Here is a 56,296-nt window from a genome sequence, read left to right as displayed (position 1 = left end):
GAACCCCGACATCCGTCTGGAGGAGGTCGCGCAGGAGCTCAGTTCGCGTGGCGGGCAGCGCATGTCCGCGCTGTACCAGACGCTGTTCTCGATGCAGGACATCCGCCAGCGCGTGACGCGCTGGGGCAATCTGGAACACCAGCGGCTGGAGGTTTTCCAGCCCGGGGCGACGGAAGATCTGGGCCTGTGGATCCTGGAGCGCGATGACGGGATCATCGCGAGCATGGTCTACAACGCCGATGTGCTTCTTGAAGACGATGTCGCCGCGTTGCGCGGCCACTATGTCGCCCTGTTGGAGGGTATCGCCACGGCGCCGCACGGACGCATCGATGGGTTTGGCGACTTCACCCTGCCTCCTGTCGTGCTCCACGAGACGGCGGATGCGCCTGAAGCCGTGCAGGGCGGCGACAGCCCGCAGGCCAGGGTGCGGGTACCGGGGCAGGATCCGCGCATCACCTATCTCGCCGGCGTGTGGTCCGAGATGCTGGAGACCTCCGTCTCGCCCGGCGACAACTTCTTCGATCTGGGCGGCCATTCGATGGTGGCCGTGCAGATGGCGAGCCGTGTCGCCAAGGACACCGGCGCCAAGCTGAAGCTGATGCCGCTGGCCACCCAGACCCTGGCGCAGCTGGCCATGGAGCTGCCTTCTGCGATGTTCGCGTCGGAGCAGCATGACGTCCCCTCGCCGGGCGAGCAAAGCGCGGGAACCGAGGCCGGCCCGGATGCGGGTGCGGCATTCTTCTTCGGGCCGGAACAGCGCCGCCTGTTCGGCATGCGCCACCAGCGCGGCCGGCCTTCGGAGGTCTCGGTGCCTGGCCTGCTGTGCGTCGCTCCGTTGTTGCAGGAAGGCATCATGAGCCAGCGCGCGCTGTGGACGCTGTGCGAGGCCGTGGCCAGCCAGCAGGGCATGGCGTTGCGCTTCGACTGGTTCGGCTCGGGCGACTCCGCAGGCGATACGTCGCAGCTGGGCCTCGAGGGCATGCAGCGGGATCTGCAGATCGCGTTCGAGCAGGTGACGACGGGTGCGCTCGCGCCGCGCACGCTGGCCTTGCGCAGTGCCTGCCTGCCGGTGCTGCTGGCCGCGAGCGCCGGTGCGGCTCCGGTCGATCTGGTGCTGTGGGATCCGGTCGTGCGCGGCGGTCCGCTGGTCGATCGCTGGCGCCGCCAGCACCAGGAGCAGCTCAAGGACGTGGGGCGTTACATCACGCGTCGCCGCCGCGCGACGGCGGAGGACGAACTGCTGGGCTTCGACGTGGCACCCGCGTTCCTCAAGGGCCTGTCCGAGCTCGATTTCCGCACCCGCCCGTTGCCCGCGGGCAGCCGTGTGCATGTCGTCGTGTGGAATGTCGACGCCGACGTGCAGGCCTTCATCGATGCACAACAGCATGCCGGCGTCGCGGTGCAGATCACGCACCTGGCGACGGACGACAGGCCGCCGTGGGACGACCCCATGCAGTTCGAGAACCAGGCGCTGCCACGTCGCAGCGTGATCCAGCTCGCCACCCTGTTGATGGAGGCACGGGAATGACCACCATGGCACTGGACATGGGACAGGCACGGGACGCGGAGCGCGCGCCGGGCATCCTGGAAACGGCCCATACCTTCGGCGAAGGGCTCGTCGGCGTGCTGACGCGTCCTGCGGGTCAGCCAAACGCCACGGCCGTGGTGCTGTTGAATGCCGGGCTGGTCCAGCGGGTCGGACCGTTCCGCATGTATGTGCAGCTGGCGCGGGCATTGGCGGCCGAGGGTTTCGTCGTGTTCCGCTTCGATCAGTCGGGGCTGGGCGACAGCCCGGTGTCTTCGCACGCGGGTGAAGGCCGCAAGCGCAGGGAAGCCGCCGCCGCCATGGACGTGGTGGCGCGTGAGACCGGTGTGCGCCAGTACGTGCTGGGTGGACTGTGTTCGGCGGCGGACGACGCCTTCAACATCGCACCCGATGAGAAGCGCGTTACCGGACTGTTGCTGCTGGATGGCGTGGCCTACACCACGTTCGGGTATCGCGTGCGCTATTACCTACCGCGTCTGTTGCATCCCGGCAAGGTCCTGCGTGCGATCGGCAGGTTGCTGCGGCGGCGCACCTCGGCCGGGAGCGATGGCATCGACGCGAACAGCTTCCGCGATTTTCCGACCCAGCCGGAAGCGGTGCAGCGACTGCAGGCGCTGGATGCGCGGGGTGCCAGCGTGTTCATGCTTTACACCGGCGGCATCGAGCGCTACTACAACCACAAGCGGCAAGCGAGGGAGTGCTTTGGCGACGTCATGCGCTCGCCGCGCATGACCACCGACTACTGGGTCGATTGCGACCACACGTTCTATGCGCGCCACCATCGCCAGCGGCTGATGACGGCCATGGTCGGATGGATGAAGGCGCGGTACACGGGCTGATCGGGTACCTCGTCGGCATCTGGCGTTCCTGCCGGCCGTCAGCCTCCACACCCTGCCCATACGGGCGTGCCACGGCGAAGAGGAAACGCGTGCGCCGAGCACATCGCGCGGCGCCCGGGTGTTCCTGTGCGAGATGCGCCCGGTCTTTCCCGGTGCGGTGCCCGCCTTGCAGGTGTCGTGCATCCTGATGGCGTCGCCGACCGTGCCGAAGCCCGCAGGCTGCCCCTGTTTCAGCAGGGATGGCTTGCCCCGGCCTGGAAATGGAGCTGGCCGGGCACGCTCTCCGCTGACGGTCGTCGATCGCTCCAGCACCTCGATCAGTGCGATGCGGAGCCACCTGGTTGATTGAGCGCCTTGCAGCCATCTCTCTGGCTGCATCCCTGCGGACAGGCACACGCTTTGCACCTATCGGATTGCCGGCGCTGTCGGCCGTGACCCGCTGCACTTTTGCCTCTAAGGCCCTTGCCCGTTCGTCGGCAGCAACGCCACGCGAGTGGCAAAACGATGAACGCACCACACTCCGGCCACCGTCTGTCGCTCGCAATGTCAGCCGCGCATGCTAGACTCCGGCTTGAAATCGATCATAAATGATTGATTTTGAATGGTTTTTCAAAAACGATCACGGCGCAACAGGGGGCGCTGTCACGGTTTAACGGAGCTTTCATGGCCATCGCCCCCCTGTGTCACCGATCTTTGTCCCCGTTGCTGCTGTTTGCCGCCGGTCTCGCCTTCAGCGCCCCGGCCCTCGCGGCCGAGCTGTACGTCTCGACGTCCGGCAACGACAGCAGCGGTACCGGTACGCTGCAGAATCCCTACCGCACGGTCAAGCGTGCGATCAGCGCCGGACGTGCGGGGGACACCATCACCCTGCGTGCCCCGGCCAACAACCGCACCTACAACGAATGCGACGTGCGCCTGCGGCAGAGAATGACGCTGCAGACCTATGCCGGCGAAGGCAAGGCGCGCATCCATTGCGCGATCACCACCGCCGATACGGTGACCATCCAGATCGACCCGGCGGCCTCGGGCAGCCGGCTGTCGAACCTGGAGATCAGCGGCGGCTACTACTACGGGATCATGCTGCAGACCAACTGGTACCAGGGCGGTCCGGCCAGCGACACCGGCGCCAGCGACGTGGTGCTGGAGGACCTGCTGATCCACAGCACGGGTCGTGACGGGATCAAGATCACGCCCAAGTCGAACCGGGCGACGATCCGCCGGGTGGAGATCCACACCACCGGCGCGCGCGACAGCAGCAATGCCGATGGCATCGACAACGTCAACGCCGACGGGATGGTGGTGGAAGACAGCTACATCCACGACACGGCGACCACGGGCATGTACTTCAAGGGTGGTGCACGCGATGTGGTGGTGCAGCGCAACCGGGTGGAGAACACGGGCGATGCGGGCATCCTGGTGGGGTTCGACACCAGCGTGGAGTTCTTTGATCTGAGCGTGAACCCGCAGTACTACGAGTCGATCCGCGGGATCGTGCGCAACAACGTGGTGCGCAACACGGGGTATTCGGGCATCGGCATGTACGCGTCCAAGGATGCGATCGTGGCCAACAACACCATCATCAATGCCGGACGCCTGGGCCACTCGGCGATCTACTTCGGTGTGACGTTCCAGGACTGGGATCCGAATGCGGGCCGGCCGGCCAACATCAATCCGACTCTCCGCAACAACCTGGTCATCCAGAGCAACAACCGCTGCGTCGAAATCCGCTACTCGTCCGAACTGGGCGGCCTGTCGGGCCTGTCCGGATCGCCGAACAGCAACTGGAACGGCTTCGGCAACGGCTGCGTGTTCCGCGACGGCCGGCCCGGCAGCACGGTCACCGCGGGGACCCTGGCCCAGTGGCGCAGCGGCACCGGCGCGGACGCCAACAGCAAGCAAGCGGCGTTCTCGGTGGACGCCAACGGGCGACTCCCGGCGGGCAGTCCGGCGATCGATGCGGGTACCACGCTGGCGCAGGTGACCGATGATATCGATCGCCAGACCCGCGCCGCCCCGTTCGACCTGGGTGCCGACGAGTACGGCCAGCAGAGCACGGCCCCGATCCGCGTCAACGGGGTGCAGCCCCTGGTTCCGGTGCGTGGAAGCAGCGCAGCGTCCGGCGCGGTAACGGCGGGCAGCCTGCCGGCCACCACCGCGGCGCCGGTTACGCCGACGGCGTCCACGTCGTCAACCCCCGCCGCCACCACGCCTGCGGCGGTGCCAGCGGTCAGGCCGGCCGCCAAGCCGGTATCGAGAACCTACACGGCGCCCGCGATCAAGGCCTGGTACTGGCTGCTCTCGTGGATTGACCGGTTGCGCTGAGTCCGCTCGACCTAGTTGCAGGTTCCAGGTACGGGGTCCGGCATTCGCCGGGCCCCGTTTTCGTTTCCGGTCGGCGTGGCGCGCACTGCCTGAACTGGCCGTTCCGGCACGGCTTGTGCGTTCTCCTCTGCATCGGAGCACGGCTCCGGTGCCTTGGCCGCCTGACGTGCGGATGGTGGAACGCGCACCGCGATGCGCTGGCCATCCGCGTTGACGGGGATGCTTGCGTCGCCGGCCGGGTACCAATCGCGACGCGATGGCTGCAGGGACGTTCGCCTGTGCCGCCGCGCCTGTCCACACTGCACAAGAATTGGATCGCCTGCATGGAATCGATGGAACACCGCGTACGGGAATTCATCAGCACGACCTTTCCGGTCGAGGCCGGGGAAGAACTCGCCACCCACCAGAACCTGCTGGATGCCGGGATCGTCGATTCCATCGGCGTCCTGACGATCGTGACTTGGATCGAGGAAACGTTTGAAGTGACGGTGGATGACGAGGATGTGTTGCCGGAGAACCTGGGCAGCATCGCGGGCATCATGGCCTACGTGGAGCGCAAGCAGCAGGAAGCGGGGCACGCATGCTGAGGTACGAGCAGCACCTGGCGGCCGCAGCGGCCCATGATCCCTCCAAGGCCGCGATCATCCAGGCGGGCGTACGCACCTCGTACGCCACGCTGGACGCGGCAGCCGACCGGTTCGCGGATGCGCTGGTCGAACGCGTCGCCTTCGCCAACGGCGAGCGTTGCGTGCTGTTCCTCGAGAATCGTGTCGAGACCGCCGTCGGCATCTTCGGCACGCTGCGCGCCGGCGGCATCTTCAGCGTGGTCAATCCGACCACCAAGACCGACAAGCTCGCGTTCGTCCTGAACAACTGCGAAGCATCGGTTCTGTTCACGCAGGCCAGCTTGGCCGGCGTGGCGCTGGCCGCCGCGGCGCAGGCCCCGAGTATCCGCCGGGTGGTGGTCGTGGACGACACGGCCACGGCCTTGCCCGCAGGCGCCGAGACCTATGCGACGTTCGTCGATCTCGCCGTGCCGGGTGCGGCGGCCAAGCGTCACGCGGGCGTCGATATCGACCTGGCGATGCTGGTCTACACCTCGGGTTCCACCGGCAATCCGAAGGGCGTCATGATGACGCACAAGAACATCGAGCACGCCGCAACCTCGATCACCACCTACCTGCAGTCGCGCCGCGATGACGTGGTGCTCAGCGTGCTGCCGCTGTCGTTCGACTACGGCCTGTACCAGTTGCTGATGTGCGTGAAGATGGGCGCCACGCTGGTGCTGGAGAAGTCGTTCGCCTTCCCGCAGAAGATCCTGCCGTTGCTGGCCTCGGAGAACATCACCGGCTTCCCGCTGGTGCCGACGATGGCGGCACTGATCGTGCAGATCGGCAACTTCAATCCGGATTGGGCGCGTGGCGTGCGTTACCTGACCAACACCGCGGCCGCCTTGCCGCCGGCGCACATCCTGAAGCTGCAGGAAATCTTCCCGAATGCCCGCATCTACTCGATGTACGGCATGACCGAGTCCAAGCGCTGCACGTACCTGCCGCCGGAGCAGCTGAGCAAGCGGCCCGACAGTGTCGGTATCGCCATCCCGGGCACGGAAGTGTGGGTGGCCGATGACGAGGGCAAGCCGGTGGCGCCGAATGTCGTCGGCGAACTGGTCGTGCGCGGCGGCCACGTGATGCAGGGCTATTGGCGCAACGAGGAAGCGACCGCGAAGACGCTGAAGACCGGGCGTTATCCGTGGGAGAAAGTGCTGCACACGGGCGACCTGTTCCGCATGGACGAAGAGGGCTTCCTGTACTTCGTCGGTCGCAAGGACGACATCCTGAAGTCCCGCGGCGAGAAGGTCAGCCCGAAGGAAGTGGAGAACGTGCTGTATGCGCTGGCCGGCATCCGCGAGGCGGCCCTGGTCGGTGTACCGGATCCGGTGATGGGTCATGCGTTGAAGGCGATCGTGGTGACGGATCGCGATGATCTGGACGCCCGCGCCGTGATGGCGCACTGCCGTGCTCACCTGGAGGAATTCATGATCCCGCGCACGGTCGAGTTCCGCGATGCGCTGCCGAAGACCGGTACCGGCAAGATCCGCCGCAGCGTGCTGCAGGCCGAAGCCGAAGGCAAGCCGATCCCGGCCGACGAAGAGCCCGCCTGAGCGGTCAGTCAGGAGCGGGGATGGTTGCGCGCGTGGCCGGGCCAGCGCGCTGCCGTGTGGTCACTCATTGCCCGGGCAGTGCCGGCGTGGACGGAAGTCGGCGACCGTATCGCCGGGACCTGGCCGCTCGCGGGCCACATCGAGCGGCTGCAGCGGTGAGCTGTACCAGTCCACCAGTTGGCCGCAGGCCACCCGCACCCACGACGCGCCGTATAGCCATTGCTGTCCGGTGTGATCGCTGCTGAAAGGGGGTCCGATCACCGCGATCACTTCGTCCGGCGACATGCCCAGTTTCAGGGTCGGCGGGTCGGTGGAGGCGTGCAATTCGGTGGTGACCATCGCTTGCGCGGTCTCCGATGGCATCGCGTGTGGGACATCACCTTCATTCTCGGCGGACAGCAGCAGCGCCGCCAGAGCGATGGCGAGTGCCAGCCAGGCGAGTCCCCGCCATCGCGAGGGTGTGCGGGCAGGCTCATCCCAAGTGGCATCCTCGCCGCCCTGCACGATGTCGGTACGCATGCCTGCGGTCGCTGTCGGCGCCTTTACGGTTGCGCCAGGGAAGCGCCCGTGCGCACGGTGGAACTCCAGGGCCGCGGAGTAAGCGTAGTTGAGCGTCTTCAGCGTATCCTCGCCGCCGGCGTCAGTGCCCGCGCGATCCGGGTGCAATCCGGATACACGCCTGCGGTAGGCGCGCTTGAAGCTGTCGGGGTCGCACTCCGGGCCAACGCCCAGTTCCTTGTACAAGGTCAGGAAGTCTGCGCCGTCGTTCATGTGAAGATGGGGCGGTACCTAGTTGTAGGGACGCGCACAGACCTGTGGCAGCGACGCCATGGCCTCGAATTCATGCTTGAGGATATGCCTTTCCATTGCCACGCGCGGAATGTCGAAGCGTGGCGATGCCTGCGTGGCATAGCCGCCGTAGTAGGAGAACGCATGGCGCACGTTCATCGCGTCCAGGCACTCGCGGGTGTCGTCGTTGAACGAGTTTCGGTTGCCGACGGGGTAGGCGAAATACTCCATGTCGATGCCCACTTCCGCCTTGAGGCGCGCGGCGCAACCGGAGATCTCCTGGTACTGCTGCTCCTTCGGCATGCGTGAAAGCACCGGATGGTTGACCGTGTGTCCGCCGATGGTCATGCCGCCACGCGCCATCTCGCGGATCATGTCCCAGTTCATCCAGTGTCCGGAGACGTCCTCCGGATGCCTGACGCCCGCCGCCTCGCGCAGGGCGCGCAGCATGGTGGCGGCCTCGTCGGAAGGGAGCGATTTGTAGCGCGCGAGGACCAGCGCGATGGCGGTGTCGCACGCAGGCTGCAACAGCAGCGGCTGGCTGATCCAGGGTGTCAACGAAAGGCGCGGGTGCGGCGAGGTACGCAACAGCCAGCAGATTTCGTCCCACCAGGGCAGGGTGGGCTTGTCGATGAAACCCGTGGCGATGAAGAACGCGGCGGGGACGTTGTGCCGCCGCAGGATCGGAAAGGCGAGTTGGTAATTGTCGAGATAGCCGTCATCGAACGTGATCAGCGCGTAGCGCCCCCGGCGATCCCCGAGGGCATAGTCCAGGTCCTTCGGCGAGATGACATCGAAGCCACGGGCCAGATGGCCGACCTGTGCGTCGAAGTCGCCGGCGCTGGCGCTCCACAGGGCGCGGTCGTACGGCTGCGACTGTGCGTCATCGCCTACGCGGTGGTAATTGAACACCAGCACCCCATGACGGGGCAGTGCGGCCAGCAGGCGCCCGAATCCGGTCACCGAAAGCAGTTTGGCGATCAAGCCTCTTTTCAAGTTCCATCCCCTTCTTGGCCTGACGCACGGATCCGGCATGCATTGCGGGTCGGCGTATCCTGTCCTCCCCCAGATAACGCGGTTCGTCGCCGAAACAGGACTTGCGTGGCCGGAATTCCCACGCATCGGCGTTTTTCAAATTGTGAGACGCGTGGCGTGGGGCATCCCCCGGGGCCGCCACCAACGACGCGTTGTCGACCACCGCGATGACTGGCGCGATGTGCGCCCCCTGGGCTTTCCGGACCAGGGTCGCCTGCCGTGATGGTACACGGGAGGACTGGAAACCTCAGGAAATCCGCCACCGATGTCCATGCCAATTCCTGCGTGCGCTCAAGGTTTTGCCGCCGCACTGCTTTTCGCTGTTGGCACGGTCCTGAGTTGCCCCGTGATGGCGGCCGAGCTGTACGTCTCGACGTCCGGCAACGACAGCAGCGGCACCGGTACGCTGCAGAATCCCTACCGCACGGTCAAGCGTGCGATCAGCGCCGGACGTGCGGGGGACACCATCACCCTGCGGGCCCCGGCCAACAACCGCACCTACAACGAATGCGACGTACGCCTGCGGCAGAGGATGACGCTGCAGACCTACGCCGGCGAAGGCAAGGCGCGCATCCATTGCGCGATCACCACGGCAGATACGGTGACCATCCAGATCGACCCGGCCGCCTCGGGCAGCCGGCTGTCGAACCTGGAGATCAGCGGCGGCTACTACTACGGGATCATGCTGCAGACCAACTGGTACCAGGGCGGTCCGGCCAGCGACACCGGCGCCAGCGACGTGGTGCTGGAGGACCTGCTGATCCACAGCACCGGTCGTGACGGGATCAAGATCACGCCCAAGTCGAACCGGGCGACGATCCGTCGGGTGGAGATCCACACCACCGGTGCGCGCGACAGCAGCAATGCCGACGGTATCGACAACGTCAATGCCGACGGGATGGTGGTGGAGGACAGCTACATCCACGACACGGCGACCACGGGCATGTACTTCAAGGGTGGCGCGCGGGACGTGGTGGTGCAGCGCAACCGGGTGGAGAACACGGGCGATGCGGGCATCCTGGTGGGGTTCGACACCAGCGTGGAGTTCTTCGACCTGAGCGTGAACCCGCAGTACTACGAGTCGATCCGCGGGATCGTGCGCAACAACGTGGTGCGCAACACGGGCTATTCGGGGATCGGCATGTACGCGTCCAAGGACGCGATCGTGGCCAACAACACCATCATCAATGCGGGCCTGAAGGGGCATGCGGCCCTGTTCTTCGGCCTGTCCTTCCAGGACTGGGACAAGGACGCCAAGCGACCCGCCAACGTCAATCCCACCGTCCGCAACAATCTTGTCGTCCAGGATGGACGCCCCTGCGTGGAAATCCGCTGGGTGCACGAAGAGGAACTGGGCGGCGCGTTGTCCGCATTGGACGGCGACCCCGGCATGGACTGGAACGGCTATTCGGATCGGCGCGGCGCCTGCCGCTTCGTCGACCAGCGGCCGCAGTCGCCGATGCTGGTCGCGGAAGGCAACTTCGAGCGGTGGCGGCGACGCATGGGTGCCGACGCCCATGGCATGCAGGCGGACTTCTCGCTGGACGAAGCGGGCAGGCCGCAGGCGGGAAGCCGCGCGATCAAGGCCGGCACGCCGCTGGAGGCGGTCACCGACGACATCGACGGCAACCGTCGCGGCGATCCGCCCGACCTCGGTGCGTACGAGACCGGCCTGGCCGCCGCGGCGCTGCCGCAGCCCCCCGCGCCTGTCGTGGCCGTCGCCGACAACGCCCTTGCCACGCTGCGCGCCGGCGCCGACGATGCGGGCGTGGTCGCCCGTTCGCGCTACGGCACGTTGCAACACCTATGGAATCGCTTTGACCCCGGGATATCACTGATGAAGTTCATTCTTCTTGCACTGGCGGTTGTCGCCCTGCTGGGCCTGATGCTTGCCGTGCGTCTGGTAAGCAGGCGCAACGTCATGGCCTGGCTGCTGGCCTGGTTGAAGCAGGACTGGCGTGCGCCGGTGCCGAAGGGCACCACCCGCCACCTGCTGTTCTGCTTCGTCGACCACTACGAGCCGGCGTGGGGCAAGCCCGACCTGGAGAAGGAGCGCGCACGCGTGGCGCGCTGGAGCCGCGATCTGCCCCGTCTTTGCGCGGGCCATCGGGACGCCGACGGCAGGCCGCCGGTGCACTCGTTCTTCTATCCGGAAGAGGAATACCGCGAAGAGCACCTCGACGCGCTGGTGGATCTCTGCCGGCAGGGGCTGGGCGAGATCGAGATCCACCTTCACCACGACAACGACACCGAGGCCGGGCTGCGCGAGAAGCTGTCGCGCTTCACCGAACTGCTGGCCGCGCGCCACGATGCGCTGCCGCGCGATCCGGCCACCGGCCAGCCGCGCTGGGCCTTCATCCACGGCAACTGGGCCCTGGACAACAGCCATCCCAGTGGCCGCCACTGCGGTGTCGACAACGAACTGATCGTGCTGCGCGAAGAGGGCTGTTATGCCGACTTCACGCTGCCGGCGGCGCCGGATCCGTGCCAGACGCGCACGGTCAACCGCATCCACTACGCCAAGGACGATCCGCTGCGCTGCAAGTCGCACGACACCGGCCCGCGCGTGCGCGTGGGTGGCCGCGAGGAGGGCGAACTGATGATCATCCAGGGCCCGCTGGGGTTCCGCTGGAAGAGTCGCAAGTTCGGCCTGATTCCGCGCATCGAGAATTCGGACATCCGCAAGGTCGCGCCGCCGTCGCGTGACCGCATCGATGCCTGGGTGGAAACCGGCATCCACATCGAGGGCCGGCCCGAATGGACCTTCGTGAAGATCCATACCCACGGCGCCGAGGACTGCGACATGGATACGCTGCTGGGCCCATCGATGGACGAGGCCTACCGCTATCTGGAGTCGCGCTATAACGATGGCAGCGAATGGAAGCTGCACTACGTCAGTGCGCGCGAAATGTACAACATCGCGAAGGCGGCGGAAGCCGGCGAAACCGGTGATCCGGGCCTGTACCGCGATTACGTGATTTCGCGGCCTGCGTATCGCGTCGGCGGCGAGACGTCGCAACCGGCCATGCCGCGCGTTGCCGGGAGCATCGGATGAGGGTTGGGATTGTGGGGTGCGGCAAGATCGCCGACGGTCATGCCGAGCAACTTCGCGCGATGGGGCGCGCCGACCTGGTCGCCGCCTGCGACCGCGAGCCGCTGATGGTGGAGCGCTTCGCGCAACGCTGGACCGGGGTGACCGGCCATGCCGACATGGCGGACATGATCCGCGTCGAGCGTCTGGACGCGGTGCACATCGTGACGCCGCCGGACTCGCACGCGCAACTGGCCTGCCAGGCGATGGAGCTGGGTTGCCACGTGTTCCTGGAAAAGCCTTTCGCACTGGATGCTGCCGGCACCCGTCGCATCCTCGATTGTGCGCGGGAGACCCGCCGCAGGATCGGGGTGAACTACCTCTACAACTTCGAGACTCCCGGCCTGCGCTTGCGCGAGCTGATGGACGAACGCGCGCTGGGCGACGTGGTGCACATCGATACCAGCTACGGCTACAACCTGGGCGGGGATTACGGCATGGCGGTGATGGGTGACCCGGCGCACTGGGTGCACCGGCTGCCCGGCAAGCTGTTCCACAACGTGCTGGACCATGTGCTGGCCAAGGTGGTCCCGTTCCTGGAGGAGCCGGTAACGGTGAACGCCTTCGCGCACCGCATGCGCCCGGACGGTGGCGACGCCGCGCTGGATGCGATGCCGGACGAACTGCGCTTCACGCTGGCCGGGGCCAACGGCGTCACGGTGTCCGGCATGGTCAGTTCCCACGCCAGGCCGGTCTCGCATGCGATGAAGGTGTACGGCACGCGCGACACCGTGGAGCTCGACTACGCCGCGCGCACGCTTGTGCGCAGCGCGCGGCAGGACCAGCCCAGTGCACTGGGCCGACTGTTCCCGGCCTGGATACAGGCAGTGCGCTTCGCCGGCAACGGCGCAAGGAACACGGGGGATTTCATGCGCAACCGGTTCCATTATTTCCAGTGCATGCGCGTGCTGCTGGGCGGCTTCTACGACGCCATCGAGGGCCGGGGCGAGGATCCGGTGCCGCATGCGTACATCCTGCGCGTGGCGACCCTGATCGACGGCATCGTCGAAGCCCTGGAGCGGCCCGCATGACCGTCCTGTTGACCGGCGCCGCCGGATTCCTGGGTCGCAGGATCGCCGAGAGCCTGCTCGACGCCGGGGTGCAGGACCTGCGCATCCATGTGCGCCGCACGGCACCCGCCGGCTTGCTGGAAAAGCTGCAGCGTGCGTATCCCGACGCGCGCGTCAGCGTGGTCGCCGCGAACCTGCTGCATCGCCATGACCTGGCGCCGATGCTGGCGGGCGTGGAGGTGGTGGTGCATGCGGCGGCGGGCATGCGCGGTTCGGCGGCGGACATGTTCGCCAACACCGTGGTCGGCACCCGCAACCTGCTGGACGCCACCGCTTCGGCAGGGGTGCGCCGGGTGGTGATGGTGAGCTCGTTCGCGGTCTATCGGACGGCGTCGCTGCCGACCGGTGCCGCGCACGACGAGACGGTGCCGATCGAACCGGTCGGCATCGACAAGGGACCCTACGCGCATGCCAAGACCCGACAGGAGCATCTGCTCAACGAATATCGCAGCCAGCATGGCTTCGAGACCGTGGTGCTTCGCCCCGGGGTGATCTATGGGCCCGGCGGCGGCGCGTTCTCCAACCGGGTGGGAATCAGTGCAATGGGGCTGTTCTTCAGTCTCGGCGGCAGCGCGCCGCTGCCGTTGACGTACGTGGACAACTGCGCCGACGCGATCGCCTGCGCGGCCTTGAAAGGGGTCGACGGCCAGGCGTACAACGTCGTCGACGACGATATCCCGACCTGCGCGCAATACCTGCGTGCCTATCGGCGCAAGGTGCGCAAGCTGCGCGTGGTGCCGGTGCCGTACCCGCTGTTCAAGCTGGGTGCCAGGGTGCTGCTGCGCTACCACCAGTGGTCGAAGGGACAGCTGCCTGCGGTCTTCACGCCCTACGTGGTCCATTCGATGTACCGCCGCTTCGCGTATCCGAACGACAAGCTGAAGGCGATCGGATGGAGGCAGCGCGTCCCGACGGAAACGGGTCTGGAGCGCGCGTTCGAGGAACTGGAGGGGCGGTCCGGCTGATGCCTCGCGCTTGCCGTGGATGGCGTGAACCAGTAACCATGACGGACGCGCGGGATTGAACGGCGCCCAGCCCCGGGGGTGGACTCAGCGGGGTGCTGGCACGCCGGCGTAAAGCGCGTCGTAGTTCTCACGCATCACCTCGATCGATCCGTGCTCGACCACCCAGCGGCGTGCGTTCTCGCCCATGCGCAGGCGTTGTGCCGGGTCCTCCAGCAGCCGCGACAGCGCGGCACGGAGTGCGGAAACATCATCCGACGGGACCAGCAGGCCGGTCTGGTGCGCCTGGACGATCTCATCATTGCCACCCACGCGGGTGGCCACGAGGGGCAGGCCGGCGGCGCAGGCTTCCAGCAGCGCGATCGACAGTCCCTCGGTGCGCGAGGGCAGGGCGAACACGTCGAACGCGTTGAGCAGCCGGGGGATGTCCTGGCGGGGGCCGGTGAAGACAACGCCGTCCTGCATGCCGAGCTGTCGGGCCAGGGAGGCCAGTTCGTCGCGCAGTGGGCCGTCGCCGGCGAGCACCACCACCAGGCCGGGCCGCGACGGGCGCAGCAGCGCCGCGGCCTCCAGCAGCAGGCGTTGATTCTTCAGTTCAACCAGCCTGCCGACGGTGCCGATCACCAGCGCCTCCTGCGCGATGCCAAGCTCGTCGCGCACCTGCGCGCGCGTAGCGGACGAACGCTCGAAGCGATCGACCGGGATGCCGTTCATCACCGTGCTGCTTTTGGAAGCCGGCACCCGCCCGCTCGATACCAGCTGCTCACGCACTTTGGCGCCGACCATCGCGACCTTCTGCGCGTGCGTCAGCGACCATCGGTAGAGCCAGCGCAGGCGGCGATTGCGCAGCCGGCCGCCCATGTTGTGGCAGGTGTTGACCAGCACCGGTTGTCGCCGGGCGAAGCGTGTCGCGGCGGCCGCGTAATAGCTGGGGACGAAGTTATGCGTATGCACCACGTCCACGCCGGTCTCCAGCAACGTGGCGCGCAGCAGCCGGATCAGCCTGACATCGGCGCCGCCACGCTTGTGTCCGATGATGACGGGAATGCCGGCCTGCTCGAGGAACGGGCGAAAGCCGTCGGTGTCACACAGGCTGAATACCCTGACGGTGTGTCCGTAGGCCGCCTGTGCGATGGCCAGATCGGCAACGACGCGCTCCAGGCCTCCGTATTCAAGTGAATCAATGACATGAACGACGCCGAGCTTGCCAGAAGGTTTCATATGCAGGTGACAACGTGGAATGCGTCTGTCGCAGGTCACAGGATGAACGAACGCCATGCCGGCCGTGCACCACGCGTGACCCGTTCTGACCACTTTTGGCGTTGTTCGTGACAGTCGGTATGGGTGCTGCACCTCGCACCAATCACAGGGGACTATGAACCAGCCTTTCAACGGCAGAACGGCCATACGCGGCGCCATCATGGTGATGGGCTCCACGTACGTGACCTATGCGCTGGGTCTGCTGACCAGCGTGCTGGTGGCGCGCACCCTGGGCCCGAGCGATTTCGGCCGCTACACCTACATGGTGTGGATGGCCGGGCTGTTGATCATGTGCAGCAACAACGGCCTGACCACCACCGTCATCCGCTTCGCGTCGGAGAGCCTGGGCCGCGGCTCGCCGCAGACGGCCCGCAGCATCCACGGATGGCTGCGCCGCTGGCAACTGGCGTGCGTGGCGATCGTGACGGTGGTGTTCCTGCTGACCATGCCGTTCTTCACGCCTGCCGGTTGGGAAGGGCACCTGGCCGTGTTCGCGGCGGTGGTGCTGATTGCCGCGATCGCCAAGGCCATGTTCCTGTTCGACGTCTCCGTCGCCAAGGGCTACGGCCTGTTCCATGTCGAGGCGCGCTCCACGGTGACGATGAGCCTGATCAACATCGTGGCCGTGCTGGCGCTGGTGATGCTCAAGGCCCCGCTGCTGGCGTATCTGCTGCTGTTCACCGCGCTCAGCGTGGGCTACGTGGTGTGCTCGTCGGTCATGTTGCGCAAGGCGGAGGTACGGCCTTCCCGTGAGCCGGTCGATCCGGCGACGCTGGCGCGGCTGAAGCGGCACCTCGGCTGGACCGTGCTGTTGACCCTTGCCTATGCGATCAGCAACAAATCCATCGAAACCTGGATGCTGAACGCCATGGTCGGGTCGGCCGCCGTGGGCTTCTTCGCCATTGCGGCCGCGTTGACGCGCGGCGGCGTGGACCTGCTGGCCTCGGGACTGGGCACAGTATTGATGCCGATGATGGGGCACGCGTTCGGCAAGGGCGGGCAGGACGGCGTCAACGCGATCATGGCCAACGCGATGCGCTACTTCGCCTTCATCGGTCTGCTGCTCGCGGGTACGGGTGCCTTGCTGGCCGACAGCGCGGTCGCGCTGCTCTACGGGCCGGCATACGAGGCGGTGGTGCTGCCCCTGAGGGTCATGATGGTGGTGGGCGGCTTCACCATGGTCGGCGGCGCCTTCAACGCCCTGTTGTCGACAACGGACAACCAGCGGCTGCGGGTGGGGTATGTGCTGTTCTCGGTCGTGAGCGTGGCCGTGCTGTCGGTGCTGCTGATCCCGCGCTACGGGCTCAACGGCGCCGTGGCCGCGCACGCCATCTCGGAGGTGCTGATCTTCACGCTGATGGCCACCGGCGTGTCGCGACTGTTGAAGCTGCGGGTGCCGTGGCGCGAACTCGGGCGCATGGTGGCCTGTGCGCTGGTGGCGATCGCCGTCGCCGTGGTGCCCATGCTGGTGGGAGGCACCAACTTCTGGACCGAACTGGCGGCCGGTCTGATCTACGCTGCGGTCTTCGTGCTGGGAACGGTGGTCATACGTGCCTGGCGTGCCGATGACGTGCAGCATCTGGGCGCGCTGCTGCAGCGTTACCCCGGCCTCGCCGGCAGGATGCAGGGCCGTCTGCAGCGCTGGGCCGACGGACTGCCGACGGATAGCGTGCGTTGATGCTGCAGACTTCCGTTCTCCTGGCGTTCTGGGGCAGCCTGGTCCTCATCGTGTTCACCTATGTCGGGTATCCGCTGTGGGTGCTGGCATGGGCGCGCCTGTTCTCGAGTCCGGTGCGCAAGCGCCCGCACTTTCCGCGTGTCACCGTTCTGCTGTCCGTCCACAACGCGGCGGCAAGCGTCGCGCCCAAGATCGAGAACCTGCTGTCGCTGGACTATCCGCAGGAGAACCTGGACATCATCGTCGCCTGCGACGGATGTACCGACGACACGGCCGAGGTGCTGCGACGCATCCCTTCCCGGCGCCTGCGCGTGGTCGAGTTCCCGCAGCGCCGGGGCAAGGCGGCCTGCCTTGCCGAGCTGGTGGACATGGCGTCGGGTGAAATACTCTTGATGGTCGACGTGCGGCAGAGGCTCGGACAGGATGCGCTGGCCCGGTTGGCCGCCAATTTCGCAGACCCGGATGTCGGGGCGGTCAGCGGCGAACTCTGCTTCGTCGATGAGACGGGAGGGTTTGCGGCCAACGTGGGTGCGTACTGGCGGTACGAGAAGATGATCCGCAATGCCGAGGCCCGCAGTGGTTCCGTGGTGGGGGTGACCGGTGCGCTGTATGCGATCCGGCGCGACCTGTACGTACCGTTGCCGCCGGGCACCGTGCTGGACGACGTGTTGACGCCGATGAACGTGGTGCGCGATGGCTATCGTGTCGTGTTCGAGGCCGGTGCGGTCGCATGGGACACGCCCTCCACGACCTCGACGCAGGAGCGCGTCCGCAAGGTGCGCACGCTGGCCGGCAACTACCAGGCGGTGGCGCTTGCTCCCTGGCTGGCGGTCCCGTTCCAGAATCCGCTGTGGTTCCGTTTCGTCAGCCACAAGCTGCTGCGATTGATGGTGCCGTGGCTGCTTTGCATCCTGGCGGTCTCCTCGGCCTACCTGGCGTTCTCGCACCCTTTCTACCTGGCATGCCTGCTGGCCGGTGTGGGCGGCATCGCGTTGCTGATGGCGGCAACCTGGCTTCCCGCCTTGTCGGCGTGGGCGCCCGTGCGCCTGATGTCCACCTTCGTGCACATGAACCTGTATGCCGGCCAGGCCCTGCTGGCCTACGTGCGCAATCCGAGGTTGCACCTGTGGTGAGGGGCTTGCGGGGAACATGTGGGTCCGGCATGCGCGGGCGCGTCAGGCGAGGTGAGCAACGATGATGATGTTCGTCTTCGTGCTGATCTACCTGATGCTGGTGCTGCTGAGGCCGCAGGACTATCCGCAGATGGCGGACTTCGGCATCCCCATCCTGCCACTGGCCATGGCATCGGCAGCGGGTGCCTGGGTGTTCTCGCGCGAGAAGCGATTCAACGCGCCGCAATACTTGCTGCTGCCGTTGTTCCTGGTGGCCATCTTCCTGTCGCTGGCGCTGACGGGATGGATGGGCGGCGCGCAGACCGCAGCCGTCGATTTCCTGCCGTGCGTGGTCTCGTTCTTCCTGCTGGCCAATGCGGTGAACAAGCCGACGTACACGCGCGTCATCATGGCGGTGATCGTGGCGTGCGCGTTCGTGATGGCGGTGCACGGGGTACAGCAAGCGTCCTCCGGTATCGGCTGGACGGGCCAGCCGACCGTCGAGGACGGACGCATCCAGTACGTGGGCATCTTCAGCGATCCCAACGACCTGGGCATGCTGTTCGTCATTTCGCTGCCGATGGCGGTCTACCTGGGTAGCCGCGGCGGCTTTCTCGGGCTGAGGCGGTTGTTCTGGTTCTGTGGCTGCCTGCTGCTGTTCTACGGTATCTACCTGACGAACTCGCGCGGTTCCTTCCTCGCGGTGGTCGCGATGACCGCCGTCTACATCTGGATCCGGCGCGGCAGGATCTGGGCCGCCATGCTGGGCGCCGGCGCGCTGGTGGTGCTGCGCCTGATGCCGTCACGCCTGGACCAGTTGAACGTGCAGGAGTCCTCGGCCTCCGGCCGCATCGATGCCTGGTACGAAGGCATGCAGATGTTCATCACCCATCCCGTGCTGGGCGTGGGGGCAGGGCAGTTCACCCAGTACCACTATCTGACCGCGCACAACTCGATCATCCTGGTGCTCGCGGAAACCGGCATCATCGGCTTCGCGTTGTGGTTCGCGTTCGTCGGTTACGGCTTCTGGATGATGTACCGCATCGTCCGTTTCGAGCCCGAGTTCGAGGACGAGGACGACCTGCTGGAGTGGCAGGACGCCAGGGCGATGGCGCTGGTGCTGCTGGTGGCGCAGGCGGGTTTCTTCGCGGCGGCCTTCTTCCTGAGTCGCAGCTACGTGATCCTGCTTTATCTGCTGGCCGCGCTCGTCGTTGCCCACCACTCCAATGTCCTCGCCCGGTTCCCGGCCTTGGGGGAACTGCGCCTGGGCAACCACATCGTCCGCTGGTTCGTGTTGACCGTGGGTGCCGTGGTGGGGTTCTACGTGGTGTTGAAGGTGTTGTTGGCGATGGGATGATCCGCGCGTCTGGCCGGAGCACGGGAAGAATCGCGTTACATGAGTCTGATGATGCCGCGAATCGCTCTTGTCACGCCGATCCTGCCCGTGCCCCACGACCAGACGCGGGGCCGCTACATCCATGAGACCGCGCGTGCGCTCTCGAACCTGGCGCAGGTGCGTGTCTTCTTCCAGCAGGCGAGCTATCCGCGTATCCCCGGATTGTCGCCACGCAGCTTCCTGCGCGGCGAAGTAGGTGCGGACTACACGCTGGATGGCGTGGACGTGGAGGCCTATACCTATCCCGCATTGCCGGGAATATCCCGCGCCACCAACGGCTGGATGGCGAGCCGGGCGCTGGTGCCGCGGATGCGCAGATTCCAGCCGGATCTCGTGCTGGCGTACTGGGTCTATCCCGATGGTGCGGCAGCCAAGCGCGCGGCCCGGCGCCTGGGCGTACCCTGCATCGTCGGCGCCCGCGGTTCCGATATCCATGTGCGTTCCGGCCTCAACGCCCATCTGACGCGGCGCACGCTGCAGGGTCTGGATGCGATCCTGACCGTCAGCCACGCGATGCGCGATACCGCGATCGCCACCTTCGGCGCCGATCCCGAACGCGTGCACCCGGTGGTCAACGGCATCGACACGGCGGTCTTCCACCCGCGGGACCAGCAGGCGATGCGGGCCAGGCTCGGCGTGCCCGCCGATGCGCGCCTGATCGCCTATGTGGGCCGTTTCGTCGAAGCCAAGGGCATGCGTGAGCTGCTGCAGGCCTTCCAGGGATTGGCATCGGAAGATGCGCGAGTGCGCCTGGCGCTGGTCGGCGACGGTGTGATGCGTGAAGAACTCGCGGGCCTGGTGCAGGCCACCGGCCTTGCCGGTCGCGTCACCATGACCGGTGGACTGGAGCCGGCGCAGGTTGCCGAATGGATCGGGGCGGCCGACGTGCTGACCCTGCCAAGCTGGTCCGAAGGCTATCCCAACGTGGTGGTCGAGGGCATCGCCTGCGGCCGGCCGGTCGTGGCCACTGCGGTGGGCGGTACCGGCGAAATCATCCATGCCGGCAACGGCATCATGGTGCCGCCGCGTGATGCGGCTGCGCTGCAGCGTGGCCTGGCCGACGCGCTGGCCAGGTCGTGGGACGCCGATGTGCTGGCCGCCTCGGCCAGTCGGGGATGGGACGACGTTGCCGCCGATACGCTGGCCGTCTGCAGGCAGGTGCTGGCCATGCGTGGCCACGATGTGTGCATGGACCCGGCCTGATGGGAGGCGCTGTCGGCGGCGCCACGCCGCAAGTACCAGGCGATGCGTGGGATGAACGGTCGGCGTCGGCCGATGTCGCGCCCTTCCTGCACCGGCATCGCATGTCGCCCCTGCTCGAAGCGCGTCCCACCCACGTCGGTCCACGCGTATCCGGTGTCGCGAACAAACCAGCGCGACGGCCCATGCGCGTGCCGGGTGCCGGCACGTTCGGACTTCCCATGGCGCCGCGTGCGCCCTCTATCTACGCCAGCGAGTGAACATGGAAACCCCCGTCAAGCGCGTGCTCTACCATCATCGGACCCAGGGCAAGGCCGTGGAAGGCGTGCATATCCGCGGCGTTACCGATGCGCTGCGCGCCGAGGGCGTGGCGGTGGACATCATCTCCCTGCCCGGCGCGGATCCGTATTCTTCGCCCAAGGCCATGTCGCCGACGCAGCAGGCGCGTCCGTGGATGGGCCTGGTGAACAAGCTGCCGGAGCCGCTGTTCGAACTGGTCGAGGTGCTCTACAACCTGGTCGCGGGCTGGCGCCTGCTGGCCTACCTGCGACAGCATCCGGACCTGGACTTCATCTACGAGCGCTACTCGCTTTTCATGTTCCTGCCGACCTGGCTGGCGCGCCAGCGCGGTGTGCCGATGATCCTGGAGGTCAACGATTCGGCGACGGTCGAGCGCGTGCGCCCGCTGTTCTTCAAGCGGCTGGCGATGGCGATCGAACGCTGGACGTACCGCAACGCCGACGGTCTGGTGTTCGTCTCCTCGGTGTTCCGTGATCGCGCGATCGCGGCGCATACCGGGATCGCCCCGGCAATCATTACCCCGAATGCCGCGAACATCGACAAGTTCACCTTCACCCAGGCGCAGCGCGACGACACCCGCCGCCGCTACGGACTGGAAGGGTATGTGGTCTGCGGCTACCTGGGTGCTTTCGTGCCCTGGCATGCGATCGACCGCTTCGTCCACCAGATTGCCGACCGGCTGCTGCAGTCGCCGCACCTCAAACTGCTGCTGGTGGGCGACGGCTCGACCTATCCGGCACTGCGTGCGTTCGTGGAAGAACGCGGCCTGTCCGACCGCGTCATCCTGACCGGTCGGGTGCCGCATGACGAAGTGCCCGGCCTGCTGGCGGCGATGGACATGGCGGTGCTGCCGAGTGCGGGTGACTACACCTCGCCGGTCAAGCTGTTCGAGTTCATGGCCTGCAGCGTGCCGCCGGTGGCGCCGGACTTCGAGCCGATCCGCGAGGTGCTCGAGGAAGGCACGACCGGCTGGATGTTCCCGGCCGGCGACATGGACGCCGCGGTGGACAGCGTGTTGAAGTACAGTCGCGATGCGGAAGCGTTGCGGCGCGTGGGCGCCAATGCCCGCGCCTACATCACCCAGCACCGGCAATGGCGCAACAACATCCTGCAGCTGATCGATTTCCATCGCACGATCGGACAGCAGGCCCCGGAACAGACGGATATCCGCACTGCATGAATGCATCGACTCCAAGCTGGGAATGGCCACGGGATGCCACCGGCGAAATCCTGGTCGGCGGACAGCCGCTGACGCGCGTCGTGGACGCGATCGGCAGCACGCCTTGCTATGTCTACGACCGCCAGCGGCTGACCGAACGGGCGCGCAGCCTGCGTGCGGCATTGCCGGAGACGGTCCTGCTGCATTACGCGATGAAGGCCAACCCCATGCCGGCGCTGGTCTGCCACATGGCACGATGCGTGGACGGCATCGATGTGGCCTCGGCCGGCGAACTGCGCGTGGCCCTGGATACCGGCATGTCACCGCAGCACATCAGCTTCGCCGGTCCGGGAAAATCCGATGGCGAGCTGCGGCAGGCGGCCGCTGCCGGCATCCTGGTCAATGTGGAATCGTTCCGTGAAATCAAGGCGCTGGCCGAGGCCAGCGTGCGGAACGGCACGCCCGCCCGCGTCGCGGTGCGGGTGAACCTGCCGTTCGAGCTGAAGGCCTCCGGCATGAAGATGAGCGGCGGCGCGCGCCAGTTCGGTGTCGATGCCGAACGCGTACCCGAACTGCTGCGCGAGATCGCCGGCGCAGGCCTGGCCTTCGAGGGGTTCCACATGTTCGCCGGTTCGCAGAATCTGCGTCATGCGGCCATCGTCGAGGCGCAGAGCAAGTGCTATGAGCAGGCGCTGGAATGGCAGGACCTGCTGCCGGCCCCGATCCGCAGCCTCAACCTGGGGGGCGGTTTCGGCATTCCGTATTCGCCGGGTGAGGCGGCGCTCGATGCGTCGCCGGTGACCGACAACCTGGCGCAGCTGTCGGACCGGCTGGTGCGCGATCTTCCGGGCGCCCACATCGTGATCGAGCTGGGGCGTTACCTGGTCGGTGAGGCCGGCATCTACGTGGCGCGGGTGATCGACCGCAAGATATCCCGCGGGCAGGTCTTCCTGGTGGTGGACGGCGGCATGCACCATCATCTGGCGGCATCGGGCAACTTCGGCCAGGTGATCCGCCGCAACTACCCGGTCAGCGTGAACGGGCGCCGCGGCGAGCGTGAGATCGCCAACGTGGTGGGCCCGCTGTGCACGCCGCTGGACCTGTTGGCCGACCGCATGGAACTGGATGTCGCCGAGCCGGGTGATCTGGTGGTCGTGTTCCAGTCCGGTGCGTATGGCCGCAGCGCCAGTCCGCGCGCCTTCCTCAGCCACCCTGATGCGGTGGAAGCCCTGGTCTGACAGCAGCGAGCGGCGGTTGGCCGGCGGGTCGACCGCTCTTCGCGGTCGGCGCAGGGTCAGCCAGCGGCGGCGGCGCCGTCCGTCGAGGGCGCGGTGACGGGATCCGGTTTGGGGGCCACGGCTTTCGCCACCGGCGCAAGGTGCGCGCGCTCGGGCGGGGGCGTCAGGGTGCCGATGCGGCGTGCGGGGTTGCCGGCCACGACGGTGTACGGCGCAACCACGCCGGATACCACCGAGTACGCGGAGACGATGCTGCCTTCGCCGATCTCGCTGCCGGGCAGCACCAGCACATGCGAGCCGATCCAGACATTGTCGTGGACGATGATCGGCTTGACGTCGGCCTCGTCCGGCGGCGCGCCAGCGGCACGCCGTGCCGGGTCGGCAGGGTGTCCGCCGGAATCACGCAGCGTGACGCCACCGGCGATCTCCACATGCGCGCCGATCCTGATCTCCTTCCCGACGACCAGCCGGCAATCGTGGGCCAGGTCGGTGTGGTGACCGATCTCCAGGCGCGGACGCTTGGAGAAGCGCGCCGCAAAGTTGATGGAGAGCTTGCCGCTGATGCGGACGTGGTCGTGCACGATCAGCTCGCCCTTGCCCTGCACCCAGGGCACGTAGATGCCGGTGGTGACGCCCTTGCCGACACGCGTGCAGTACGCCTTGAACAACGGCTCGGCAATGAACGCCCGGCGGATGAAGAAAATCACGCCGCGGCCGGCCAGGAACAACCACAGGTAGGGCAATACCAGCACCCGGGGCGCCGGCAGCGTGAAGCCGCGCAGGCCACGGCGCGCCTTGCGCAGTGCGGCGGCGAGAGGGTGCGGTGACAGGGCGACCCAGTGCCGCATCGATGGCGTTGTCGCCTGGCTTTCCTTGCTCATCGGTTGCGGTAGGCGATGCTGAGGTAGATCACGTTCTGCTTGAACTCCGACGTTCCGCTCGCGGTGCTGCGCTCGTACCGATTGTACGAGAGCGAAGAAGACCAGTGCCGCGACCACTGCTTTTCCAGCCCGAGCGAATACAGCCGGTTGTTCTCGCGGCGCGGGAACGGGGGATCGGTCTCCGTCCGATCCCGCGACGCCGCGCCACGGAGGGTCAGCGAAGGCCGCAGGCGATAGCTCAGTTCGACGGAGACGCCACGGCTCTCCTCGCCGGACTCGCCCGGGTCGACGTAGTCGATCTTCTGCGCGTTGCCGGAAATGGAGTAGATGGTGCGGACGCCCGTGTACTCGTACCCCATGTTGAGGCTGCGTTGCTCGTAGGCCGACGGGGTGATGGTGGAGCGGCCGGTCAGGACGCTGGGCGGGATGCCGGATTCCGTGCTCGCGATGGCGCCGAGGGCTCCCGAGGCGGCGTCGGAGAACTGGTTGGCGGCGTTGACGCTGAAGCGGCTGCGCTCGCTCATCCGCCAGCCGAGTTCGGCGCGCAGCAGGGGATTGTTGCGTGTCTGGCCATCGTCGTAGTCCAGGCGCGCATAACCCGCATCCAGCAGCATGTCCAGGCGGTTGAACCTGCGGTTGTAGCTGGCGTAGGCCTCGTAGCGTTTGTGGTCGCGCGCAAACAGGTCGTTGTCGAAATCGACATCCTGCATCTGCAGGTTGACCGACAGGGTGCTCGTGGCATCGAGGTCCTTGACCGCACGCAGCGCGGCGGCGATACGGTCCGAGTTGAAGTCCTCGGTGACCTCGGCGTCGCTGTTGATGAAGCGCAGTTCGGCGCGGCCGCGCAAGGTGTTGCCCAGGTTGAAGTGCAGGTCGGGTCCCAGCGACAGGACGTTGATCTGCTGGCGGTTGTTGGGCGAGTCGGGCTCGAAGCGGTCGATGGTCTGGACACCGTAGCTGTCCTCGACGACGAGGCCCAGCCGGTCGGGAATGACCATCCAGTTCAGGCGGCCCTCCAGCATGCGGTCGGTGGCGTTGGCGTAGATGTCCTCGTAGCGGCGATGGTCGAGGCGTCCGCTGATCCTCGCCTGCACCGCCGAGGAGTTCTGTTCGATCGCAAAACCCAGCCCGGCGCGGAAGATGGTCTGCTCGACCGGGTCGGTCTCGGACAGCGTCACGTTGTCGTCGCGCTCGACGCCGGCGTCGAGGGTGTAGTCGATGCGCACGGCGTGGGCCGCAACGGGAAGGGCGGCCGCAATCGCGGCGGCGACCAGCGTGATGCGACGTGGATGCGGTTTCATGCGAACTCCGCGCGGGCTGCGCTCATTGGATGTCGTTGAAGACGACGCCGGCCAGCTTCTCGGGCTCGAAGTTCGCCGCGGCCTTCTCGATCTGTTCGGTGGTCACCCGCCCGTACCCGGCGACCAGCACCACCAGGTCGGCCAGGTCGGAGAGGATGCGTGCATCGGGCGACTGCAGCACGGGTGGACCGTCCAGTACCAGGTAACGGTTGCCGTGCGTGCTGCGCAGCGAGTCCACCAGGCTGCGCATCCGCAGCGAAGAGAACGACTCGCCGGTGATCTCGCGCACGCCGCCGGTCGGCACCAGGTACATGCGCGGCAGCACCGTCCGGTACTGCACGGGGGCGATCTCGCTGATGCGGTCGTCCAGGTAGTCCATCAGGCCGCCATTGACGGCATCCACGCCGAGCGCGCCGTGTTGTGCCGGGCGCAGGGCGTCGCAATCGATCAGGGTCGCGGTCTTGGTTTCGTCGAACGCGAACGCTGCGGCGAGGTTGCGGGCCACGAAGCTGGCGCCGCAGCCCGGTACGACGGGAGCCACGAGGGTGACGAAGTTGCGGTCGCCGCCCAGCGCGAGCAGGCGCGTGCGCAGGTCGCGGAAGGCATCGGCCTGCAGGCGCGTGGAGTCGTTGCGGTGGATCAGCCGACGGTCCTCAAGGGCACGCGGGCTCAGCAGGGGCGGCTCGACGGCGCGCACGATGGAGCGCGCGGCGGAGGGATCGACGCCTTGTGCGCCGTCGTTGTGCGGGTGGGTGCGGCTGTTCATGGCGTCTTCCTGGCGACGGATCTGGTGCATGGGCGTGGCATCAGGCACTGGTGAGTTTGAGGGCGAACACCAGGCCGTACACGACGAACACGCCGCAGACCATCGCTGCGCTGGCCATGAACCTCAACGACTGGCGTCGACGTTCCTTGGGGGTAAGGTAGGTCGGGATCACGGTCAGCAGGGGGGTACTTGTCTTCTGCGCGATCTGGCGGGCGACGCGGACGCGGGGATCGAAGCGCACCAGCAGGAAGATCAGGCCGAGCGGCAAGGCCACGGCGAAGGTGAAGCCGGCGGCCGCGATATGCATGAAGCGCAGCCCGCTGGGCCGCAACGGCATGGTCGCCGGGTCCTGGATCCGCAACGTCAGGCCACGGTTTTCCTGGTCCAGCCCCATCGACACGCGCGCGTTCTCGCGGCGGCGCAGCAGGTCCTGGTAGATCTCGCGGTTGACTTCGTAGTCGCGCGTGAGCTCGGCCAGCGCGCTTTCGGATGCGGCGATCCGGCGGCTGCGGTCCAGTTCCGCCCCTAGCATCGATTCGGCGATGCTCATGCGCGAGCGGGTGGCGGCTGCCTCGTTGCGGGCCTGGGCCTGCTGGCTGCGCAGTTCGTTGTACAGCGGGTTGAGCTGCGCGTCCTCCGAGGCGAGCACGCCCTGCGTCGGCTGCTTGCGGCGTTCCTGTTCCTGCGCGATGGCGCGCTGCACGTCTTCGATCTGGTGGCGCACGCGCACCACGTCGGGGTGGCGTTCGGTGAAGGTCAGCATCAGCCGGTCCAGCTCCGTGCGCAGTTCGATGAGTTGCGTGCGGTAGAGGCTCTCGCGGGTCTGCACGGCGGTGACGGCGGATTCGCCGGACAGCTGGTCGCTGATGGCGGCGGCGCGGGACTCCTGCTCCAGCAGCGACATGCGGGTCTGCTCGACCTGGGTCCGCAGCGAGCTGATGCGGGTGTTCACGTCGGTGGCGCTGCCGGGCTGGGCATCGGCATTGCGCGAGCGGTAGTCCTGCAGGTTCTTTTCCGCGTCGGTGAGCTTGCGGTGGTATTCCTGCACCTGCTTGTCGATGAACTCGTAGGCTTCGCGGCTCTCGCGCTCCTTCGTGGCCAGCGCCTCCTGCATGAACAGCGTGCCGAAGGCTTCCGTCACCCGGTAGGCGCGCTCGGGATTGGTGTCCCGGTAGCTGATCTGCACCAGGTCGTTGCGCGGGCTGTTGACGGTGGTGTTGTTGCGGATGTCCTCCATCAGCTTGTCCTGCGCGACGGGGCTCAGCTCCTTCTCCGTCCACTTGCCGACCGCGAGGATTTCCTGCAGCACCTTGCGGCCGTACACGATCTGCCGCGCCATGCCGGCGCGATCGGATACGCCCGTGGACACGGCGCGTCCTTCCAGCAGCGGCTGGATGATGTCGCTGTCCTGGGCCAGGATCGTGGTGGACGCGATGTAGTTGCGCGGGATGATCAGCATGCCCACGACCAGCGTCAGCAGGGTGATGGCACTGAAGGTCGCGGCAATGGCCAGCACCCGCTTGCGTGCCTCCTTCAACAGCACGAAGGCGAGTTCCTGGGGCGTCAGTTCGTCCGCCTTGCGGGCCTGGGCGGCCGTGCGCGGGGGCGGCAGGATATGGTTCGAACTCATCAGAACGTCCGCTCCGGAATCACGATCACGTCACCCGGCGCCACCGTGTAGTTGGTGGACAGGTCGCCGCGGTTGAGGATGCGGTCCAGGCGCACCGGGTAGGTGGCGGTGGTTTCGTCCTTGTTCTTGCGGAACAGGTCGGAACGGTCCGGCGCGGCGAACTCGTTGATGCCGCCGGCTGCCAGCACCGCGTCGAGCACGGTCATGCCCTGCCGGTACGGGATGGAGATCGGCTGGCGCACGGCGCCGGTCACGCGCACGCGCGACAGATATTCATGGCTGCGCAGTTCGGTCAGGATCACGGCCACCTGCGGATCGCGCACGTAGTCGCCCAGCTTCTTCTGGATGTCGCCGGCCACGTCGGCGGGCGTGCGGCCACCAGCCGCCACGTCGCCCACCAGCGGCACGGAGATCATGCCGTCCGGACGCACCGGCACGGTGATGCCCAGTTCCGGATTGCGCCAGACCGAGACCTGGACAATGTCGTCCACGCCGATCAGGTAGTTCTCGACGGCGGTGGTCGCCTGCTCTGGCGGCGCGGACTTGCTGCTGGCGCCGCCGGAGGCGCAGCCGGCGAGCAGGAGCGCCAGCATGACGGCCAGAAGGCCGGCGAAGGTGCGGTTCATCGAACATCCCCTGATGTTGTTGCGGATTGCCTCCTATAACGCAGGCAACGCCGTCGCCCGGCCATCCGCGCAGGGGATTCGAGCTACACCCGATAGAACTCCCGGTACCAGTCGACGAAGCGGCGTATGCCGGTTTCGATGGGCGTGGACGGGTGGTAGCCGGTGTCGCGACGGAGCGCTTCGACGTCAGCGCAGGTGTCGGGCACGTCGCCGGGCTGCATGGGCAGCAGGCGCTTCTCGGCCTTGCGGCCCAGGCAGTCTTCCAGCACTTCGATGTAGCGGAGCAGCTGGACCGGCTGGTGGTTGCCGATGTTGTAGACCCGCCACGGCGCGCTGGAGGAGCCGGGGTTCGGCAGCAGCGGGTCGTAGGTCGGGTCGGCACCGGGCACGGTGTCGAGCGTGCGGATCACGCCTTCGACGATGTCGTCGACGAAGGTGAAGTCGCGCGTGTGGTGGCCGTGGTTGAACACGTCGATGGGCTTGCCTTCGAGGATGTTCCGGGTGAACAGGAACAGCGCCATGTCCGGGCGGCCCCACGGGCCGTAGACGGTAAAGAAGCGCAGGCCGGTGGTGGGCAGGGCGAACAGGTGGCTGTAGGTGTGCGCCATCAGCTCGTTGGCCTTCTTGGTGGCCGCGTACAGGCTGACCGGGTGATCCACGCTGTCCTCCACCGCGAATGGCAGCTTGCGGTTGGCGCCGTAGACCGAGCTGGACGAGGCGTACACCAAGTGCTCGACGCCGCGGTGGCGGCAGGCTTCGAGGATGTTGGTGAAGCCGACGATGTTGCTGTCGATGTACGCGTGCGGGTTCTCCAGCGAATAGCGCACGCCGGCCTGCGCGGCCAGGTTCACCACGCGCTGCGGCTTGAATTCGTCGAACGCGGCTTCCATGGCCGCGCGGTCCTCCAGCGAGGCGCGGACGAAGCGGAACCCGTCCTTCGGCAGCAGCCGCGCCAGGCGCGCGTCCTTCAGCGTGGGGTCGTAGTAGTCGTTGAGGTTGTCGTAGCCCAGCACTTCGTCGCCGCGGTCGAGCAGGCGATGGCTGAGGTGGGAGCCGATGAAGCCGGCGGCACCGGTGACGAGGACGCGCATCGGGGAATTCCGTGGAAGAGGGCGGTTACAGGCAGTCGTCGACGGCGTGGCGGGGTAGTGCCCGCTTCACGTCGAAGACCACCGCACCCGGCTTGCCGAGGGCGCGGACGCCGTCGGCGCCGCGCTCGGTGAACTGCCGGTGTGCGACGGCCAGGATGACGGCATCGTACTGGCCGGCCTGGGGCTCCGCCACCAGGTCGAGGCCGTATTCGTGCTTCGCCTCCTCTGCGCTGACCCACGGGTCGTGCACGTCGACCTGCGCGTTGTAGCTGCGCAGTTCGGCCACGATGTCCACCACGCGCGTGTTGCGCACGTCCGGGCAGTTCTCCTTGAACGCCAGCCCCAGCACCAGCACCCTGGCGCCGGCGACGGGAAGATTGCGGCGCGCCATCAGCTTGGCGACGCGGCGCGCGACATGGCTGCCCATGCCGTCGTTGATGCGGCGGCCGGCCAGGATCACGTCCGGGTGGTAGCCGATCTGCTGCGCCTTGTGGGTCAGGTAGTACGGATCCACGCCGATGCAGTGGCCGCCGACCAGGCCGGGGCGGAACGGCAGGAAGTTCCACTTGGTGCCGGCGGCTTCCAGCACCTCGTGGGTGTCGATGCCCAGGCGGTGGAAGATCAGCGCCAGTTCGTTGATCAGCGCGATGTTGACGTCGCGCTGGGTGTTCTCGATCACCTTGGCCGCTTCGGCCACGCGGATGCTGCTGGCCTTGTGGGTGCCGGCGGTGATGATGCTGCCGTACAGCGCATCGACGAAGTCGGCGACCTCCGGCGTGGAGCCGGAGGTGACCTTCATGATGGTTTCCAGCCGGTGCTGCTTGTCGCCCGGATTGATGCGTTCGGGACTGTAGCCGGCGTAGAAATCCTCGTTGAACTGCAGGCCGGACTCGCGCTCGATGATCGGGACGCAGGTCTCCTCGGTGGCACCCGGGTACACGGTCGATTCGTAGATCGCCACGGCGCCCTTGCCGATGGCACGCCCCACCGTGCGGCTTGCCGACTCCAGCGGATGCAGGTCCGGACGCTTGTAGTCGTCGATCGGCGTGGGCACGGTGACGATGAAGACATTGCAACCCGCCAGCGCGGCCGGATCATCGCTGAAGCCCAGCAGCGGAGTGTCGCGCAGTTCCTCGGCGCTGACCTCCAGGGTGTGGTCGCGGTAGTCGTTCAGTTCGGCCACGCGCTTGCGGTTGATGTCGAAGCCCAGCGTGGGGAACTTGCGGCCGAAAGCGACGGCCAACGGCAGCCCGACGTAGCCCAGGCCGATCACGGCGATCCGCACCTGGTCCAGGGTGGGCAATGGAGCGTTCTTCAATGGGGGTCCCCTGTGTGCAGCACGTACGGAAGAGTCTAAAGGCCCGGAGGGTGCGGAAGCGTGACCGCGGCCGGGCTGCTGTCGAGTCGATCAACGTGCAAAGCCCGTTCGAGAGGACAGGATGCGCCGATGGCCTGATGGTGTCGTCCGCTACGTACCACCTGCATGACCGGCCATCAATGGGGCTGGACGACCAGCGACCGGGGAGTCGAGATGCGGATCCTGTTGTGCGGTGGCGCCGGCTACATCGGCGCGCATGCTTATGTGGTGCTCGTCGAGCGCGGCCATGATGTGGTGGTGGCCGACAATTTCAGCAACAGTTCGCCGGGCGTGCTGGCGCGACTGCAGCTGATCACCGGGCATCCTGTGCCGTTCCAGCCCTTGGACCTGCGCGACCGCGAGGCGGTGGTCGGCTTCTTCGCGCGGCAGCACTTCGACGCCGTGGTGCACTTCGCCGCGCTGAAGTCCGTCGGCGAATCCTGCGAGCGGCCGCTGGACTACTTCCACAACAACATCGGCGGCACGCTCAACCTGCTGCACGGCATGCAGTCGGCGGGCGTCAAGCGGCTGGTGTTCAGTTCCTCCGCCACCGTCTACGGCGACCCGGCCAGCGTGCCCGTGCGCGAAGACGCACGCCTGCAGGTCACCAATCCGTACGGCCGCACCAAGCTGGTGATGGAGGAACTGATCGGCGACCTGTGCGCCAGCGATCCCGGGTTCCACGCCGCCAACCTGCGCTATTTCAATCCGGTCGGCGCGCATGAGTCCGGCCTCATCGGCGAGGACCCGACCGGCATTCCCAACAACCTGATGCCCTACATCTGCCAGGTGGCGGTGGGGCGGCGCGAGCACCTGAGCGTGTTCGGCGGCGACTGGCCGACCGTCGACGGCACCGGTGTGCGCGACTACATCCACGTGATGGACCTGGCGCGCGCGCACGCCGACGCGCTGGACTTCCTGGTGCGCGAGCGTCGCAGCCTCACGGTCAACCTGGGCACCGGCCAGGGCGTCAGCGTGCTGCAGCTGGTCGAGGCGTTCGCGGGCGCGGCATCGCGCGCGATTCCCTACCAGATCGTCGCGCGACGCGCGGGCGACGTGGCCGAGGTGTACGCGGATCCGTCGCTGGCCAACGACGTGCTGGGCTGGCGCGCCGAACGCGATGTCGATGCCATGTGCCGCGACGCCTGGCGTTGGCAGTCGCAGAACCCGCAGGGTTATCCGGCCGCCTGACCGGCGCGGCGAACGTGACCGGGTTGGCATAAGGACCGCCGCGACGGCGCGTCGCAGGCTGGCGATGGCGGGACGATTGGCCGAGAATCGGCGCACGTCCTCCCTCCTGCCGGATCCGCATGCACTCCGACGCCGTGCGCACGCTGGCGGAACAGAACCGCTCACGCTACGGTCTGCGTATGTACCGCATGCGTGCGCTGGGGTTGGGATTGGGCGCGCTGTGCGTGGGCGCCGTGCTGTACGAACACGCGGCGGCGCCGGCGTTGTGGGCCCTGTTGCTCGCCAACGGCTTCCTGTGGCCGCATCTGGCCTACCTGCGGGTGAAGTTGCATCGCGGCGATCCGCTGTCGGCCGAGTTCCAGAACCTCACCTTCGACGCGGCCATGGGCGGCTTCTGGATCGCGGCGATGCACTTCGACGCGCTGCCCAGCGTGCTGCTGGCGGTGATGCTGACGATGGACAAGGTGATCGTCGGTGGCGGCCGTTTCGGCCTGCGCACGCTGGCGGCGATGATCCTGACCTGCGTAGCCGCAAGCGCCGCCTGGGGCTTCGCCTTCGACCCCTACACCAGCTACCCGGTCGTGCTGGCCTGCCTGCCGTTCCTGGCGGTCTATCCGATGGCGATCGGGTTCGCCACCCATTCGCTCTCGCGCAAGGCGCGCCAGCAGAAGGACATGCTGGAAAGAATGGCCCGCTTCGATGCCGCCACCGGGCTGATGAACCGCCAGCAGTGGCTGCACGAGGCGACCGCCGAACTGAGGCGTTACCAGCGAGTGGGGCGCACCGCCGTGCTGGTGCTGATCGACATCGACCGCTTCAAGGACATCAACGACGGCTACGGCCACACCGTCGGCGACGAGGTGGTGGAGGAATTCGCACGGCTGCTGAAGGCCTGCCTGCGCGATGTCGACACCGGCGGGCGCTACGGCGGCGACGAGTTCGGCGTGGTGATGCCGGATGCGCGCTGGGAAGAGGCCATCGTCGCGGCGGAACGGCTGCGGCGGCAGGTCGCTGCCTGCACGTTCTCCGCACGTGGATTGCGCTGTACCGTCAGCATCGGCCTGGCGGAATGCCATGCCGGCATCGCCTCGGTCTCGGACTGGATCAACAGCGCCGACAGCGCGCTCTATCGGGCGAAGGCGCAGGGACGCGACTGCATCGTGGTGGGCTGCTGAGCCTGGCTCAGGCGAGCAGGGCGTCGACCACGGCCTGCGGCTGCTTCATCCAGGCGAAATGGTCGGCGCGCGTTCCCAGCGCGGCATGATGCAGCACGGTGACATGGGTGGGACTGTCCGGCATCTTCGCCATCAGCGCGCGCAGCGAGCTTTCCGGGGCCAGCCAGTCATCGTCGAACAGCACGCCGCGCACCGGTGCCCGCAGCGCGCGCATCCCGGCTTCCAGATCCACCGGCCAGCCTTCGGCGCGGTAACGACCGCTCAGTCCCACGCGGGCCCAGTCGCGGATCAGCCCGCGCGCCTCGTCGCCGCCGAAGCCCAGTCGCCGTCCCGGCAGCGCGCCGCAGGCGCGGGCCAGCCATGGGGCGAACTGGTAGAAGAACGGCAGCGCGTAGCCGCGCGGTGCCGGGAACGTGCGCCAGTACGGCGTGCCGCTACCGACCAGCCAGAGCGCCGCGAACGCTTCCGGATCCTGGCCGGCATGGCAGGCCGCCAGTTGGCCGCCCAAGCTGTGGCCGCCGATGCGGTGGGGAACACCCGGCAGGCGGCTTCGCATGGCCGCATGGCTGAGCGGCAGATCGGTGCCCAGCAGGTCGCGATAGCCCCAGTCGTTGCGACGGTTGGCGCGCAGCGAGCTGCTGCCGTTGCCGCGCCACTCGTGCACGAACACCGCCACGCCGCGTGCGGCGAGGGCTTCGGCGAAGGGCAGGTAGTGGCGGGCGGCGACGCCGAGCGCGGGGATCCACAACAGCGCGGACGCGGCGTTGGCGGGAATGCGGGCGATCAGCGTGTACGCGTGGCCATCGGCCGACTGCAGCGGATGCTCCTCTGCGGCGATGCCCTGTTCGTCGACGGTATTCATGCGTTCGGTGCGGCTCCGACATGGTCGAGCACGACGATGTCGCTGCGCCCGGGCCGGTAGCCGCCGCGCAACGCCGCGTGCACGTAATCCGAGGCGGCCAGGCAGGCGTCCTTCATTGCCATGCCCTGTGCACGGCGGGCGGCGATGGCGGACGCGAGCGTGCAGCCGGTGCCGTGCGCTTCCAGCGCCAGGCGCGGATGCGAGGTCTCGGTCAAGCCATCTTTGTCGACGAACAGGTCTACCACGTCGCCTTCGTCCTGCAGATGCCCACCCTTGAGGAACACCGCGCGCGCGCCCAACGCCAGCAGGTCATGGGCGGCCACGCGCATCGCCTGCGCATCGGGAATCGGACGGCCCAGCAGCAGTTCGGCTTCGGGCAGGTTGGGCGTCACCACGTCGGCCAAAGGCAGCAACTGCGTGCGCAGTGCATGCAGTGCGCTGTCCTCCAGCAGCTTCGCACCGCTGGTGGCGACCATCACCGGGTCGACCACCACCGTGGCCGGGCGATGGGTGCGCAATGCATCGGCGACCACGCCGATCACCTCGGCGGTGGCCAGCATGCCCAGCTTGACCGCACGGATGTCGAAATCCTCGAAGCAGGCATCGAGCTGTGCGCGCAGGAAAGCCATCGGCGGCACGTTCACGGCGGTCACGCCGCGCGTGTGCTGCGCGGTCAGCGCGGCAATCGCCGACAGGCCGTGCACGCGGTGCGCGGCGAAGGTCTTGAGGTCGGCCTGGATGCCGGCGCCGCCGCCGGAGTCGGAACCGGCGATGGTGAGGGCGGAAACCACGGAAGGAGCTGTCATGCGGGGATTGTGCCATCCCGTACGCCAGCGTGTGGGTGGCGGGATCAGCGAGGCGGCGGCCTCGCGTGCAGCCACTGGCGATACAGCACGTAGCCGATGCCCGTACCGCCGGTGAGCAGCGCCGGCGCCAGCAGCGCGTCGTAACCGACCTGCCGGTACAGCCACGCCCCCAGCACGCCGCCGCCCAGGAAGCCGGTGATGATCAAGCCACTGAGGGTCAGCCGGCGCACCGGCAACGGCATGCCGCGCAGCAGGTGGCCCAGGCCGATGCCGAGATCGGTGAACATGCCGCTGAGGTGCGTGGTGCGCACGGCGGCGCCGCTGTAGGTGGTGACCATCGCGTTCTGCAGCCCGCAGGCCACCGCAGCGAGCAGCGCGCCCCAGATCTGTTCCTGCTTGAACAGCGGAATCGCGGCGAGCAACAGGCCCGCTTCCAGCGCCAGCACCACGCCGTAGCGGCGACCGAGTTGCAGGGTCTGGTCCTGGATGATCAGCCCGCTCAGCATCGCCCCCAGGCAGAACGCGACCAGCACGCCCCACAGATGGATCACCGCGCGTGGGTCGCCCTGCGCGATCGCCGCACCCAGCAGGCTGGTGGTCCCGGTCAGGTGGCTGACCGCCTGGTGCTCGAAGCCCAGGTAGCCGATGACGTTGACCATGCCGGCCACGCAGGCCAGCAGCACGGCGCCGATCCAGACCCAGCGGGGGAGGTGGAGGCCCATGGCGGCGTCAGTGTGCCTCTGACGCGGTATACGTGCGTCGTCCCGGCCATATCCACGTCAACGCGCAGCCAGCAAGGGCTGGCAACACCGTGAGCAACGCGAAAAACAGCGCGACCGAACCCCGCAGCACGCGTCGCCACTGCAGGCCGCTTGTCGAGCCGCCCGTTGCCCCGGGAAGAGCAGGCCCGAGGGCATCGTGTGGTGTGTAGGGATCGTGCATGGCAGATCGGTGCCCGGCCGCTGCGCTGTCGGTGAGCGCAGCGGCCGGATGCTGCTACAGCACTTCCGACGCGTAATCCGCCAGCCGAGAACGCTCGCCACGCCGCAGCGTGATGTGCGCGCTGTGCGCCCAGTTCTTGAAGCGGTCCACCGCGTAGGTCAGGCCGGACGTGGTTTCCGTCAGGTAGGGCGTGTCGATCTGCTCCACGTTGCCCAGGCAGACGATCTTGGTGCCGGGACCGGCACGGGTGATCAGCGTCTTCATCTGCTTGGGCGTGAGGTTCTGCGCCTCGTCGAGGATCAGGTAGCGCGAGAGGAAGGTGCGACCGCGCATGAAATTCATCGACCGGATCTTGATGCGGCTGGCGAGCAGGTCATTGGTCGCCGCACGACCCCACGCGCCGCCCTCCTGGTTGTGCGTCAGCACTTCCAGGTTGTCGGTCAGCGCGCCCATCCACGGCGTCATCTTTTCTTCTTCGGTGCCGGGCAGGAAGCCGATGTCCTCGCCCACGCTGACCGTGGCGCGGGTCATGATGATTTCGCGATACCGTTGCTGGTCCATCGTCTGCGCCAGGCCCGCCGCCAGCGCCAGCAGCGTCTTGCCGGTGCCGGCGGTGCCGAGCAGGGTGACGAAGTCGACGTCCGGGTCCATCAGCGCATTGAGTGCGAAGTTCTGCTCGCGGTTGCGCGCGTTGATGCCCCACACCGCGTGCTGGCTGTGGCGGAAATCGTCGACGATCTGCAGCGTGGCCTTGTCGCCCTCGACCTTGCTGACGCGGAATTCGGATTCATCGTCGCCCGGCAGGTACAGGTACTGGTTGGGATACCAGCCCGCGCCCTCGGTCATGGTGACCTCGTAGAAGGTGCGGCCCTTGTCGGTCCACGAGCGCAGGTCCTTGCCGTGACGCTGCCAGAAATCCTCCGGCACCGGGTCCGCGCCGGTGTACAGCAGGCTGAAGTCGTCGAGCGCGCGATCGTTCTCGTAATCCTCCGACACGATGCCGGCGATCGCCGCCTTGATGCGCAGGTTGATGTCCTTGGAGACGAACACCACCGGGATGTCCGGTTCCTGTTCCTTCAGTGCCAGGATCGCGCCCAGGATGGCGTTGTCCGGGATGACCGCGCCGAAGCTCTTGCCGGCCTCGAAATGGCTGGTCTGGAAGCGCAGCAGGCCGGCGCTCTGGCTGCCGCGCAATTGGATGCTGTTGGGCTGGATCAGCGGGATGCCGGCAGCCAGGTTGTCCAGGCCGGAAGCCTGGACCAGTTCGTTGAGGAAGCGGCTGACCTGCCGCGCGTTGCGGCTCGCTTCCGAGGTGCCCTTCTTGCCGTTGTCCAGTTCCTCGATCACCTGCATCGGCAGGTAGACATCGTGTTCCTCGAACTTGAACAACGCGGTGGGGTCGTGCATCAGCACGTTGGTGTCCAACACATAGATACGCTTGCTACGGGTCATTCGGGCAACCTCATCGAGGAAGATGTGTGAACACGGGCGACTTTTCCGCGGACAGCAGCGAACCACCATGACCCGCCGCGGCGCGGGATGGTGGGTGGGAGGGAAGGGGATTCCGTCACTGGGCCTGGTGGGCCTTCAGGGCGTCCAGCACGGCTTGGGCATGGCCGGGAACCTTCACGGCGCGCCATTCCTGCGCGATGCGGCCGTCGGGCGAGATCAGGAAGGTGCTGCGCACCACGCCCAGCACCTTTCGGCCGTACATGTTCTTTTCATGGATCACGTCGAAGGCCTTGCAAAGCGCTTCGTCGCCATCGCTGACCAACGGGAACGTGAAGCCCTGCTTGGCGCAGAAATTGTCGTGCGACTTCACCGAGTCGCGCGAGACGCCCAGCACGGTCGCGTTCAATTTCTTGAACTTCGGCAGCAGCGCGTTGAAATCCAGGCCTTCGGTGGTGCAGCCCGGCGTGCTGTCCTTCGGATAGAAATACAGCACCAGCCAGGCGCCGGCGTAGTCGGCGAGGGTGCCGGTCTGGCCACCGGACAGCGCCAGCGGCAGTTTCAGTGTCGATTTTGGCAGAGCGTTCGCGCTTTTCGCCGTCATCGTCAGAACTTCATCGGATCCATGATCGCGTCCAGGTTCAGATGGTCGCAGAACTCGAGGAAATCGTCGCGCAGCGCGGCGATGTGCATGTTGGCCGGTACGCCGATGGTGACCTGCGCCGAGAACATCTCGGCCCCGGTCTGCATCGCGCGGTAGCGCGTGCTCTGCAGGTTCTCGATGGTGATGCCCTGGCGGTCGAAGAAATCGGCCAGCTGGAACAGGATGCCCGGCTTGTCGGCGGCCACCACTTCCACGATGTACGGCAGCAGGTTGGACTGCACCACCTTCGGGCCGGTGCGGTAGAACACCAGCTTCAGGCCGTCGTCGCGCTCCAGCCGCGACAGCATGGCCTCCAGCTTGGCCACCGCGTCCCACGAGCCGGTCGCCAGCGCCGTCACCGACACGTCGCGGCCCACCGTGGACAGCCGGGCATCCACCAGATTGCAGCCGCTATCGGCGATCCGGCGCGTCACCGACAGGAGCGGCGATTCCGGATGCGTCGTGTAGGCGGTGATCAGGAGGTGGTTTTCGGTCGGCGAAGGCCGGGGCGTGGAATCGGTCAAGAGAGCTTCCGGCGTTGCGGTCAGGCTGAATGGCGGCCGGGCCGTGGCCCGGCGACGCAGGCAGCATACTTGCCCGCCCTTTGAGCCCGCAAGTAACATGCGGCCGACATTGCAGGCGGGCCGGGATAACTGCGCTTACGGGCGCTTCCGGTGCGCCGGATCCCCACCGAGAGCCTTCCCTTGCATCTTTCCGGCAGCATCACCGCACTGGCCACGCCGTTCCTGGCGTCGGGCGAACTCGACCTGCACGCCTGGCGCGCGCTGCTCAAACAGCAGATCGACGGCGGCACGCAGGGCGTGGTGGTGGCCGGTTCCACCGGTGAAGCGGCGGCCCTGTCCGACGACGAATACCACACGCTGCTGCGCATCGCCGTGGAAGAGGTGCATGGCCGCATCCCGGTCCTCGCCGGCACCGGGCAGATGAACACCGCCAAGACCATCGCCGCCACCCGCCGCGCCGCTGCGGGTGGCGCGCAGTTCGCGCTGGTGGTGACGCCGCCGTATGTGCGGCCGACGCAGGCAGGCCTGGTGGCGCACTACCGCGCCGTGGCCGACCAGGGCGGGTTGCCGGTCGTGCTCTACAACGTGCCCGGCCGCACGGGCTGCGACCTGCTGCCGGAGACGGTGGCCGAACTGGTCGGGCATCCCAACATCGTCGGCATCAAGGAAGCCCGCGCCGAACCCGAGCGCATGGCCGCGCTGCTGGCCCTGCGCCAGCCGGGCTTTGCCGTCCTCAGCGGCGACGACCCCACCGCATCGTGCGCGATGCTTGCCGGCGCCGATGGCCTGATTTCGGTCGGCTCCAACGCCCTGCCGTGCACCTTCCGCCGGCTGTGCGACCTGGCCCGCGCCGGCGATGCCGCCGCCGCATCCGCGCTGGATGCGCACCTGCAGGAGATCTACGCCTTCCTCGGCGTGGAATCCAATCCCATTCCAGTGAAGGCGCTGTTGCAGCGCGCGGGCTTCGGCCACGGCCTGCGCCTGCCGCTGCTTACGCTGTCTTCCGCCCATACCGATACTGCCGACCGCCTCGCCACCGTGGCGCAGGCGTTGGAAGCACAATCCAGCCGCGCTACCCTCGCGGCCTGAACCCAGGAGAACCTCATGCGTCTTTCGTCTTCCCTCGTGCGTCCGCTTGCCCTCGTGCTGCTGGTCGTGTCCGTCGCCGGCTGCTCGTGGTTCAAGAAGGGTGCAAGGGGCGACTACGCACTGGCCCCGGAGGCACGCCCGCTGGAAGTGCCGCCGGATCTGACCCTGCCCAACACCAGTGGCGCCATGCAGGTGCCCGCCGCCGGCCAGGCGACGCCGGCGGCCGCGCCGGCGGCAGGCGGCTTCAATGTGGCGGGTTCGCGTGACGATGCCTTCGCCCGCGTGGGCGAGGCGCTCGCCGGTGTCGAAGGCGTGACCATCGCCAGCCGCGCGCAGCTGCTGGGCACCTATGACGTCAGCTACGAAGGCGCGAGCTTCCTGGTCCGCGTGTCGGCGGTGGAAGCCGGTGCGTACGTGTCGGCGGTCGACCCGCGCGGCCTGCCGGCGACGTCGCCGGCGGCGGTCAAGCTGCTCGCCGCGCTGAAGGCCAAGCTGGGCGGCTGAGTCGCCCACCACGCAGGAACGACGGTGTCATCGCCGTCGTCCCGGCGCACGCTGGTGCCTGGCGTGACCCTCGGACCAGCGCGGTAAACGCAACATGGATCCCGGCTTTCGCCGGGATGACGGAAGAAAAGCGCCTCACGGCGCTTTTCTGTTTATGGCGGAACATCCACACCCGTCGTCCCAGCGCACGCTGGGACCCATCTTGATGTTGCCGGTGCCGCCCGACAGCCATGGCAAAGGCAACATGGATCCCGGCTTTCGCCGGGATGACGTAGAAAAGGCGCCTTGCGGCGCCTTTTTTCATGTGTACGTCTTGGTGGGGCGCGCCCGTCAGCGTTCCAGCAACGGCAGCTTGTCCGGCTTGCCTTCCCATTCCTTGGCATCGGGCAGCGGCTCCTTGCGCGTGGTGATCACCGGCCAGGCGCGCGACAGCTCGGCGTTGAGCGCAACGTAGCCTTCCTGTCCGGCGGGCACGTCGTCTTCGGGGTAGATGGCATTGATGGGGCACTCGGGTTCGCACAAGGTGCAGTCGATGCACTCGTCCGGATCGATCACCAGGAAGTTCGGCCCCTCGTGGAAGCAGTCCACCGGGCAGACTTCCACGCAGTCGGTGTACTTGCACTTGATGCAGTTTTCGGTAACGACGAAAGGCATGAAGACGAACGCTCGAACGGAAACCGCGCAAGTTTAATGCAGGTGGCCCGCCATGGCGTGGGTACCTGGGTACGCGCGACGACACGCCACCTTCATCGCGACGCAATGACGCAGCTTCCACCCTGTGTCGCGATGCAGGGTTGTCCTGTCGGCGTGCCGGTCCGGGCGGCCCCTGATTTATTAACGACATTATTGAAACAATCAATTGGTTTGTCGGGTGTTTATTCCATTTTTGTCCGGGCCCAATCTGTGCGCCATCCCACCACCAAAGGAGTTCCGCCATGATCACCCTGCGCCCCGCCCACGCCCGCGGCCACGCCAACCACGGCTGGCTGGATTCGTGGCACAGCTTTTCCTTTGCCGGCTATTTCGACGACAAGCATGTGCACTGGGGTCCGCTGCGCGTGATCAACGAAGACCGCGTGGCCGCCGGCCGCGGGTTCGGCGAGCACGGCCACCGCGACATGGAGATCATCAGCTACGTGCTGGAGGGCGCGCTGGGCCACAAGGACTCGATGGGCAACAGTTCCAGCATCGTGCCGGGCGATGTGCAGCGAATGAGCGCGGGCACCGGCGTGCAGCACTCGGAGTTCAACTACAACGAAGCGGGCGCCACGCATTTCCTGCAGATCTGGATCATCCCCGACCGCCAGGGCGTGACGCCGTCGTACGAGGAGAAGTCGTTCCCGGCCGCCGACAAGCAGGGTCGCCTGCGGCTGGTGGTCAGTCCGGACGGCGCCGACGGCTCGGTGAGCATCCACCAGGACGCGCGCATGTACGCGGGCCTGTTCGACGGCAGCGAAAAAGCGGAACTGCCGCTGGCCGACGGGCGCCTGGGTTACGTGCACATCGCCCGCGGCGAAGCCACCGTCAACGGCCAGGCGCTGAAGGCCGGTGATGCGCTGCTGTACGACGGCGAGCCGCTGGTCAGCATCGAACGCGGCATCGCCGCCGAAGTGCTGGTGTTCGACCTGCCGCGGATGCAGTAATCGCCCGGCACGGCGAAGGGAAGGGCGCGCCTGTCGCGCCCTTCTTCGTTTGCGGGCGGCCGTCAGCCGAGTAACCGGTCCGCGACGAGAAACCCTGCCGTCATCGCCACCACCAGCAGCGCACCCTGCAACCGTGGTGGCGCGGGCACAGGGATGTCGAGCCAGCGGCAGGCGATGCCGATGGCGAGCGCAAGCACGATGCCGACCAGGGCCGTGGTCATGGTGCGTCGCTCCCGGCGGACTGGCCGCTGGGGCCGCCGCAGTCGCGCCGATGGTGTGCTTCGCGCCGGCTGAGTACGCGGTCGGCCAGCAGGTAGCCGCTGGTCATCGCCACCACCAGCAGGGCGCCGACCAGCACCGGCGGTGCGGGCACGGGCACGCCGAAGGCGCGGCATCCGAAACCGATGGCGAAGCCGAGCAGGAGCCCGGCGGCGAATTTCCAGTTCATGCCAGGCCTGCATGGGCAGACGGCGCGGAGGGCGGCGCAGCGCCCGGCGCACCGCCGATGAAGTGGCGCACATGCGGCCGTTGCGTGGGATCGGCCAGCGTTTCCAGCACGGCGTCCTGGAGGCTGCGTTCGTCTTCGGTCACGCGTTCGTGCTGGCGCAGATGCTCGCGCCATGACGCATCGACGAAGTACTCCAGGTACACGCCGGGCTGCGTGCTGTCCTCGGCCACGCCCCATTGCAGCGCTCCGTTGCGGCGTCGTGCGTGTCCGAGCGGTTGCAGGCGATGCAGGAAGTCCTGCCGGCGTGCCGGATCGACGCGGTACTCGATCGTCACCAGCACCGGGCCGCGATCGTCGTGCAGGTCTGCGCTGACCACCGGCTGCGGCCAGTGGCCCGAAGGCGTGACGTTCACGCGCGCCGCCTCGCCCAGGCGGAAGCGCGCGCCCGCGATCGCCGCCACCACCGTGCCCACGGCGGCGACCAGCAACGCACGTGGCGTGCCGGCGTGCTGCGCCAGCCAGCCCCAGCCCAGACTGCCTGCTGCCATGCCGCCGGAAAACACCACGATGTACAGCGACAGCGCCCGCGCGCGGACCCATGCCGGTACCGCCGTCTGCGCCGCGATCTGCAGCGACGAGAGCACGGCGATCCAGGCGAGTCCGGCGAGCAGCGCGACCCCGTACAGCAGCGGCATCCAGCGCAGCAGGGCGAATGCCAGGATGCAACCGGCGTACGCAAGCGTCGCCCACAGCACCATGCGGTCCGCATCCATGCGCGCGCGCAGTCCAGGCAACAGCAGCGCGCCACCGATGGCGCCCGCGCCGATGCAGCCCAGCAGCAGGCCATACGTGCCGGCGCTTGCCTGCAGGTCCTGCTTCACCACGATGGGCAGCAGCGCGGTGAGCGCGCTGGCGAAGGTGAAGAACCAGGCGGCCTTCACCAGCACCGCCTGCAGCACGCTGGCGCGCGAGGCATAGCGCAGGCCGGCGCGCAGGGCGACGCCGAAGGTTTCCGGCGGCAGCACCGATGCGGTCGGTGCGCGGCGCCAGCGCCACAGCACCACGGCGACGCCGAGGAAGGTCAACGCATTCACGGCGAACGCCCAGGCAATCCCCGCCTGCGCCACGATCAGCCCGCCCAGCGCCGGGCCGGTGGCGCGCGCGATGTTCATGCTCAGCGAGCCCAGCGCCACCGCCGGTCCCAGCATCGGCTTGGGCACCAGCTCGGGTGTGGTGGCCTGCTGCGCCGGCATCGCCATCGCCGCGCCGATGCCGAGCGCGAAGGTCAGCGCGATGAGGGTCCACGGGCCCAGCGCGTCGAGATGCGCGAGGATGGCCAGCGTGCTGGCGACGAGCAGCATCCACAGCTGCGCCACGATCAGGTAGCGCCGCCGATCGACGATGTCGGCCAGGGTGCCGGCGACAATGGCCAGCACGACCACCGGCAGGGTGGTCGCCGCTTGCACGGCCGCGACCATCAGCGGGGAATCGGTGGTCTCGGCCATGATCCAGGCGGCGGCGACGTCGTGCACCCAGGTGCCGATGTTGCCGACCAGGATGGCCAGCCAGAGGGCGCGGAAGGTGGGCTGTCCCAGCGGCGACCACGGGCCGTGCGTGACGGGCGTGGACATGGTCAGAACGCGAAGCACGCGCAGCCGAGTGCACCCCAGAAAGCCTGCAGGTCGCCGGTCGGCACGGCGTGCTGTGCCGCATGCTGCGGGCCGGCGTGGTCGTGCGCGTGTACCCGGCACGCCGGGCCATGCACATGCGCCAAGGCTGCGCTGGCCTGCGCGAGCGTGCCGCCCTGGTAGCCGCCGAAGCGGTTGACCGGCGACCAGTCGGGCATCGGTTCCGGCAGGACCGGCGCGTGCGCTGCGAACGGTCCGGTGCCATGCACGATGCGTCCGCCCAGCACCGTCAGCACGCTGGTGATGTCGGGGATATCGTCCTCGGCGACGGCGAAGTAGTCGGCCGACAGCAGCGCGCAGTCGCCCAACTGTCCGGGTGCCAGTCGCCCCTTCCTGTCCTGTTCGGTGGAGAACCAGGCGCTGCCGTGCGTCCACAACTGCAGTGCTTCCTCGCGTTCCAGTCGGTTGTCGTCGCCATACATCTGCAGGCCGCCGAGCGTGCGCCCGCTGACCAGCCAGTACAGCGCCACCCATGGGTTGTAGCTGGCCACGCGGGTGGCGTCGGTGCCGGCGCCGACCGGCACGCCGGCCTGCAGCATCCGCCGCACCGGCGGCGTATGCCGCAATGCGTCCTTGCCGTAGCGGGCGGCGAAGAATTCGCCCTGGTAGGCCATGCGGTGCTGGACGGCGATGCCGCCGCCGAGCGCGCGCACGCGGTCGATGTTGCGCGGCGAGATGGTTTCCGCGTGGTCGACGATCCAGTGCAGGCCGTCGAACGGCACCTCGCGGTTGACCTGTTCGTAGACGTCGAGCACGCGGGTAATGCTCTCGTCGTAGGTGGCATGGATGCGGAACGGCCAGCGCTGCTCGGCGAGGAAGCGCACCACCCCCGCAAGTTCGCCTTCCAGCGTCGCCGGCAGGTCGGGGCGCGGTTCGCGGAAATCCTCGAAATCCGCCGCCGAGAACACCAGCATCTCGCCCGCGCCGTTGTGGCGCAGCAGATCGTCGCCCCGGCCGGGCTTGAGCATCGTCGACCAGCGCTGGAAGTCGGCCAGTTCCTCGCCCTTCTTCTGGGTGAACAGGTTGTAGGCGATGCGCACCGTCAGCTGGCCGTCGGCATGCAGCTGCTCGATGATCCGGTAGTCCTCGGGATAGTTCTGGAAACCGCCGCCGGCATCGATCACCGAGGTGATGCCGAGCCGGTTCAACTCGCGCATGAAATGCCGCGTGGAGTTGAGCTGGTATTCGGCGGGCAACCTCGGTCCCATCGCCAGCGTCGCGTACAGGATCAAGGCATTGGGCTTGGCCAGCAGCAGGCCGGTGGGGTTACCCGCCTTGTCGCGCTGGATCTCGCCGCCGGGCGGGTCGGGCGTGTCCTTCGTGTAGCCGACCGCACGCAGGGCGGCGCGGTTGAGCAGGGCGCGGTCGTACAGGTGCAGGATGAAGACCGGCGTGTCGGGCGCGGCCGCATTGAGCTCTTCCAGCGTCGGCAGACGCTGCTCGGCGAACTGCGATTCGCTGAAGCCGCCGACCACGCGCACCCATTGCGGCGCCGGCGTCACAGCCACCTGCGCTTTCAGCATGGCCATGGCATCGGCGAGCGAGCGCACGCCATCCCAGCGCAGTTCCAGGTTGTAGTTCAATCCGCCGCGGATCAGATGGGTGTGGCTGTCGTTGAGGCCCGGCACCAGTCGGCGGCCGCCTGCGTCGATCACGCGGGTCGCCTCCGAGGCGTGTGCCATCACGCCGGCATCGTCGCCCACCGCCAGCACCCGGCCGTCGGCGAACGCGATGGCGCTGGCGGTGGGCTGCGCCGCGTCCAGCGTGGTGATGCGCGCGTTGCGCAGGATCAGCTCGGCCATGCGGGGATCTCCGGGTCGGGCGCTGCCGGGCAGCGCGGCCAGCGTGGCGGCGCCGGCCATGCCTTTCAGGATGTGCCGGCGCGTGTCATCGACGACCATGGAAGACCCCCGGATCAGCATATCGGTGCTTTACGTCAGGGGACGGAAGGTGGGCCGGGCCCATGGCGGCGCCCTCAGTGGCCGCCTTCGGACGCGCCGAACATGCTCTTGGCGTACTGGATGCCCAGGCCATAGCCGCCGCCGTGCAGCTTGGCGATGCCGGTGGTCAGGTCATAGGTCGCGCTGCGCGCCCAGTCGCGCTGCAGTTCCAGCAGGTACTGCACGCTCGTCAGCGGCCTCACGCCAGCCTGGATCATGCGCTGCATCGCGCGCTCGTGCGCCTCGGCGGTGACGTCGCCGCAGGCATCGGCGATCACGTAGACCTCGAAGCCCTGGTCGAGTGCCGACAGGGCCGGTCCGACGATGCAGACACTGGTCCACAGGCCGCCGAGCACCACGCGGCCCTTGCCCGCGGCGTTCACCGCCGCGATGACCGTCGCATCCTCCCAGCAGTTCATGCTGGTGCGGTCGTAGGCCTTCGCGTCCGGGAAGGCGTCGGGGATCTCGGGGAACAACGGGCCCGAGAAGGACTTCTCGGCGACCGTGGTCAGCAGCGTGGACACGCCGAAACCGGCGGCGCCCTTGGCGACCAGGGCGACGTTGTTGCGCAGCATGGCCACATCGATCGAGTGGGTGGCGAAGGCCATCTGCGACTGATGGTCGATCAGGATCAAGGTATGGTCGACCGGCGTGAGCAGGGTCTTGCCGGCGGCGGGCGAGGCGGTGGGCATGGTCGGATCCTTTCAGGCAGGGGATCGGCGCACTGTCGCCCGCCCGCACGCCTGACGGCTTGCATGGACGTGCGCTTGTTGCGCGTTGCGCCGAAGCACTCAGGCGTCCCGCGCCTTGCCGAAAACCCGACTGCCCGTGCGAGCGTTCCCTCGCTCCATCGCAGCTGTCCGCGTGCTCGCTGGCGGGTTTAAGGAGTTCTTAAAGAGCCTGCGCGAGCATGGGGGAACCGGATGTCCGGCTCCCCCACCCGATGAGGTTTCCATGAGTGCGTTGCGCGCTTGCACGCCCCTGCTGTTGCTGCTGCCGTTTTCCGTTGCCGCCCAGGTCGTCGAACGTACCGACAAGCAGGCCCAGGATCTGTTGCCGTCGCGCTGGAGCGCGGGCCTGGCGGTCGTCCATCGCGACAGCGAATACGCCGGCGAGGGCACCCGCACGCGCCTGCTGCCGAACATCGCCTACGACGGCGATCGCTTCTACCTGCGGGGTGCGGCGCTTGGTTACCGCGCCTACAAGGACGAGCGCTTCGAACTGCGCACGTTCATCGCCGGACGCCTGGACGGCATGGATGCCGATGATTTCGGTGTGGCCGAACTGGCGCGGCGTGGCGTGGACCGCAGCCTGCTGTCCGACCGCGACGACAGCGTCGATGTGGGCGTCGGGGGCAGCTGGAAGGGCGCGGCGGGCAAGCTCGATCTCGATGCGCGCGTCGACGTGACCGGCACCAGCGAGGGCTACGCGGTCGCGCTGGATTACAGCTATCCGCTGACCCTGGGCCGCACAACCCTGGTGCCGTCGGTCGGTGCGGTGCGCCTGTCGGCCGACATGGCCGATTACTACTACGGCATCCTGGACGAAGAAGTCGCCCGCGGCGTGGCGGCCTACCGGCCAGGCGCCGCCACGGTACCGCGTGCCAGCCTCAGCCTGGTCCACCCCTTCGCCAAGCGCTGGGTGCTGCTGGGCAATCTCGAGTACCGCGCCTTGCCGGACGCGCTGCAGGACAGTCCGCTGGTCGAGGCGGGCAAGGATCGCAGCACGTCGCTGTTCATCGGCATCTCGCGCGGCTTCTGAGACATCGCTCGTCCCCCATCCGTTGCCTGGAGTTGCCCATGACCGCCCAACGCTCGCCTGTCAGGATCGCGACGATGCTCCGTCCCATCCCCCTGTCCCTTCTTCCATCGCCCGATGATCCGGTCTGGACACAGACCGCAGCACGCGACGATGTCGACATCCAGCGCGTCACCCGCGGCCATGCCGCCGCGCTGATGCGTTTGTGCGACCGGCAGATGGCGGAGTTGCCGGAAGCGCCGGGCACGCGGATGGGTGGCGGCGTACTCGAACTGATGGAGGCGCTGTTCGAACCGCCCTTGCGCGCCTGGGCATGGATCGCGGAGCGCGATGGAGAAGCGGTGGGCTACGCGTTCGCCACGGTTGGCTTCTCGATGATCGAGCGTGCGTATTACTTCAATCTGGAAGCGCTGTTCGTGACCGCGAGCGCACGCCCGTCGGGCATCGCCGCCGGCCTGTTCGCCGAAGCGCGTCGCACGGCGGCCCAACTCGGCTGCGTGGACCTGCGCTGGCAGGTACCCGTGGGGCAGGGGAGCGGACTGATGCCGCTGCCCGGCCAAGCCGGCGCCGCGACGGTGATCCAGTACGTGTTTTCCACCTTGCAGCAAGACCAGGTTGACTGAGATGCCCCGAAAGAACGAGAACAGGACCGCACCGTTGCGTGGCAAGCGTTGGCGCCGCGTGGCCGCGGCCGCATGCGTGTCGGCGAGCGCCTTCGCCTACGCAGGATTGTCCGGCTGCAGCACCGTGTCCTATCCGCAGTCGCCGCAGTTCGGCGACGACGGTTTCCAGAACGTGCGCAAGCCGCGTCCGCTGGGATGGCGCGAAACCAGCAAGCTCTGGTGGGATTTCCTGGTCGGCGGCAAGCCGGCCGGGACGGTGCCGACCCGTTCGATTCCGGTGCAGGCGGTGACACGCGAACAACTCGATGAAGCCGCCGACGGCACCCTGTACCGGTTGGGCCATTCCACGGTGCTGCTGAAACTCGACGGACGCTTCTGGCTGACCGATCCGGTGTTCTCCGAGCGCGCGTCGCCGGTGCAGTGGGCCGGGCCGAAGCGATTCCATGCACCGCCGATCACCCTCGACAAACTGCCGCCGCTGGCCGCCGTGGTGCTGTCGCACGACCACTACGATCATCTCGACCGCGAGACGGTACGCGTGCTGGCAGCGAAGACGGAGGTGTTCCTGACCCCGCTCGGCGTCGGCGACCGCCTCGTCCGCTGGGGCGTGCCGCGCGACAAGGTCCGCCAGCTCGACTGGTGGGACGACGTCGAACTGGAGGGCGTGCGCTTCACCGCGACGCCGTCCCAGCACTTCTCCGGCCGCACGCTGTTCGACCGCAATGCGACGCTGTGGGCGTCGTGGGTGATCCAGGCGGACGGGCTGCGTATTTTCTTCAGCGGCGACACGGGCTACTTCGACGGCTTCCGGACCATCGGCGAGCGCCTGGGACCGTTCGACCTGACGCTGCTCGAATGCGGTGCGTACGATCGCCGCTGGCAGGAGGTCCACATGCTCCCCGCGCAGACCCTGCAGGCGCACCTGGACCTGGGTGGCAGGTCGCTGCTGCCGATCCACAACAGCACGTTCGACCTGGCGTTCCATGGCTGGAGCGAGCCGATGGAGTCGCTGTACATGCTGTCCGGCCAGCGCGAGGTGCAGATCGTGACGCCGACGATCGGCCAGCCCCTGACGATCGCGCGGCCGGAAGCCACGCAGCCGTGGTGGCGCGCCGAGTGACGGCGGTGCCGTGGCTCAGGGGTCGGGCGTTGCCTGGAAGTCCACCCGGCAGGCGAAGCCCCGGCCACCGATGCCGTCGTCCACGGTGATCGTGGCTTCGTGCGCGCGCGCGATCCGCTGCACCAGCGACAGACCGATGCCGCTGCCACGCTCACCGTTGCCCTGGCTGCCGCGGAAGAAGCGCTCGAACACGCGTTCGCGCTCTTCCGGCGCCACGCCGGGGCCGTTGTCGCGCACGGTCAGCCACGCCGTGGCCCCTTCGGCATCCAGGCCGCAGGCGATCTCGATGCGGGCGTGCTCGCCGCTGTAGCGCACCGCGTTGTCCACCAGGTTGCGCACCAGGATGCCGAGGTCGTCCAGGTCGCCCTGCACGCTGGCCGGCTCGGCATGGATGGCGAGCGTCTGCTGCCGGCGGGTCGCCATCGACTCGAACTCGCGCGCGACCATCGTCACCACATCCGGCAGCGCGACCACCGGGCGGTCTTCGCGCAGCGGTGACGCATCCACGCGCGCGGAGTCCAGCAGCTGCTGCGCCAGCCGCGAGGTGCGCTGGATGCCATGCGAGAGCTGCGTCAGTGCCGCCTGCGCATCGGCCTGGCTGCCGGCGCGCATCGCCACCTGCGTCTGCGTCAGCAGCGCGGCCAGCGGCGTGCGCAGTTCATGCGCGGCATCGGCCAGGAACTGGCGTTCGCCGCGCATCGCATCGGACAGGCGTTCGAGCAACTGGTTGAACGAATCCACCAGCGGCCGGATTTCGCGTGGCAGGCCAGAGGCGGGCAGGGGAGCGAGGTCATGCGGCTCGCGCTGGGCCATCTCGCGGCGCAGGCGGTTCATCGGCCGCAGGCTCCAGTGGATGGCCAGGCCTACGATGGCCCCGAGCACCAGCAAGATGCCGATGCCGCTCCACAGGCTGATCTTCACCCAGTGCGCGAGTTCGGCCTTCATCGCCGACTGCGACATGCCGGCCTGCACCTGGATGCGGCCGCTGGCATCGCTGACGGCGTAGACGCGCCACGGCTCGCCGCCCACCTGGCTGATCACGAAGCCGGGCTTGAAGTCGGGTCGCAGCGGCTCGTCCGGCGCACCGTCCGACAGCACCACCGGATGACGCCGGCCGAGGATCCATACCTGGTAGCGCAGGGTTTCGAACTTCCGGTACGTGGAAGTGGCGCGCGTGGGCAATCGAAGACGCGGGCCTTCGCTCAGTGCGTCGAGGTTGGCGGGCATCGACAGCAGGATCTGCTCGCCCACCTCCTGCAGGAAATGGTCTTCATGCCCCTTCTGCTGTCGCGTCATCTGGAAGTGCTGCCCGCCCAGCCAGCATGCCCATCCCACGGCGAGGGGTGTCATCACCGCCAGCAACAGTTTGGCCTTCAGTGAATGATGGCTCATTCGCCTTCTCCCAGCCGGTAGCCGAAGCCGTGCACGGTGGCGATGACGCCGTCACCGAGCTTCTTGCGCAGTTGGTGGATGTAGACCGCGATGGTGTTGCTCTCGATCGAACCCTCGCCGCCGTACACCAGCGATTCCAGCATGTCGCGCGCGATCACGCGGCCGGGCCGCTCCATCAGCGCGAGCAGGGTGCGGTACTCGTGCACGCCCAGGCGCACCGGCCGGTCGCCCAGCCGCACCGAGCGGTCCGCCGGATCCAGCACGATGTCGCCATGCCGCAGCACCGGCGCCACGCGTCCCTGCGTGCGGCGGACCACGGCACGCAGGCGCGCGCCGAGCTCGCCGGCTTCAAAGGGCTTGACGATGTAGTCGTCGGCACCGGCGTCCAGGCCGCGGACGCGGTCGCTGAGCTGGTCGCGCGCGGTGATGATCAACACCGGGGTGGTGTCGTAGCGCTGGCGCAACGCCGCCAGCACATCCAGTCCGGAGCCACGTGGCAGCCCCAGGTCCAGCAGGACGGCGGTGTAGCCGTGGTCGACCAGGGCCAGGCGCGCGGACGCGACGTCTTCGGCGCGGTCGATGGCCCAGCCGTCCTGTGCCAGTGCCGCGGCCAGCGCGTCGCCCAGCATGCGATCGTCTTCAACCAGGAGCAGGCGCGACACGGGCGATCCTCGGGGTGGTGGAGGCCACCATGCTAGGTCGGTGCGATTAAAGCGTTTTTAATGCGGGCGTGTCCGGCCCGGAAACACAAAACCCCGCCGGAGCGGGGTCTTGGTGGGTCCACCTGCTGCGGCTCTCAACCCGCAACCTCGGCCGGATGGCGCTCCCTAGGGGACTCGAACCCCTGTTTTAGCCTTGAGAGGGCCACGTCCTAACCACTAGACGAAGGGAGCGTTTTTGGTGAAACCGGCGTAGCGGATTAGTATAGGCGGCGGCCAGGCTCAGGGCAATCCACCCAGTCGGCCGCGTGACCCTCCTGCATGGAACTGCCGCTATTACGCCCGTCACCGCTCTGCGAACCATCCCGCGCGACCAGCACACCATCTCGCGCAAGGACATCAGCCCGAACGCGCTGCGCGTGCTCTACCGCCTGCGGGATGCCGGTTTCCAGGCCTATCTGGTCGGCGGCGCGGTGCGCGACCTGCTGGTCGGTGGTCATCCCAAGGACTTCGACATCGCCACCGACGCCACGCCCGAACAGGTGCGCCAGCAGTTCCGCAACTGCCGGCTGATCGGTCGCCGCTTCCGGCTGGCGCATGTGGTGTTCGGGCGCGAGATCATCGAGGTGGCCACCTTCCGCGCCAACGTCGACGATGGCAGCGGCGACCGCGAGATGGACAACGGCCGGCTGGTCCGCGACAACGTCTACGGCACGGTGGAAGACGACGCGGTGCGCCGCGACTTCACCGCCAACGCGCTGTACTACGCCATCGATGACTTCTCCGTCCGCGACTATGTCGGCGGCTTCGAGGACACGATGGCGCGACGCCTGAAGCTGATCGGCGATCCCGAGCAGCGCTACCGCGAGGATCCCGTGCGCATGCTGCGGGCGGTGCGCCTGGCCGCCAAGCTGGACTTCGAGATCGAAGCCGAGACCGCCGCGCCGATCGCGCCGCTGGCGCCGCTGCTGGCCGAAGCTGCGCCCGCGCGCCTGTTCGAGGAGATCCTCAAGCTGTTCCTGTCCGGGCACGGCGTGGCCAGTTTCGAGGGTCTGGAGCGCTTCGGCCTGCTGAAGGTGCTGTTCCCCGAAACCGCGGCGGCGCTGGCCTCCAACCGTAGCGGCGCGCTGCGCCGGATGGTGCTGGCGGGCCTGACCGGCACCGACCAGCGCGTGGCCAACGATGAGCCGGTCTCGCCGGCCTTCCTGTTCGCCCTGCTGCTGTGGCCGGCGTACTGCCGCGCGCTGATGGGCCTGCAGGCGCAGGGCGTGCAGGCCGAGGAGGCGCAACGTCGCGCCGCCGACCGCGTCACCCTGCACCAGTTGAACACGGTTGCGCTGCCGCGCCGGTTCTCGCTGCCCATGCAGGAGATCTGGCTGCTGCAGACGCGCTTCGGCAACCGGCAGCGCAAGCGGGTGACGCGCCTGCTGAGCCATCCGCGTTTCCGCGCCGCGTTCGACTTCCTGGTCCTGCGGCTCGCGGCATCGCCCGAACATGCCGAGGACGTCGACTTCTGGCGCGAGGCACAGACGCAGTCCGGTGAAGAACTGGCCGCCACGCTCGGTGTCGCCGCATCGGCGGATGCGTTCGCCGACGACGAAGCGCAGCCCTCCAAGCGCCGTCGCCGTCGCCGTCGCCGCACCGGCGGGTCGTCGCCGGAATGACGCCGCGTATCCAGGCCTGCATCGGCCTGGGCGCCAACCTCGGCGATGCCGCGGGCACGCTGCGGCTCGCCATCGACGCGCTGGATCGACGCGAGGGCGTCGTCGTAAGCGCGGTTTCGCGCTGCTACCGCACGCCGGCATGGGGCAGGGAAGACCAGCCCGACTTCATCAATGCGGTCGCGCTGCTGGAAACGTCGCTGTCGCCACGCGCGCTGCTGGACCTGCTGCTGTCGGTGGAAGCCGAGTTCGGTCGGCATCGCGTGGAAGGCGAGCGCTGGGGACCGCGCACGCTGGACCTGGACCTGCTGCTTTACGGCGATGCCGTGGTCGACGAGCCGGGCCTGCGCGTGCCGCATCCCCATCTGCACGAGCGCGCCTTCGCGCTGGTGCCGCTGCTGGAGGTGCTGCCCGACGCCCGTATCCCCGGCCGTGGTCCGGCGCGGGACGCTGTGTCCGCGCTGGAAATGTCCAACATCCATCCGCTATGAGTGGATAATGCCGGACTATGAGCACGCACGCCGACAGCAAGCCCTGGACCGTTCCCGCCCTCGCCGACGCCAAGCGCGACGGCCGCAAGCTGGTGATGCTGACGGCGTACGACAACAGTTTCGCCCGCGTGCTGGATGCCAACGGCGTCGACCTGGTGCTGATCGGCGATTCGCTGGGCATGGTGGTGCAGGGGCATGATTCGACGCTGCCGGTGACGGTGGACGACATCGTCTACCACACGCGTGTGGTCGCCCGCGGCCTGAACCGTGCGTTGCTGGTGTCCGACCTGCCGTTCCAGTCCGACGCCACGCCCGAGCGCGCGCTCGATGCCGCCATCGCGCTGCTGCAGGCCGGCGCCGAGATGGTCAAGCTGGAAGGCGCGGGCCACAAGCTCGAGGTCATCCGTTTCCTGGTCGAGCGCGACATTCCGGTATGCGCGCACTTGGGCCTGACCCCGCAGTCGGTGCTGAAGTTCGGCGGCTACCGCGTGCAGGGCCGGGACGAAGCCGCCGCCGCGCGCCTGCGCGAGGAGGCCCGCGCCGTCGCCGATGCGGGCGCGCAGTTGCTGGTGCTGGAATGCGTGCCGTCGTCGCTGGCGGCCGCCATCACCGCCGACCTTGCCATTCCCACCATCGGCATCGGCGCCGGTCCCGGCTGCGACGGACAGGTGCTGGTGCTGCACGATTTCCTAGGGCTGGACACGGGCCACCGGCGGCCGAAGTTCGTCAAGGATTTCCTGGCCGAAGGCGGTTCCGTGGCGGGCGCGGTGCGCGCCTACGCCGACGCGGTGCGCAGCGGGGCCTTCCCCGACGACGCCCATTCCTACTGACCGCGCCGCGCGCAACCACACGCCACAGGGGCCACGATGATCGAGACCATCACCGAACTTGACGCGTTGCGTGCCCGCGTCAGGGAGTGGAGGCAGCAGGGCCTGCGCGTCGGCTTCGTGCCCACCATGGGCAATCTGCACGCCGGGCACTACTCGCTGGTGATGCTGGCCCGGCAATACGCCGACCGCGTGGTGTCCAGCGTGTTCGTCAATCCCACCCAGTTCGGTCCCAACGAGGACTTCACCCGCTACCCGCGCACGCCGGAAGCGGACATGAGCGGGCTGGAAGGCGCTGGCTGCGATGTCTTGTGGCTGCCCACGGTGGAATCCATGTACCCGTTCGGCGTGGAGCTGGCGGCCAACGTGCACGTGCCAGGTGTCAGCAGCGTGCTGGAAGGCGCGCACCGGCCTGGGCATTTCGATGGCGTGTGCACCGTGGTCAGTCGCCTGTTCAACCAGGTGCAACCCGATGTGGCGGCCTTCGGCAAGAAGGACTACCAGCAGCTCGCCGTTATCCGCCAACTGGTCACCGACCTGGCGTTCCCGATCCAGATCCTGGCCGGCAGCATCGTGCGCGAGTCCGACGGCCTGGCGATGAGCTCGCGCAACCAGTACCTGTCGGCGGACGAGCGTCCGCGTGCGGCGGCAATCCGCAGGACCCTGATTGCGATGCGCGAGAGTCTGGTCGCGGGAACGCCGCGCGCGCAGGTCGAGGCCGATGCCGCCCGCCAGCTCGCCGAGATTGGTTACGAAGTGGACTACACGGTGATCCGTCGCCCGGACCTCAGCGAACCGCTAGATGGCGAGCAGGGCGCGCGCGTCGCGCTGGTTGCGGCGAGGCTGGGCCGCACGCGGCTGATCGACAACCTGGAGTTCTGATCGCGTCGACCGGTGCGCGCGACACGCGCAGGACGGGCACGAGGCGATAAACTCCGCGTTCCCGCTCCTCTCCCCGCCGACATGCATCTCAGCCTGCTCAAGACCAAGATCCACCGCGCGACCGTCACCCATTCCGAACTGAACTACGAAGGCTCCATCGCCATCGATGGCCTGCTGCTGGACGCCACCGGCATCCGCGAGTTCGAGCAGGTGCATATCTGGGACGTCACCAATGGCGCGCGCTTTTCCACGTACGCGATCCGCGCCGACGAGGGCAGCGGCATCGTCTCGCTCAACGGCGGCGCCGCGCGCCACGTGCAGGTCGGCGACCTGGTCATCATCGCCGCGTTCGCCTCGATGAGCGAGCAGGAAGCCGATGCGTTCCAGCCCACCCTCGTTTACGTGGACGGCCAGAACCGCATCACCCACACCAACCGCAGCATCCCCAAGCAGGCGGCCTGACATGAGCAAGGGTTTCGACGCACTGCAGTCCCATGCCACGCGCCTGCGCGCGGCACCGCTGAACGCGCTGCTGGCGCGCGAACCCGACCGTGTCGCGTCGCACGCGCTGCGCAGCGGTCCGCTGTATTTCAACTTCGCGCGCCAGTCCTACGATGCACCCGCCTGGCAGGCGCTGCTGGCGCAGGGCGAGGCGGCCGACCTGCCGGGCGCGTTCCGCCGCCTGTTCGATGGCGCCGAGGTCAACGTCACCGAAGGTCGCGCGGCGCTGCACACCGCGCTGCGCGGCAAGAACTCCGATGCCGTGATCGCGCGCGAGGCCTATGCCATGGCGCTCGACGTGCGCCAGCGCATGGCGGCCGTGATCGCGCAGCTCGAAGCGAGCGGCGTCACCGACATCGTCAGCGTGGGCATCGGGGGTTCCGATCTGGGGCCGCGCCTGGTGGCCGACGCACTGCGGGATCCGCTGCCGGGTCGTTTCCGTGTGCACTTCCTGTCCAATGTCGACGGCGCGGCGGCGCAGCGCACACTGGCCCCGCTGGACCCCGCACGCACGGCGGCGGTGCTGATCTCCAAGACCTTCGGCACCCAGGAGACGCTGCTCAATGGCGGCATCCTGCGCGACTGGCTGGGCGGCAGCGAGCGCCTGTACGCCGTCAGCGCCAATCCGGAACGCGCCGCGTCCGCCTTCGACATCGCGCCCGAGC

Annotated in this window: 51 protein-coding genes, 1 tRNA gene and 1 pseudogene (1 of these 53 cut by a window edge); 28 read left to right on the top strand and 25 right to left on the bottom strand. The window is 67.7% G+C overall.

Features of this window, described 5'->3' with window-relative positions; genetic code table 11:
• From MMG85_RS09120 to MMG85_RS09100, 5 genes are all read left to right on the top strand, one after another.
• A protein-coding gene (locus tag MMG85_RS09120) for a non-ribosomal peptide synthetase (protein ID WP_241045761.1) crosses the window boundary here: on the top strand, positions 1-1,528 show its 3' end. The gene continues 4,262 nt to the left of window position 1, outside the view; 1,528 of the gene's 5,790 nt are visible here — the last part of the coding sequence; the start codon falls outside the window, past its left edge; its stop codon occupies positions 1,526-1,528.
• Complete coding sequence (locus MMG85_RS09115; RefSeq protein WP_241045760.1) at positions 1,525-2,385, top strand: hypothetical protein; 861 nt, start codon at positions 1,525-1,527, stop codon at positions 2,383-2,385. The genes MMG85_RS09120 and MMG85_RS09115 overlap by 4 nt, the downstream gene beginning before the upstream one ends.
• A 663-nt stretch (positions 2,386-3,048) precedes the next feature.
• Entirely contained in the window at positions 3,049-4,707 is a 1,659-nt protein-coding gene (locus MMG85_RS09110; RefSeq protein WP_241045759.1) for a right-handed parallel beta-helix repeat-containing protein, read from the top strand.
• Between the two features lie 323 nt (positions 4,708-5,030).
• Positions 5,031-5,294, top strand: coding sequence for an acyl carrier protein (locus tag MMG85_RS09105; RefSeq protein ID WP_241045758.1), 264 nt, complete (start codon positions 5,031-5,033; stop codon positions 5,292-5,294).
• Positions 5,288-6,871: an AMP-binding protein gene (locus tag MMG85_RS09100; RefSeq protein WP_241045757.1), complete on the top strand. Its 1,584-nt coding sequence runs from the start codon at positions 5,288-5,290 to the stop codon at positions 6,869-6,871. Before MMG85_RS09105 ends, MMG85_RS09100 begins: the two co-directional genes overlap by 7 nt.
• A 60-nt stretch (positions 6,872-6,931) precedes the next feature.
• Here the strand turns inward: MMG85_RS09100 and MMG85_RS09095 are convergent, their stop codons facing one another.
• Together MMG85_RS09095 and MMG85_RS09090 are read right to left on the bottom strand one after the other, a co-directional pair.
• The gene (locus tag MMG85_RS09095; protein ID WP_241045756.1) at positions 6,932-7,642 is read right to left on the bottom strand and encodes a J domain-containing protein; all 711 of its coding nucleotides are present in this window, start codon (positions 7,640-7,642) and stop codon (positions 6,932-6,934) included.
• An 18-nt stretch (positions 7,643-7,660) separates the two neighbouring features.
• A complete protein-coding gene (locus MMG85_RS09090; protein WP_241045755.1) occupies positions 7,661-8,644 on the bottom strand; it encodes a polysaccharide deacetylase family protein in 984 nt (327 codons plus the stop codon).
• 400 nt (positions 8,645-9,044) lie between these two features.
• On the opposite strand from MMG85_RS09090, the gene MMG85_RS09085 reads away from it, so the two are divergent.
• The 3 genes from MMG85_RS09085 to MMG85_RS09075 are packed head-to-tail and all read left to right on the top strand — an operon-like array spanning position 9,045 to position 13,821.
• A complete protein-coding gene (locus tag MMG85_RS09085) occupies positions 9,045-11,750 on the top strand; it encodes a right-handed parallel beta-helix repeat-containing protein (RefSeq protein WP_241045754.1) in 2,706 nt (901 codons plus the stop codon).
• Positions 11,747-12,817 (top strand): Gfo/Idh/MocA family oxidoreductase, encoded by a 1,071-nt coding sequence (locus tag MMG85_RS09080; RefSeq protein ID WP_241045753.1) that lies wholly within the window; start codon positions 11,747-11,749, stop codon positions 12,815-12,817. The genes MMG85_RS09085 and MMG85_RS09080 overlap by 4 nt, the downstream gene beginning before the upstream one ends.
• Positions 12,814-13,821 (top strand): NAD-dependent epimerase/dehydratase family protein, encoded by a 1,008-nt coding sequence (locus MMG85_RS09075; protein WP_241045752.1) that lies wholly within the window; start codon positions 12,814-12,816, stop codon positions 13,819-13,821. The genes MMG85_RS09080 and MMG85_RS09075 overlap by 4 nt, the downstream gene beginning before the upstream one ends.
• Positions 13,822-13,905: 84 nt before the next feature.
• Here the strand turns inward: MMG85_RS09075 and MMG85_RS09070 are convergent, their stop codons facing one another.
• Positions 13,906-15,096: a glycosyltransferase gene (locus tag MMG85_RS09070; RefSeq protein ID WP_241045751.1), complete on the bottom strand. Its 1,191-nt coding sequence runs from the start codon at positions 15,094-15,096 to the stop codon at positions 13,906-13,908.
• Between the two features lie 97 nt (positions 15,097-15,193).
• On the opposite strand from MMG85_RS09070, the gene MMG85_RS09065 reads away from it, so the two are divergent.
• From MMG85_RS09065 to MMG85_RS09040, 6 genes are all read left to right on the top strand, one after another.
• Complete coding sequence (locus MMG85_RS09065; protein ID WP_241045750.1) at positions 15,194-16,756, top strand: oligosaccharide flippase family protein; 1,563 nt, start codon at positions 15,194-15,196, stop codon at positions 16,754-16,756.
• Positions 16,756-17,889, top strand: coding sequence for a glycosyltransferase family 2 protein (locus tag MMG85_RS09060; protein ID WP_241045749.1), 1,134 nt, complete (start codon positions 16,756-16,758; stop codon positions 17,887-17,889). The genes MMG85_RS09065 and MMG85_RS09060 overlap by 1 nt, the downstream gene beginning before the upstream one ends.
• Positions 17,890-17,950: 61 nt before the next feature.
• Positions 17,951-19,225, top strand: coding sequence for an O-antigen ligase family protein (locus tag MMG85_RS09055; protein WP_241045748.1), 1,275 nt, complete (start codon positions 17,951-17,953; stop codon positions 19,223-19,225).
• 51 nt (positions 19,226-19,276) lie between these two features.
• Positions 19,277-20,467 carry a glycosyltransferase gene (locus MMG85_RS09050; protein WP_241045747.1) on the top strand — a complete coding sequence of 397 codons (1,191 nt, stop codon included), beginning with the start codon at positions 19,277-19,279 and terminating at the stop codon, positions 20,465-20,467.
• Positions 20,468-20,726: 259 nt separating this feature from the next.
• Positions 20,727-21,944, top strand: coding sequence for a glycosyltransferase family 4 protein (locus MMG85_RS09045; RefSeq protein ID WP_241045746.1), 1,218 nt, complete (start codon positions 20,727-20,729; stop codon positions 21,942-21,944).
• Entirely contained in the window at positions 21,941-23,161 is a 1,221-nt protein-coding gene (locus tag MMG85_RS09040) for a pyridoxal-dependent decarboxylase, exosortase A system-associated (protein WP_241045745.1), read from the top strand. The genes MMG85_RS09045 and MMG85_RS09040 overlap by 4 nt, the downstream gene beginning before the upstream one ends.
• 56 nt (positions 23,162-23,217) lie before the next feature.
• On the opposite strand, the gene MMG85_RS09035 is transcribed toward MMG85_RS09040, so the two are convergent.
• From MMG85_RS09035 to tviB, 7 genes are all read right to left on the bottom strand, one after another.
• Positions 23,218-24,042 carry an acyltransferase gene (locus MMG85_RS09035; protein ID WP_241045744.1) on the bottom strand — a complete coding sequence of 275 codons (825 nt, stop codon included), beginning with the start codon at positions 24,040-24,042 and terminating at the stop codon, positions 23,218-23,220.
• Positions 24,039-25,343 (bottom strand): hypothetical protein, encoded by a 1,305-nt coding sequence (locus MMG85_RS09030; RefSeq protein ID WP_241045743.1) that lies wholly within the window; start codon positions 25,341-25,343, stop codon positions 24,039-24,041. The genes MMG85_RS09035 and MMG85_RS09030 overlap by 4 nt, the downstream gene beginning before the upstream one ends.
• A 22-nt stretch (positions 25,344-25,365) precedes the next feature.
• Complete coding sequence (locus MMG85_RS09025; protein ID WP_241045742.1) at positions 25,366-26,109, bottom strand: CpsD/CapB family tyrosine-protein kinase; 744 nt, start codon at positions 26,107-26,109, stop codon at positions 25,366-25,368.
• A 40-nt stretch (positions 26,110-26,149) separates the two neighbouring features.
• On the bottom strand, positions 26,150-27,739 hold the full coding sequence (locus tag MMG85_RS09020) for an XrtA system polysaccharide chain length determinant (RefSeq protein ID WP_241045741.1): 1,590 nt from the start codon (positions 27,737-27,739) through the stop codon (positions 26,150-26,152).
• A complete protein-coding gene (locus tag MMG85_RS09015; RefSeq protein WP_241045740.1) occupies positions 27,739-28,365 on the bottom strand; it encodes an XrtA/PEP-CTERM system exopolysaccharide export protein in 627 nt (208 codons plus the stop codon). The genes MMG85_RS09020 and MMG85_RS09015 overlap by 1 nt, the downstream gene beginning before the upstream one ends.
• A gap of 83 nt (positions 28,366-28,448) precedes the next feature.
• The gene (locus MMG85_RS09010; RefSeq protein ID WP_241045739.1) at positions 28,449-29,456 is read right to left on the bottom strand and encodes an NAD-dependent epimerase; all 1,008 of its coding nucleotides are present in this window, start codon (positions 29,454-29,456) and stop codon (positions 28,449-28,451) included.
• Positions 29,457-29,481: 25 nt separating this feature from the next.
• The gene (gene tviB / locus MMG85_RS09005) at positions 29,482-30,759 is read right to left on the bottom strand and encodes a Vi polysaccharide biosynthesis UDP-N-acetylglucosamine C-6 dehydrogenase TviB (RefSeq protein WP_241045784.1); all 1,278 of its coding nucleotides are present in this window, start codon (positions 30,757-30,759) and stop codon (positions 29,482-29,484) included.
• 228 nt (positions 30,760-30,987) lie between these two features.
• On the opposite strand from tviB, the gene galE reads away from it, so the two are divergent.
• Together galE and MMG85_RS08995 are read left to right on the top strand one after the other, a co-directional pair.
• Positions 30,988-32,004, top strand: coding sequence for a UDP-glucose 4-epimerase GalE (gene galE / locus MMG85_RS09000; protein WP_241045738.1), 1,017 nt, complete (start codon positions 30,988-30,990; stop codon positions 32,002-32,004).
• Positions 32,005-32,123: 119 nt separating this feature from the next.
• Positions 32,124-33,179: a diguanylate cyclase gene (locus MMG85_RS08995; protein WP_241045737.1), complete on the top strand. Its 1,056-nt coding sequence runs from the start codon at positions 32,124-32,126 to the stop codon at positions 33,177-33,179.
• A 7-nt stretch (positions 33,180-33,186) separates the two neighbouring features.
• On the opposite strand, the gene MMG85_RS08990 is transcribed toward MMG85_RS08995, so the two are convergent.
• The 6 genes from MMG85_RS08990 to MMG85_RS08965 form a co-directional block, all read right to left on the bottom strand.
• Positions 33,187-34,041 (bottom strand): alpha/beta fold hydrolase, encoded by an 855-nt coding sequence (locus MMG85_RS08990; RefSeq protein WP_241045736.1) that lies wholly within the window; start codon positions 34,039-34,041, stop codon positions 33,187-33,189.
• The gene (thiD, locus tag MMG85_RS08985; protein WP_241045735.1) at positions 34,038-34,847 is read right to left on the bottom strand and encodes a bifunctional hydroxymethylpyrimidine kinase/phosphomethylpyrimidine kinase; all 810 of its coding nucleotides are present in this window, start codon (positions 34,845-34,847) and stop codon (positions 34,038-34,040) included. Before thiD ends, MMG85_RS08990 begins: the two co-directional genes overlap by 4 nt.
• 44 nt (positions 34,848-34,891) lie before the next feature.
• On the bottom strand, positions 34,892-35,569 hold the full coding sequence (locus MMG85_RS08980; protein WP_241045734.1) for a YoaK family protein: 678 nt from the start codon (positions 35,567-35,569) through the stop codon (positions 34,892-34,894).
• A gap of 274 nt (positions 35,570-35,843) precedes the next feature.
• Complete coding sequence (locus MMG85_RS08975) at positions 35,844-37,241, bottom strand: PhoH family protein (RefSeq protein ID WP_241045733.1); 1,398 nt, start codon at positions 37,239-37,241, stop codon at positions 35,844-35,846.
• A gap of 115 nt (positions 37,242-37,356) precedes the next feature.
• Entirely contained in the window at positions 37,357-37,842 is a 486-nt protein-coding gene (locus tag MMG85_RS08970; RefSeq protein WP_241045732.1) for a peroxiredoxin, read from the bottom strand.
• A 2-nt stretch (positions 37,843-37,844) separates the two neighbouring features.
• A complete protein-coding gene (locus tag MMG85_RS08965) occupies positions 37,845-38,405 on the bottom strand; it encodes a glycine cleavage system protein R (protein WP_162336523.1) in 561 nt (186 codons plus the stop codon).
• Positions 38,406-38,585: 180 nt separating this feature from the next.
• Here MMG85_RS08965 and dapA point away from each other — a divergent pair, with 180 nt between their 5' ends.
• A complete protein-coding gene (dapA, locus tag MMG85_RS08960; RefSeq protein ID WP_241045731.1) occupies positions 38,586-39,494 on the top strand; it encodes a 4-hydroxy-tetrahydrodipicolinate synthase in 909 nt (302 codons plus the stop codon).
• Between the two features lie 15 nt (positions 39,495-39,509).
• Positions 39,510-39,998 (top strand): hypothetical protein, encoded by a 489-nt coding sequence (locus MMG85_RS08955; protein WP_241045730.1) that lies wholly within the window; start codon positions 39,510-39,512, stop codon positions 39,996-39,998.
• 330 nt (positions 39,999-40,328) lie between these two features.
• Here MMG85_RS08955 and fdxA read toward each other — a convergent pair whose 3' ends face one another.
• Positions 40,329-40,652: a ferredoxin FdxA gene (gene fdxA / locus MMG85_RS08950; protein WP_055943648.1), complete on the bottom strand. Its 324-nt coding sequence runs from the start codon at positions 40,650-40,652 to the stop codon at positions 40,329-40,331.
• Positions 40,653-40,933: 281 nt separating this feature from the next.
• Between fdxA and MMG85_RS08945 the strand changes: the two genes are divergently transcribed.
• Positions 40,934-41,641 (top strand): pirin family protein, encoded by a 708-nt coding sequence (locus MMG85_RS08945; RefSeq protein ID WP_241045729.1) that lies wholly within the window; start codon positions 40,934-40,936, stop codon positions 41,639-41,641.
• A gap of 62 nt (positions 41,642-41,703) precedes the next feature.
• Here the strand turns inward: MMG85_RS08945 and MMG85_RS08940 are convergent, their stop codons facing one another.
• From MMG85_RS08940 to MMG85_RS08920, 5 genes are all read right to left on the bottom strand, one after another.
• On the bottom strand, positions 41,704-41,862 hold the full coding sequence (locus MMG85_RS08940; protein WP_055943654.1) for a DUF1427 family protein: 159 nt from the start codon (positions 41,860-41,862) through the stop codon (positions 41,704-41,706).
• A complete protein-coding gene (locus tag MMG85_RS08935) occupies positions 41,859-42,089 on the bottom strand; it encodes a XapX domain-containing protein (protein WP_241045728.1) in 231 nt (76 codons plus the stop codon). The genes MMG85_RS08940 and MMG85_RS08935 overlap by 4 nt, the downstream gene beginning before the upstream one ends.
• On the bottom strand, positions 42,086-43,726 hold the full coding sequence (locus MMG85_RS08930) for an MFS transporter (RefSeq protein ID WP_241045783.1): 1,641 nt from the start codon (positions 43,724-43,726) through the stop codon (positions 42,086-42,088). Before MMG85_RS08930 ends, MMG85_RS08935 begins: the two co-directional genes overlap by 4 nt.
• Entirely contained in the window at positions 43,723-45,579 is a 1,857-nt protein-coding gene (locus MMG85_RS08925; protein ID WP_241045782.1) for an amidohydrolase, read from the bottom strand. The genes MMG85_RS08930 and MMG85_RS08925 overlap by 4 nt, the downstream gene beginning before the upstream one ends.
• A 173-nt stretch (positions 45,580-45,752) precedes the next feature.
• Positions 45,753-46,409 carry a hydrolase gene (locus MMG85_RS08920; RefSeq protein ID WP_241045727.1) on the bottom strand — a complete coding sequence of 219 codons (657 nt, stop codon included), beginning with the start codon at positions 46,407-46,409 and terminating at the stop codon, positions 45,753-45,755.
• Positions 46,410-46,671: 262 nt separating this feature from the next.
• Between MMG85_RS08920 and MMG85_RS08915 the strand changes: the two genes are divergently transcribed.
• From MMG85_RS08915 to MMG85_RS08905, 3 genes are all read left to right on the top strand, one after another.
• Positions 46,672-47,478, top strand: coding sequence for a MipA/OmpV family protein (locus MMG85_RS08915; RefSeq protein ID WP_241045726.1), 807 nt, complete (start codon positions 46,672-46,674; stop codon positions 47,476-47,478).
• Positions 47,479-47,552: 74 nt separating this feature from the next.
• Complete coding sequence (locus MMG85_RS08910) at positions 47,553-48,098, top strand: GNAT family N-acetyltransferase (protein ID WP_241045725.1); 546 nt, start codon at positions 47,553-47,555, stop codon at positions 48,096-48,098.
• Position 48,099: 1 nt separating this feature from the next.
• Positions 48,100-49,218: an MBL fold metallo-hydrolase gene (locus MMG85_RS08905; protein WP_241045724.1), complete on the top strand. Its 1,119-nt coding sequence runs from the start codon at positions 48,100-48,102 to the stop codon at positions 49,216-49,218.
• A gap of 15 nt (positions 49,219-49,233) precedes the next feature.
• On the opposite strand, the gene MMG85_RS08900 is transcribed toward MMG85_RS08905, so the two are convergent.
• From MMG85_RS08900 to MMG85_RS08890, 3 genes are all read right to left on the bottom strand, one after another.
• Positions 49,234-50,610, bottom strand: coding sequence for an ATP-binding protein (locus MMG85_RS08900; protein WP_241045723.1), 1,377 nt, complete (start codon positions 50,608-50,610; stop codon positions 49,234-49,236).
• Positions 50,607-51,272 (bottom strand): response regulator transcription factor, encoded by a 666-nt coding sequence (locus tag MMG85_RS08895; protein ID WP_345778845.1) that lies wholly within the window; start codon positions 51,270-51,272, stop codon positions 50,607-50,609. The genes MMG85_RS08900 and MMG85_RS08895 overlap by 4 nt, the downstream gene beginning before the upstream one ends.
• A 156-nt stretch (positions 51,273-51,428) precedes the next feature.
• Positions 51,429-51,503 (bottom strand) — tRNA-Glu (locus tag MMG85_RS08890).
• A gap of 74 nt (positions 51,504-51,577) precedes the next feature.
• Between MMG85_RS08890 and pcnB the strand changes: the two genes are divergently transcribed.
• The 6 genes and pseudogenes from pcnB to MMG85_RS08860 all read left to right on the top strand — a co-directional run.
• Positions 51,578-52,933: a polynucleotide adenylyltransferase PcnB gene (gene pcnB, locus MMG85_RS08885; protein ID WP_241045722.1), complete on the top strand. Its 1,356-nt coding sequence runs from the start codon at positions 51,578-51,580 to the stop codon at positions 52,931-52,933.
• The gene (gene folK, locus MMG85_RS08880) at positions 52,930-53,421 is read left to right on the top strand and encodes a 2-amino-4-hydroxy-6-hydroxymethyldihydropteridine diphosphokinase (protein WP_241045721.1); all 492 of its coding nucleotides are present in this window, start codon (positions 52,930-52,932) and stop codon (positions 53,419-53,421) included. The genes pcnB and folK overlap by 4 nt, the downstream gene beginning before the upstream one ends.
• A gap of 17 nt (positions 53,422-53,438) precedes the next feature.
• Complete coding sequence (panB, locus tag MMG85_RS08875) at positions 53,439-54,251, top strand: 3-methyl-2-oxobutanoate hydroxymethyltransferase (RefSeq protein WP_241045720.1); 813 nt, start codon at positions 53,439-53,441, stop codon at positions 54,249-54,251.
• Between the two features lie 36 nt (positions 54,252-54,287).
• Complete coding sequence (panC, locus tag MMG85_RS08870; protein ID WP_241045719.1) at positions 54,288-55,130, top strand: pantoate--beta-alanine ligase; 843 nt, start codon at positions 54,288-54,290, stop codon at positions 55,128-55,130.
• An 81-nt stretch (positions 55,131-55,211) separates the two neighbouring features.
• Positions 55,212-55,592: an aspartate 1-decarboxylase gene (gene panD / locus MMG85_RS08865; protein WP_241045718.1), complete on the top strand. Its 381-nt coding sequence runs from the start codon at positions 55,212-55,214 to the stop codon at positions 55,590-55,592.
• A gap of 1 nt (position 55,593) precedes the next feature.
• Positions 55,594-56,296: pseudogene (locus tag MMG85_RS08860) on the top strand (glucose-6-phosphate isomerase); the annotation flags it as partial.

Origin of the sequence: Pseudoxanthomonas sp. LH2527, assembly GCF_022539275.1 — a bacterium.
Lineage (GTDB): Bacteria > Pseudomonadota > Gammaproteobacteria > Xanthomonadales > Xanthomonadaceae > Pseudoxanthomonas_A.
The sequence above is the reverse complement of the archived record's forward strand: the minus strand, read 5'-3'. Positions and strand labels throughout refer to the sequence as shown.

Bases quoted from the DNA above. Each gene is read 5' to 3' on its own strand.
- MMG85_RS09115 (WP_241045760.1), top strand. From the start codon at position 1,525: ATGACCACCATGGCACTGGACATGGGACAGGCACGGGACGCGGAGCGC.
- MMG85_RS09110 (WP_241045759.1), top strand. From the start codon at position 3,049: ATGGCCATCGCCCCCCTGTGTCACCGATCTTTGTCCCCGTTGCTGCTG.
- MMG85_RS09105 (WP_241045758.1), top strand. From the start codon at position 5,031: ATGGAATCGATGGAACACCGCGTACGGGAATTCATCAGCACGACCTTT.
- MMG85_RS09100 (WP_241045757.1), top strand. From the start codon at position 5,288: ATGCTGAGGTACGAGCAGCACCTGGCGGCCGCAGCGGCCCATGATCCC.
- MMG85_RS09095 (WP_241045756.1), bottom strand. From the start codon at position 7,642: ATGAACGACGGCGCAGACTTCCTGACCTTGTACAAGGAACTGGGCGTT.
- MMG85_RS09085 (WP_241045754.1), top strand. From the start codon at position 9,045: ATGGCGGCCGAGCTGTACGTCTCGACGTCCGGCAACGACAGCAGCGGC.
- MMG85_RS09080 (WP_241045753.1), top strand. From the start codon at position 11,747: ATGAGGGTTGGGATTGTGGGGTGCGGCAAGATCGCCGACGGTCATGCC.
- MMG85_RS09075 (WP_241045752.1), top strand. From the start codon at position 12,814: ATGACCGTCCTGTTGACCGGCGCCGCCGGATTCCTGGGTCGCAGGATC.
- MMG85_RS09070 (WP_241045751.1), bottom strand. From the start codon at position 15,096: ATGGCGTTCGTTCATCCTGTGACCTGCGACAGACGCATTCCACGTTGT.
- MMG85_RS09065 (WP_241045750.1), top strand. From the start codon at position 15,194: ATGAACCAGCCTTTCAACGGCAGAACGGCCATACGCGGCGCCATCATG.
- MMG85_RS09060 (WP_241045749.1), top strand. From the start codon at position 16,756: ATGCTGCAGACTTCCGTTCTCCTGGCGTTCTGGGGCAGCCTGGTCCTC.
- MMG85_RS09055 (WP_241045748.1), top strand. From the start codon at position 17,951: ATGATGATGTTCGTCTTCGTGCTGATCTACCTGATGCTGGTGCTGCTG.
- MMG85_RS09050 (WP_241045747.1), top strand. From the start codon at position 19,277: ATGCCGCGAATCGCTCTTGTCACGCCGATCCTGCCCGTGCCCCACGAC.
- MMG85_RS09045 (WP_241045746.1), top strand. From the start codon at position 20,727: ATGGAAACCCCCGTCAAGCGCGTGCTCTACCATCATCGGACCCAGGGC.
- MMG85_RS09040 (WP_241045745.1), top strand. From the start codon at position 21,941: ATGAATGCATCGACTCCAAGCTGGGAATGGCCACGGGATGCCACCGGC.
- MMG85_RS09035 (WP_241045744.1), bottom strand. From the start codon at position 24,042: ATGAGCAAGGAAAGCCAGGCGACAACGCCATCGATGCGGCACTGGGTC.
- MMG85_RS09030 (WP_241045743.1), bottom strand. From the start codon at position 25,343: ATGAAACCGCATCCACGTCGCATCACGCTGGTCGCCGCCGCGATTGCG.
- MMG85_RS09025 (WP_241045742.1), bottom strand. From the start codon at position 26,109: ATGAACAGCCGCACCCACCCGCACAACGACGGCGCACAAGGCGTCGAT.
- MMG85_RS09020 (WP_241045741.1), bottom strand. From the start codon at position 27,739: ATGAGTTCGAACCATATCCTGCCGCCCCCGCGCACGGCCGCCCAGGCC.
- MMG85_RS09015 (WP_241045740.1), bottom strand. From the start codon at position 28,365: ATGAACCGCACCTTCGCCGGCCTTCTGGCCGTCATGCTGGCGCTCCTG.
- MMG85_RS09010 (WP_241045739.1), bottom strand. From the start codon at position 29,456: ATGCGCGTCCTCGTCACCGGTGCCGCCGGCTTCATCGGCTCCCACCTC.
- galE (WP_241045738.1), top strand. From the start codon at position 30,988: ATGCGGATCCTGTTGTGCGGTGGCGCCGGCTACATCGGCGCGCATGCT.
- MMG85_RS08995 (WP_241045737.1), top strand. From the start codon at position 32,124: ATGCACTCCGACGCCGTGCGCACGCTGGCGGAACAGAACCGCTCACGC.
- MMG85_RS08990 (WP_241045736.1), bottom strand. From the start codon at position 34,041: ATGAATACCGTCGACGAACAGGGCATCGCCGCAGAGGAGCATCCGCTG.
- thiD (WP_241045735.1), bottom strand. From the start codon at position 34,847: ATGACAGCTCCTTCCGTGGTTTCCGCCCTCACCATCGCCGGTTCCGAC.
- MMG85_RS08980 (WP_241045734.1), bottom strand. From the start codon at position 35,569: ATGGGCCTCCACCTCCCCCGCTGGGTCTGGATCGGCGCCGTGCTGCTG.
- MMG85_RS08975 (WP_241045733.1), bottom strand. From the start codon at position 37,241: ATGACCCGTAGCAAGCGTATCTATGTGTTGGACACCAACGTGCTGATG.
- MMG85_RS08970 (WP_241045732.1), bottom strand. From the start codon at position 37,842: ATGACGGCGAAAAGCGCGAACGCTCTGCCAAAATCGACACTGAAACTG.
- MMG85_RS08955 (WP_241045730.1), top strand. From the start codon at position 39,510: ATGCGTCTTTCGTCTTCCCTCGTGCGTCCGCTTGCCCTCGTGCTGCTG.
- fdxA (WP_055943648.1), bottom strand. From the start codon at position 40,652: ATGCCTTTCGTCGTTACCGAAAACTGCATCAAGTGCAAGTACACCGAC.
- MMG85_RS08945 (WP_241045729.1), top strand. From the start codon at position 40,934: ATGATCACCCTGCGCCCCGCCCACGCCCGCGGCCACGCCAACCACGGC.
- MMG85_RS08940 (WP_055943654.1), bottom strand. From the start codon at position 41,862: ATGACCACGGCCCTGGTCGGCATCGTGCTTGCGCTCGCCATCGGCATC.
- MMG85_RS08935 (WP_241045728.1), bottom strand. From the start codon at position 42,089: ATGAACTGGAAATTCGCCGCCGGGCTCCTGCTCGGCTTCGCCATCGGT.
- MMG85_RS08925 (WP_241045782.1), bottom strand. From the start codon at position 45,579: ATGGCCGAGCTGATCCTGCGCAACGCGCGCATCACCACGCTGGACGCG.
- MMG85_RS08920 (WP_241045727.1), bottom strand. From the start codon at position 46,409: ATGCCCACCGCCTCGCCCGCCGCCGGCAAGACCCTGCTCACGCCGGTC.
- MMG85_RS08915 (WP_241045726.1), top strand. From the start codon at position 46,672: ATGAGTGCGTTGCGCGCTTGCACGCCCCTGCTGTTGCTGCTGCCGTTT.
- MMG85_RS08910 (WP_241045725.1), top strand. From the start codon at position 47,553: ATGCTCCGTCCCATCCCCCTGTCCCTTCTTCCATCGCCCGATGATCCG.
- MMG85_RS08905 (WP_241045724.1), top strand. From the start codon at position 48,100: ATGCCCCGAAAGAACGAGAACAGGACCGCACCGTTGCGTGGCAAGCGT.
- MMG85_RS08900 (WP_241045723.1), bottom strand. From the start codon at position 50,610: ATGAGCCATCATTCACTGAAGGCCAAACTGTTGCTGGCGGTGATGACA.
- folK (WP_241045721.1), top strand. From the start codon at position 52,930: ATGACGCCGCGTATCCAGGCCTGCATCGGCCTGGGCGCCAACCTCGGC.
- panB (WP_241045720.1), top strand. From the start codon at position 53,439: ATGAGCACGCACGCCGACAGCAAGCCCTGGACCGTTCCCGCCCTCGCC.
- panC (WP_241045719.1), top strand. From the start codon at position 54,288: ATGATCGAGACCATCACCGAACTTGACGCGTTGCGTGCCCGCGTCAGG.
- panD (WP_241045718.1), top strand. From the start codon at position 55,212: ATGCATCTCAGCCTGCTCAAGACCAAGATCCACCGCGCGACCGTCACC.